Here is a 56649-nt window from a genome sequence, read left to right as displayed (position 1 = left end):
GCCCCTGCCTCAGGAAGGGAGGGCGACCGTCACGCCGGCACCACCTCGGACCGCAGCATGGGATGGCGCTCCATGATCTCGTCCGCCGCGGCGAAGGCGTCGGTGAGCGCCAGGGCGTGCGGCACCAGTGCGGCGACGGTGGCCTCCAGCACCTCCGGCAGGTAACGGACCTGCTCCGCGGTCAGCCGCTCGTGCGCGAGCAGTTCACCGCTGTGCGCGGAGAGGTAACGCAGGGCGAACAGCCGGTGCAGGTGCTCCAGCAGCAGGGCCACCTGCGGGTCGGCGGACCGGGCCGCCGCGGCGAGGAGTTCCTGCGCGGCCAGCCGGTGGACGTGGGCGTCGACCAGGGACAGCGCCGCGCCGGAGGCGCCGTTCCAGCGGTCGAGGGGTGAGCCGGCCCGTTTAGCGCGCAGCCGGGAACGGGCCCGCTCGTGACGTATTCGCTCCAGATCGCCCATCAGATCGTGCAGGTGCGCCGGGTCGTGCAGGCTCCGGGTGGCCGGGGGCACGTCGCTGGGCGGTGTCGGGCTGAAGCCGCCCAGCAGCAACTCCCCGGCCGCCTTGACCCAGATGACGGTGTTGTCACCCTCCGCGGTGATCGTGCCCTCGTTGGCCGCGAGCTGCCCCGCGATCCCGTTGGCGAGCAACAGGCCCTGTGCGCCGCAGCGTTCCCGGCACTCGGTCATCACGGCCCGGGCCTGCCAGGTGATCCAGCCCTTCGCGATGGCCACCAGCCGCTCGGCCTCCTCGCGTTCGTCCTCCGCCGCCCGCGCCCATCGCCGTACGACCGCGCGCTGGAGCAGGGTGGCGGCGTAGGTCGTCGCGAGCGCCTCCACGAGCGGGGTGTGGTGGCTGCGATGGGAGAACAGCGGCACCCGCTGCCCGCTGGTCATGCCCGAGGTGACCCGCTGGTGGGCGTGGCGCACGGCGACGGCCAGGGCGTGCCGGGTCACCCCGAGGCTGTAGGCACTCATGCACAGCTTGCCCATGGTCACCCGGCCGATGGAGCGCAGGAACCGTTTGCGCGGACTCCCCAGGCACGAGACGAGTTCCCCGTCGTCCGTCAGCCGGCCGTGCTCGCCCTGGAGCATGGCCGTCCGCGGCAGCCGTACGCCATGGAAGGAGGTGGCGCAGTGGTCGACCGGACTGCTGGCCGTCTGGGGCAGCAACTCCACTTCCACGCCCGGCAGATGGCGCCCGTTCGTGTCCGTCAGCGAGGTCAGGAACAGGAAGACGCCCTGGTCCTTGCCGTCGATCACCAGACGGGCGGCCACCAGGGCGTCCTTCGGGCCGCCGGCCACGGAGGTGTTGGGCATCCACTTGCGCGCCCCCCGGGTCGGGGTGGTGAGCACGAATCCGCCCGTGGCCCGGTCCAGGGTCGCCGTGGTCTCCATCTGGGCCGCGTCGTTGCCGTGCGCCTGCTCGGTGCACAGGAAGGTGCCGATGCGTTCCATCCGCAGATAGGGGCCGAGGTCACGCCCCTCGTGGTCGTGTTCCAGCAGGCTGCCGAGGAACAGGTTGTAGTGGATGCTGGCGATCGTCGTCATGCCGGCGTCCACCACCCCGGCCCACTCGTGCAGGGCGCTCAGGGCGACCGGGTCCCGCGCCAGGGCCTGGGGATCCGACACCGCCGCGTTCACCGTGCGCAGGCGTTGATAGGACAGTTCCGTGCGCTCCTGGTGGGTCAGCCCCTCGTGGTAGGCGAACACGTCGGAGCTGAACAGTCGGCGCCAGGGCTCGTGGATCTCGTCCTGCGCACCGAAGAGGAGGTGCCGGATCGCGGCGGTCTCGGTCAGCGGGGGTGTCGTTACGGGGAGTTGAGAGGTGATCACAGCCGAAACGTAGCCCGGGGCACCCTCTGATCACATCATGATCATCACCACGATTGAAGACCCGCGCAGGGTGGTAGTTACCCCTTGAACGGCCTCTGTAATACCACAAGCCACGATCTCCACAAGGGTGATTCCCTTCCCGCGCGGCACTTTACCCTTGCGCGTAGGTCGACTTTGGGTCACATCTCGGCGTGTCGTCACCGTGGGCGGGAGGGGGCGGCAGGGCGGGGTGCCGCCTCGACGCCCGGGCCCGGCACCCGATCACCAGCCGCTGACGCGGCTCCAGTAAGCCTGGACGGCCGGTGCACTCGCCGTCGGTCCGGTGCCCTCGACGACGTGGTAGCCGCGGTGCTGGGCCGCCGTGGCGCAGGCGTGGTTGGGCAGGACGCGCAGGCGCGTGCCGATGGGCAGTTCGGGCAGCCGGGTGCCGTCGCGGGCGGTGAGGGTGCCGTGTTCCTGACTGGCGGCGGTCATGACCAGCCCCGGGAGCAGGTTGCCGTCGAGGTCGGCGACCAGACCGTACCCCTGGTCCTGTGCCTGGGCCGCGGTGCCGCGGTCGCGGGACATGGCCATCCAGCCGCCGTCGGTGAGGATCCAGCCGTACTCGGGGCGGTGGCCGATGACGGTCACGACGACCGACAGGGCGAGGTCGTCGACGCGGCAGACCCCGAGGCCCGCCATCACCAGGTCGAAGAACACGTAGTTGCCCGCGCGCAGTTCGGTGACCCCGGTGAGGTCGTCGGCGGCGTGCGCGGTGGGGGTGGAGCCGACACTGACGGTGGTGACGGGCAGACCCGCCGCGCGCAGCCGCTCGGCCGCGGTGACCGCGCTGTCGCGTTCGTTCCTCGCGGCCAGGCGCTGCTCCTCGGCGGTGCGGGCGAAGTACGACTCGCCCGCGTGGGTCAACACCCCGTCCAGACACCCCGCTTCGTGCAGCACGCGGCCGATGCCGGGGAGACCGGGTGCCTCGGGCCTGAGGCCGCCGCGGTGACCGTCGCAGTCGATCTCGATCTGGGCGGGGACGGGAAGTCCGGCCCGGCGGGAGGCCTCGGCCACGAACTCCGCCTGCTCCGCGCTGTCCAGCAGCACGCGCAGGATGACCCCGCGGCGCAACAGGGCGATGACACGCGGCAGTTTGTGGGGGTCGACACCCACGGCGTAGGTGATGTCGGTGTAGCCGCCGTCGGCGAACGCCTCCGCCTCGGCCAGGGTGGACACGGTGATCGGGCAGGGCCGGTCGCCCTCGTGCAGGAGGGCGGCGACGTCCAGGCTCTTGGCCGTCTTCACGTGGGGCCGCAGGGTGACACCGAGCCGCTCCGCCCTGGCCGCGAGCCGCTCGACGTTCCGCCTGACCTTGTGGACGTCGACGACGGCGAACGGCGTGTCCGGATCGGCCAGGGTCCGCGCGGCGGCACTCGCGGTGGCCTCCACGGGGCCGACGGGGGTCGCGGGGCGCACGGGGTTGGTCACAGGGAGATGTCCATCTTCTCGAGTAGGGCAAGGCCCGGATACAGGTCCTGCACTGTCGGCGGTACGGCCTGCCAGCCGGCCCGTGAGGACCTCTCCGAGCGGGGTGAGGACCGTGTCCGCGGGGGCGTACTGGCCGTTTGCCGGGGGCGTCGGCGCCCATGCAGGACAAGTGCGTACCGGGACGGATCCAGGAGGCTTCGAACAGGGGGGAGTCGTCGCGGGCGCTGCTGGCGGTGATGACCACGTCGGCCCGGGCACAGGCTCCTCGGCGCCCGCGGTACGGGCTTCATGGCCCTGCGCGGTCAGTGCCGCCGCCATGCACTCGGCGCGCTCGGCCGTCCGGCCCACCACCAGGACCTCGGCGACGGGCCGGACCCGGCAGACGGCCCGCACCTGGTGGGGTGCCTGGGCGGTGACGTGGTCAGCGTTCATGGGGGCGGCGGGGAGCCGGGGCGCTCCGCCGGGAACCCGGACCCGGCGACCGGCCGTCGGAGTCGGTGGGGTAGGGCGCGGGGTGCGGTCGCCGGTGCAGGTCCTGGAGGAAACCGGTGAGGAGCTCCAGCGTCCGTTCCGGTTCCTCGAACGTCGCCGCGTGCCCGCCCCTGACCGCGGCCAGCCGTGTCCGGTGCCGAACACCGCCAAGGTGCCGGCCTCCGGACGGGCCGGCAGGTCGACGGCGAGGGTGTTTGCGGCGGCAGTGCGGCAGGCGTTCGCCGTGCCGACCTCCAGGACGGCCGCGAGCCTGCCCACCGTCTGGTCGAACAGCAGCAGGGCGGAGTAGTGGCGCGGCAGCCCGCGCTCGGCGTTCCCCGGCCAGTACGTGCCGATCTTCACTCCGGCGTGCGTCGCGGACGCGGACGGCTTGAGACTGAACCGGTTGCGCGGATCGGATGCGTGCACGGCGAGCGAGGGGAAGACCGGCCCGTCCACCGCCGCGGCGAAGGCGGCGCGGGCCGCCTCCAGGGCCAGTTCCTCGTCGACGACCGCGGCGGTCCGCTCCTCGGTGATGTGCGGCAGGGGGCCGTCGACCGGTGGCGGGCCGGGACGTGATGCGGCGGCGGTCGTGTCGGATCCCGCACTCACCGCACCGACATCGGTCGTGGCGGAGCTCGCACCTGCTGTGTCGGCGGCGGTCATGACGGGGCTGTCACTTGCTGTAGTTGTAGACGGTCGCCCGGGACACGCCCAGCAGATCCGCGATGGTCTGCGCGGCGTCCCGCGAGTCGAAGTACCCGTCCCGGTGCAGCCGGCGTACGAGCGCCTTCTTGTCCTCTCGGCTCAGCGACCGCGGAGTGGCGGCGCGCTCGGCGGCCAACTCCTCCACCGTCCGCCGCAGTTCCCGCGCCGTGCGGTCCCGCAAGGTCTCCAGGGGCTCCTCGCGGCGCTCGGTGTCGGTGTCGGTGTCGGTGGCCACGAGGTTGGACAGGGCGAGGGTCACGGGTGACAGCACCGACACGTCGAGATTGAGACACAGGGCCGCCACGTACTCACCGGCCTGGTTCTTGATCCCGATGGACGTGCTCTTGGCCGGGCGGCCGTCGGGGAACCGGTTGGGGTAGTTCTGGATGATGCTCGGGTAGTCCGGATCGGCAATGCGGGCCAGCCCCAGCTCGGTCGCGGAGTCTCCCACCCGGCGCCCCGACAGGTTGTTCTCGATCGCCCGGATCGCGTGCCGGGGGTCCCGCAGGTCGTGCAGCACGACCTCGCACAGGCCCGGAAACATGCGGCCGAGCGCGACAGCGATCTTCTCGGCCTCACCGATGAGGTGCTCGTCCGCACCGCTCACCACGCCCGTCACCGCAGCTCCGTCCCGAACGGGAAACCACAATCCCGAATAGACTGATTGTCTAGATCTGGATATGCAGCCTAAGTGTGTGACCGGTGGTTGTCCAGCGCGTCCGGCGAGGTGTACATATGGGCCGCCCGGGTGCGGGCCGGTGTCGTTGTGGCGCATTCTTGCTGTGTCGCCCGTAGGACGGTGCACGGACTAGGTAGGGCCGATGACTGGGAGCGTCGAGGACGCACACCCGACGGCCGGGCGGCTGGCGGCGCTGCTGATCGACGCCTCGACCGAGGCGATCAGTGCGGCCGGCGGCCACGCCGGTGGGATCTATCTGCGCTCCCGCACGCCCGGACTGCTCCGGCTCGCCGTCCTGGCCGGACTGCCCGGACCCCTGTTCCGCCCTTGGTGGCGCCTGCACGCCGACCGCCCCTTCCCGGTCGCCGACGCCTACCGGCTCGGTGTCCAGGTGATCCTGCCGAACGCCACCGAGACGATGCGGCGCTATCCGCAGTTCGCCGCCGGACTGCCCTTCCAGTTCGGTTCGCTCTACGTCCCGGTCGTCGCCGGTGCCACGACCTACGGGGTGCTGACCGTGCTGCGTCCGGCCGTCACCGACGCCGCCGAGGTGCTGTCCGGCCGCGACCGGGTCGTACGCCTTGCCCAGGAGCTGGCCGAGGCGCTGCGGGGCCTGGAGGACGAGGACCCGGACCAGGTCGCCTGGGACGGCGAGCCGGTGTGTCTGCGTCCGCCGACCGCCTCCACGTCCGTGGGCCGCGTCGGGCGCTTCGCCTGGGACCCCGAGACGACCTACATCACCCTCGACGAGGACCTGCACACCCTCCTGGGCGTACCGCCCAGCGAGTTCGCCGGCACGATCGAGGCGTTCGCCGAGGCCGTGGCCCCCAGCGACGCGCACCGCATCCTGGCCACCCTGCGGGACACCGCCGTGGGCCGCCCTCCCGCGCTGCCCCTGTACCTGCGGGACGAGGACGGCGAGCTGCGCCTGCTGGACCTGTGGAACGCCTGCGAACCGCCCGCGGCACCCGCGGTCCGGGGCGTCGTCGTGGCCCCTGGCCCCGCCCCCACGGCGGACTCGGCGGCCGACCTGCTGCCCGAAGGGGTGTTCTGCGTGGACCGGCTCGGTCTGGTCGTCTACGCGAATCCACGCGCCGCCCAGCTCCTGGGTCGCCCCCGCGCCGAACTCGTCGGCCGCGATCTGTGGGAGGCCGTGCCGTGGCTGGCCCGCCCCGACTTCGAGGACCACCTGCGAGCGGCTCTCCTCACCCCGGACCCGGTCCACTTCCATCTCGTACGACCACCCGGAGGGGAGCCCCAGACGGGCTCGACCGTGCGGGGGCCGGAGCTCTTGGAGCCCGAGCCGAGGCCGCCCGAGCGGGACTCCTCGGCGGAGCCGAGTGTGCGGGGGCCCGGGGCGGGGCCGACCGCGGGGAAGCCCGGGGCGGGTTCGACGGTGCCTGAGCCCGAGACTGGCTCGCCCGCGCGGGACACCTCGGCGGAGCCAGGCGCGGAGGAGCCCGGGCCGGGCCGGGCTCCTGCTCCGCGGGAGCCCGAGCGGGACGCCGGGGCGAGGCCGACGGCAGCGGAACCCGGGCCGGGACCAACCGCGCAGGAAGCCCGGCAACCGCAGTCCGTCCACGACGCCGGGACGACACCCACCGCAGGAGAACCCGGGCCGGGATGGACCGCGCAGGATGCCCGGCAACCGCAGTCCGTTCAGGGTGCCGGGACGAAACCGACCACAGGAGAACCCGGAGCGGGACCGACCGCGCAGGAAGCCCGGCAACCGCAGTCCGTCCACGACGCCGGGACAACACCCACCACAGGAGAACCCGGGCCGGGACCCACCGCACAGGGACCCCAGGCACCGCACTCCGTTCACCACACCGGGACGACACCCACCACAGGAGAACCCGGGCCGGGACCCACCGCACAGGAACCCCAGGCACCGCACTCCGTTCACCACACCGGGACGACACCCACCGCGAAGGGCTCCGAGTCGCCGCTGCCCACCCGGGACGCCGGATCCCCTTCCCGCGCTCACGGCACCGGATCGCCCCCGCCCGCTCAGGACACCGGGCCACCGCCCCCTGCCGACCACCCCGGCTCACCCCGGCCCGCTCCCGACCCCGGGCCACCCCCTCCCGCCACCCCCCACATCGCCCCCGCCCAGGACACCAGCGCCTCTCCGCAGCCGTACGAAGGCGACTGGCTCGCTCTCTCCGTGCACTCCGGGCCGGACCGGCTGACCTGTACCGTGCGGCCCGCCAGCCGGGTGCCGGACAGTCCCGCGGGGCAGGAGATGTCCGAGGGGGGCGTCAGCCCGCTCGCGCCGCTGTACCGGCCGATCGCGCTGGCCATCGCCCTGACCGAGGCGTCCACCGCCCGGCAGGTGTCCGCGGTCGTGATGCGGGAGCTGCTGCCCGCGTTCGGCGGCCGCCGGCTCGCGATCTACCTGCTCCAGGAACGGCATCTGTACCTGGAGTGGGAGGCAGGCTTCCCCAAGGGCTTCCTCGCGCCCTTCGAGGGCGTGGACCTGGGCGCCCGCCTGCCCGGCGTGGAGACCCTCACCACCGGCCGCCCGCTGTTCTTCGACTCGATGGAGCAGCTCACGGCCGCCTACCCCGGCATCCCCCTGGACGCCGCCGAGGGCGCCCGTGCCTTCCTGCCGCTGATCGCCTCCGGACGCCCCGTCGGCTCCTGCATCCTCGGCTTCGACCGGCCGCGCAGCTTCAGCACCGAGGAGCGCACCGTGCTCACCGCGCTGGCCGGACTCATCGCCCACGCCATGGAGAAGGCGCAGCGCTACGAGTCGGAGACCGTGCTCGCCCGGGGCCTCCAGCAGGCGCTGCTCCCCCGCCGTCTGGCGGCGCACCCGCTGCTGGAGACCACCGGGCGCTATCTGCCGGGCACCGCGGGGATGGAGGTGGGCGGCGACTGGTACGACGTCGTCGAGTCCGGTGACGGGCTGGCCCTGGTCATCGGGGACGTCCAGGGACACGGCGTGCAGGCGGCCGCCACCATGGGCCAACTGCGCACCGCGGTCAGGGCGTTCGCGCTCGGCGACCGGCCCCCGGACGAGGTCCTGAGCAGCACCAACCATCTCCTCATCGACCTCGATCCGGGCCTGTTCGCCAGCTGCTGCTACATCCGGCTGGACCCCGCCACCGGTGTGGCCAGGGCGGCCCGCGCCGGGCATCCGCCGCCCCTGCTGCGCAGCCCCGACGGGCGCACCCGGGTCCTGGACCTGCCCGGCGGGGTGGTCCTCGGCGTGGCACCGCGGGCCCGCTATCCGGTGACCGAGCTCCGGATGGAGCCCGGCGCGATCCTGGCGCTCTACACCGACGGCCTGGTGGAGAAGCCCGGCAGCGACATCGACCAGGGGATCACCGCGCTGCGGGTGGCCCTCGCCAAGGCCGGCGCCCCTGCCGCCCGCCCGGGCAGCCGGTTCCTGGCGGGTGTGGCGGACCGGCTCACGGCGACCGCGCGGCACGCCCTGGACCGCCCCGACGACATCGCGCTGCTGCTCGCCACCCGGCGCGCGACACCGACCCGGTCGCCATGAGGAGAGTCTGGCGGGTTTGTTCATGTTCTGTCACACCGTGTGACGCCCCTCGCCTCCCGCGGCGCGGCAGTGTAGACATGGGCACATGGTCCGACTCCCGGGCCGCTTCGGGGGCGGGTCGGCCCGTCGCCCCGGCGGTCCCCGCCCAGCGCAGACACCCGACCACCCTCACGACCGGCACGAGGCCCCGCTGAAGGGCAGCTCGCCCACGCGGGTGGAGCGCGACGGCTCGCCGGAGCGGCGGCGGCCGGGAGCCCTGCGGGCGGCGGTCGGCGGACGCAGCGTGGCCGGACAGGTGTTCGTCCTCCAGGTCGTGATCGTCCTGCTGCTGGTCGTGGCCGCGGTGGTGGCCCTGGTGCTCCAGGTGCGGCACGACAGCACCGTCGAGGCCCGCAACCGTTCGGTGGCGGTCGCCCAGGCCTTCGCCAACGCCCCCGGCACCGTGGAGGCCCTCAAGAGCCCCGACCCCTCGGCGGTGCTCCAGCCGCGCGCCGAGGCGGCCCGCCGGGCGACGGACGTCGACTTCATCGTCGTCATGGACACCGACGGCATCCGGTACACGCACCCCAAGCCGGACCGCATCGGCAAGAAGTTCGTCGGGGACATCGCGCCCGCGCTGGCCGGACGCGTGGTGACCGAGGACATCACCGGCACGATCGGGCCGCTCGTGCAGGCGGTGGTCCCGATCAAGGACGACGGCAAGGTCGTGGGCCTGGTGTCGGCCGGCATCACCACCGCCAAGGTGGGCGGCACCGCCGACGAGCAGCTGCCGCTGCTCCTGATGGCCGCCGCGGTCGGGCTCGCCCTGGCCACGGGGGGCACGGCGCTGGTCAGCAGACGGCTGCTGCGTCAGACGCACGGGCTCGGCCCGCACGAGATGACCCGCATGTACGAGCACCACGACGCCGTGCTGCACGCCGTGCGCGAGGGCGTGCTGATCGTCGGCGGCGAGGGCCGGCTGCTGCTCGCCAACGACGAGGCACACCGGCTCCTCGACCTGCCCGCCGACGCCGAGGGCCGGCACGTCCGCGACCTCGCGCTCCCCGCCGACACGGCCCTGCTGCTGGCCTCCGGACGGGTCGCCACCGACGAGGTGCACCGGGTCAAGGACCGCCTCCTGGCCGTCAACCAGCGGCCCACCGACATCCAGGGCGGGCCGCCGGGCAGCGTCGCCACCCTGCGCGACTCGACCGAACTGCGGGCCCTGTCCGGCCGTGCCGAGGTCGCCCGCGAGCGCCTCGACATGCTGTACGACGCGACGGTGGGCATCGGCACGAGTCTGGACGTGACCCGCACCGCCGAGGAACTGGCCGAGCTCGCCGTACCGAGGTTCGCGGACTTCGCCACCGTCGACCTGTTCGACGCGGTGCTCAGCGGGGGGCAGCCGGAGGCGGCGACCACCCTGCGCCGGACCGCGCTCAGCGGCATCCGCGAGGACGCGCCGCTGTTCAAGGTCGGCGAGCGCATCCCCCTGGTCGACTCCGCTCCCCAGGCCCGCGGCATCAGCAGCGGCCGGGCCGTCCTGGAGCCGCGGCTCGCCGAGGCCACCGGGTGGCACGCGCAGGACAGGGAGCGCTCCGCGCACGTCATGGAGTACGGCATCCACTCGCTGATCGCCGTCCCCCTGCGGGCCGGGAACCTCGTTCTGGGCACGGTCAGCTTCTGGCGCTCGGACAAGCCCCAGCCCTTCGACACCGAGGAGGTCGCCCTCGCCGAGGAACTCGTCACGCGGGCCGCGGTCTCCATCGACAACGCCCGCCGCTACACCCGCGAGCACACCATGGCGGTGACGCTCCAGCGCAGTCTGCTGCCGCGCCGGCTGCCCGAGCAGGACGCCCTGGACATCGCCTACAAGTACCTGCCCGCGCAGGCCGGGGTGGGCGGCGACTGGTTCGACGTGCTGCCGCTGTCCGGGGCTCGGGTCGCGCTCGTGGTCGGTGACGTCGTGGGCCACGGGCTGCACGCGGCGGCCACGATGGGCAGGCTGCGCACGGCGGTGCACAACTTCTCCGCCCTCGACCTGCCGCCCGACGAACTGCTCGCCCTGCTCGACGAGTTGGTCGCCCGCATCGACCAGGACGAGGCGGAGGAGAGCGGCAACTCCCCGGTCACGGGGGCGACCTGCCTGTACGCCGTCTACGACCCGGTCTCCCGGCTGTGCACGATCGCCCGCGCCGGCCATCCACCGCCCGCCCTCATCCATCCCGACGGCAGCGTCGAGTATCCCGACGTGCCCGCGGGTCCGCCGCTCGGCCTCGGCGGCCTGCCGTTCGAGACGGCCGACCTGGAACTCGCCGAGGGCAGCCGCCTGGTGCTCTACACGGACGGTCTCGTGGAGGACCGGGAGCGGGACATCGACGTGGGCCTGGAGCTGCTGCGGACCGCCCTGGAGCAGGCCGGCCCGTCCCCCGAGGACACCTGCCGGACGGTGCTGGACGCGCGGCCGCCGGCCCGGGCCACCGACGACATCGCCCTGATCGTGGCCCGCACCCGGGCGCTGGGGGCCGACCGGATCGCCGAGTGGCAGGTGCCCGCGGACCCGGCGGCCGTCTCGGACGTACGGGCCGCCGTGACCCGGCAGCTCGCCCGCTGGGACCTGGACGACCTCGCGTTCGCCACGGAGCTGATCCTGAGCGAGCTCGTCACCAACGCCATCCGTTACGGCGGCGACTCCATCCACGTCCGCGTGCTGTTCGACCGCACTCTGATCTGCGAGGTGTTCGACACCAGCAGCACCTCACCGCATCTGCGGTACGCGGCCATGACCGACGAGGGCGGCCGCGGCCTGTTCCTCGTCGCCCAGCTCAGCGAGCGCTGGGGCACCCGGTACACCCCGGCGGGCAAGGTCATCTGGGCGGAACAGCCGCTGCCGTGACCGGGATCGGGCTCCTTTCCCTGCCCATAAAGTGATCTTATGAGCTCATAGACCGGACCCGCGTACCGACTTAGGCTTGCCTTAGCTTAGGCTTCCCCCGAGTTGATCTGTCACCGCTCGAAGGGAACCTGATCATGCCCCGCCCCCTGCGGGTAGCCATCGTCGGAGCCGGCCCCGCCGGGATCTACGCCGCCGACGCGCTGCTCAAGTCCGATGTGGCCGCCGAACCCGGTGTCTCCATCGACCTCTTCGAGCGGATGCCGGCCCCGTTCGGACTGATCCGTTACGGCGTGGCTCCGGACCACCCCCGGATCAAGGGCATCATCACGGCCCTGCACCAGGTGCTCGACAAGCCGCAGATCCGGCTGTTCGGCAACGTCGACTACCCGACCGACATCAACCTGGACGACCTGCGCGCGTTCTACGACGCCGTGATCTTCTCCACGGGCGCGACGGCCGACCGCGAGCTGCGCATACCGGGCATCGAGCTCGACGGCTCCTACGGTGCCGCCGACTTCGTCTCCTGGTACGACGGCCACCCGGACGTGCCGCGCACCTGGCCGCTGGAGGCCGAGAAGGTGGCCGTGCTCGGTGTCGGCAACGTCGCCCTGGACGTGGCCCGCATCCTCGCCAAGACGGCCGACGAGCTGCTGCCGACGGAAATCCCCCCGAACGTCTACGAGGGCCTGAAGGCCAACAAGGCGCTGGAGGTCCACGTCTTCGGCCGCCGCGGCCCGGCGCAGGCGAAGTTCTCCCCGATGGAGCTGCGGGAGCTGGACCACTCCCCGAACATCGAGGTCATCGTCGACCCCGAGGACATCGACTACGACGAGGGCTCGATCGAGACCCGGCGGGGCAACAAGCAGGCCGACATGGTCGCCAAGACCCTGGAGAACTGGGCCATCCGCGACGTCGGCGACCGCCCGCACAAGCTGTTCCTGCACTTCTTCGAGTCGCCGTCGGAGATCCTCGGCGAGGACGGCAAGGTCGTGGGCCTGCGCACCGAGCGCACCGCCCTGGACGGCACGGGCAACGTCAAGGGCACCGGCGAGTTCAAGGACTGGGACGTCACCGCGGTCTACCGCGCGGTCGGCTACCTCTCCGACAAGCTGCCCAAGCTGCCCTGGGACATCGACTCGGGCACGGTCCCGGACGAGGGCGGCCGGGTCATGCAGGAGAGCGGCGAGCACCTCCAGTCGACGTACGTCACCGGCTGGATCCGGCGCGGCCCGGTCGGACTCATCGGCCACACCAAGGGCGACGCCAACGAGACGGTGTCGAACCTCCTGGACGACTTCGCGAACGACCGCCTCCAGAAGCCCGGTTCGCCCGAGCCGGAGGCCGTGGACGCGTTCCTCGCCGAGCGCAACGTCCGCTTCACCACCTGGGAGGGCTGGTACAAGCTGGACGCCGCCGAGAAGGCGCTGGGCGTGCCGCAGGGCCGCGAGCGGGTGAAGCTCGTCGAGCGCGAGGACATGCTGCGCGAGAGCGGCGCCTGATCCACCACCGACGCCGGCCGTGCCGAAGCCTCACCGGGGCCGGCACGTCCGGCGTCGTGCTGTGCTGTGCTGTGCTGTGCTGTGCTGTGCTGTGCGCGGAACCCTCGCCGCCGCCCCGGCGTTCCCTTCGTGTCCGTGCGACCGTGCGGGCCGACGCGGGACGAACGGGGTGGGTGTGGCACGCGTACTGGTCATCGGCGGCGGTATCGCCGGTACGGCGACGGCTCTGGCGCTGCACAAGGCGGGTTTCGAGGCCGTCGTGCACGAGGCCCATCCCGATTCGGCCGAGGACATCGGCGCCTTCCTCACCCTGGCGAGCAACGGCATGCGTGCCCTCGCCCAGGTGGACGCCTCGGCGGCGGTCACCGCGATCGGCTTCCCGCTGACCTCGCTGCGGGTCCTGGACGACGGCGGCGGCGAACTGGCGCACGCGCCCATGGGCGAGACCTCCGACCCGCGCCTGCGCTACCGGTGCCTGCGGCGCGGCGAGCTCAACACCGCGCTCCAGGCGGAGGCCGCCCGCCGCGGTGTCACCGTCCGGCACGGCGCACGGCTCGTCTCCGTCGAGGACGGCCCCGACCGGGTCACCGCCCGCTTCGCCGACGGCACCACGGCGACCGGGGACCTGCTGATCGGCGCAGACGGCCTGAACTCCGCCGTACGCCGGTCGTTCTCCCCCGGCACGCGGCCGCTCCACGCCGGCCAGTACGTCTTCTACGGCTACACGCGCGCCGCGTCCCCTCACGGGCCGGACGCGTGCATCACCATGGTCCGCGGCAGCGGGTCCGCCTTCGGCTACGCGGTGTCGCCCGGCGGGGAGGTGTACTGGTTCGCCCGTGTGACCGGCGAGCCGCTGTCCGCCGAGGAGTTGGCGCAGCGCACTCCCACCGACTGGCGTGATCTCTTGCTGCCGCTGCTGCGCAAGGACACCACACCGGCCGCCGAGCTCGTCGCGGCCACCGGCGACGAGCTCATGGTCACCCATGCCACCGAGATCCCGACCGGCACCCCGTGGCGCTCCGGGCGGACCCTGCTCATCGGCGACGCCGCCCACGCGGCCTCCCCCGCGACCGGCCAGGGTGCCTCGATGGCGCTGGAGGACGCGGTCGTCCTCGCCAAGGCCCTGCGGGACGCCCCCGGCACGGATGCGGCACTCGCCCTCTACGAGACGCTCCGCCGCCCCCGCGTGGAGCACAACATCACCGTCAGCGGCAGCATCTCCCGGGGCACCCCCGCCCCCTCGGCCACCGCCCGCCCCTCGGAGGAGGACCTGGCCGGGCTTCTGGAATGGGAGGCGAACCTCTGGGCCGAGCGGCACCCCCACTAGAATTTGAGCCCGAACGACCTGCGCCAGACGAAGGAGCCGCCCGTGCCCGGCCAGCGATCCATCACCCAAGCCGAGAAGCTCGCGGCCGAGAAGCTCGGCGGGTTCCCGATCCGGCGGGACCAGATGGCGGCCGTGGCGAACATCTACCGGGCCGCCTCCGCGGTGCGCCAGCACCTGGAGAACTCCGTACTGCGCGGCTCGGACCTGACGTGGACGGCGTTCGTCGTGCTGTGGGTGGTCTGGGTGTGGGGTGAGTCGGAGACCCGGCACGTGGCGGAGGAGGCCGGGATCTCCAAGGGCACGCTCACCGGCGTCTCGCGGACCCTGGAGTCGCGCGGGCTGCTGAGCCGCGCCGGGCATCCCACCGACGGGCGGCTCGTGCTGCTCAGGCTCACCGACGAGGGCGAGGAGCTGATGCGCCGCGTCTTCCCGGCGTTCAACGAGGAGGAGGCCTTTGTGACGGCCGGTCTCAGCGACGCCGAGTGCCGGGGCCTCGCGGAGGGGCTGCGACAGGTCGTGCTCCAGGTGGAGGAGCACGGCGAGGAGCGCCGCCGCGAACTGCTCGACGGCTCCGAGCCCGCTCCGCGGCGCAGTGGACGGCGCCCCAAGTCCTGAACCCGGCCGCGAACCGGGCCGGTCAGGAGAACAGCGCCTGGACGTCCGGCTTCTTGCCGCCGAAGATGCCGTCCTCCTCGCCGAGGGCGGCGAGCTTCTCGAGTGAGGCCATGTCCACCTGGGCCGGCCAGCTCGGGAGGATGAGCTCGCTCAGCACATCGCCGCTGATCTTGGTGTAGGTGGTGAGGATCTGCCGGGCCTCGTCCGGATGGCCGGTGGCGTACGCCAGTGACTCCGTCATGGCCTCGGTGAACTTCTTCACCAGTTCCGGGTTCTGCTGCGCGATCTTCGTCGAGGTGAACCAGGTCGCCACGGTGAGCTTCGGGTCGGTCTCGGCGAACGGCGAGGCGATGACCCGGGCGCCCTGCGCCTTGGCCACCGTCTGGGCGGGCTCACCCATCCACGCGGCGTCCACGCGGCCGCCGTCCAGTGCGGCCGGCATCTGGTCGAAGGGGATCTCGACGAACTTCACCTTCGCCGGGTCGCCGCCGTCCTCGCGCACCGACTCGCGGACCGTGGTGTCCCCGATGTTCTGGAGGGTGTTCACGGCGACCGAGCGTCCGGCCAGGTCCTTCGCGGACTTCACCGCGCTGTCCTTCTTCACCAGGACTCCGGTGACGTCGCCTCCCACCTTGCCGTTGGAGGCCGCTCCGTTGACCACGGACTTCACCGGAACGCCCTTGGTCTGGGCGAGCATCAGGGACGTCGTGTTGCTGAAGCCGAACTGGAACTGACCGCTCACCACTCCGGGGATGATCGCCGCACCGCCCTGCGCGGTCACCATCCGCAACGCGATCCCCCGGTCGGCGAAGAAGCCCTTCTTCTGCCCGAGATAGAGCGGCGCCACGTCGACGATGGGGATGACACCGACCGTGACCTGCGACTTCTTCCCTCCGCCCGCGGACGACGTGCCGCCGCTCCCGGAGTCCGACGACCCGCACCCGGCGGCGCCCGCGAGGGTCACCACCGCAACGGCAAGTCCGAGCAAGCGCCTTTGCATGGGGCCCTCCTGACGAGACGGCAGAACGTCTCACGACCCGTCCACTGATGTTGTGCACATCATTGACGCCCGCAATGTACACGCCTACTTTCGCCGGTGTCAGTCCCCCCGACCGCAGGAAATCGGACTGCGCCCAAGGAGCCCACGTCCCGTGACGCACCGCATCCGCACCCGTACGCTCGTCTCCGTGGCGGCACTGCTGCTCGCCGTCCCCCTCACCTCGGCCGCCCGGCCCGCCGAGGACGTCCACGTCGAGGGCCGGCTGCCGTCCGGCGCGACCTACCTCATGGACGTACCGGCCGACTGGAACGGCACGGTCCTCCTCTACAGCCACGGCTACACACCGCCCGGCGTCCCCAACCCGGCCCGCAACGCGCCCGACGACACCACCAAGTCCCTTCTCCTGAAGCAGGGTTACGCGCTCATCGGGTCCTCGTACGCCACCACCGGCTGGGCCGTCACCGAGGCCGTACCCGACCAGCTCGCCACCCTCGACACCTTCACCGCCCGCTTCGGGCGCGCCGGCCGGACCATCGCCTGGGGCACGTCCTACGGCGGTCTCGTCACGACCGCCCTCGCGGAACGCCACGCGTCCCGCCTCGCCGGTTCCCTGTCGATGTGCGGGCTGGTCCAGGGCGGTGTCGCCAACTGGAACAGCACACTGGACCCGGTGTTCGCGCTGAAGACGCTGCTCGCTCCCGGCTCCGGGATCCCGTTGACCGGGCTGCCGGACCCGGCCGCCGCGGCCCGGGCCTCCGACGCCATGACGGCCGTCCTCACCGGGGCCCAGCAGACCGCCGGCGGTCGGGCCCGCATCGCGCTGGCCGCCGCGCTGCACAACATCCCCGGCTGGAACGACCCCGCACAGCCCCGCCCCGCACCCACGGACCGGGACGCCCAGCAGGCCGGCCAGTACCAGGCCGTCGTCGGGCTCGTGAAGTTCCCCGCCTTCGTCTGGCGTCAGGAGGCCGAGTCCCGGGCGGGCGGCAGCATGTCGTGGAACACCGGGGTCGACTACTCCGCGATGCTCCGCGACTCCCCGTACCTCAAGGAGGTCGAGGAGCTGTACGCGAAGGCCGGACTCTCCCTGAAGTCCGACCTCAACACCCTCGACAGGGCCCCGCGCACCCGTGCCGACCGGCACGCCGTGGACTGGATGAGCCGTACGAGCTCCTTCACCGGACGCCTCACCAAGCCCCAGCTGAACATCCACACCACCGGCGACGCACTGATCCCGGTGCAGTCCGAGAGCGCCTACCGCGGGGCCGCCACGGCCGCGGGCTCGGCGGCACTGCTGCGGCAGCGCTATGTCGACAACGCTGGCCACTGCACCTTCAGCCCCGGCGAGCAGATCGCCGCTCTGCACGCGCTGGAGGACCGGATCAGGAGCGGCCGCTGGCTGGGCAGTGCTGCCGCCGCCCTCAACTCCCGTGCCACTGCGGCCGATCCGGCCTCCGAGGCCCGCTACCTGCCCTACACCCCGACCGCCTACCCCCGCCCCTACGACCGTGCCCGTCCTTCCGGCGAGCACCGGAAGTAGCGCCTGGCCGTCACGGTTCCGTGGTCTCGGACTCCAGCCTGGCGCGCGTCGCCGGGCCGTAGACGCCGGAGTCGTCTTGCAGGACGAAGCGGGTGACCTGGTAGGTGCGTACGGCGCTCTGGACCTGCTGGTCGAAGTCGCCGTCGGCCTCCCCGTCGTAGACGCCCGCCTGCCGCAGCCGGAGCTGGAGTTCGACGACCTCGGGCCCCTGGTCGCCGAGACCGAGCACGGGCGGCTGCCCGTTCGACACGGTCGGAGCGGGGGCCACCGTGGCGGTGGCGGCGGCGCTCGACGGGGCCCCGGTCGGCGTGGCGGTGCCCGTCGGGGAGGCGCCGCCACTGGACTCCGCGCTCGGCGAGGAGGAGGGCGGTGCGGACGACTGCGTCGAGGTCGCCGTGGGAGAGGAAGCCGTGCCGGACGGACCGTTCGACGACGGCGGCGGCGCCTCCGGGACGCCCGCGCGCACGCCGCCGGCCACCGAACCGTCCCGGGAAGGGCTGTCGTAGCTGAAGAGCCCGCCGACGAATCCCCCCGTGACCAGGACGGCGACGGCTGCTCCCGCCCCGGCGACGACCAGGGTCCGCCGTCTGCCGCCGCGCGGGGCGCTGTCGGCCAGGTCCTCCTCGCGCGGCTCCTCGCGAGGTACCTGTCCCGGGCCCGCCGGAGCGGTGGTGACGTCGTTCAAGTCCCCGGCGGGGAGCGGCCGTTCCGGTTCCGCGGCCGGGTCGGCGGCTTCTTCGCTGACCTCGACGAAGGGGCGTATGCGCACCGGGTCGAAGTCCTCCGCCGCGGCCGCCTCGGCCGTACGGGACTCCCGGTGGGCCTCGGAAGCGCGATGTGCGCAGGCGCAGGAGGGAGTGCCGTCCGCCGCCCTGGGCGCCCCGCACTCCGGGCAGACGAGGACTGGTGGTTCACTCACGCGCGTTCCCTCTCCCTACGATCTTCATATCGTAGACAGATATGCCGCGCGGAAATTCCACAACTCGTATCGCGCCAGAACCACGGCTTCCGAGGGACCGAGATTCAGCCATCGCGCGTGAAGCCGAGATGAACGGCGGGTCGCACGGGCCGCGAACACCCCTCAATCGGGGGGCACTTGATGAGCCGGAAGCGCTCAAGGCCGCGACAACATGGGGTAACCAGCGGTAACTTCTGTCCCGCCCCGCGCCCTCACCCGTGCCACCCCCTCAGGAGACACCCCCATGCGCAGACTCCTCGCCGCCCTGGCGGCGACCGCCGCCGCCCTCGGCGGCCTCACCGCGGCCGCCCCGTCCGCCACGGCCGCCGACTCGGGCAGCTTCAGCGTCCTCAGCTACAACGTGGCCGGCCTGCCCGAGGCCATCTCCAGCGCCCCGACGCCCCGCGAGCCGAGCACCACGGAGATCGGCCGGCGGATCGCGCCGTACGACATCGTCCACGTGGAGGAGGACTTCAACTACCACGCCCACCTCTACGCGGGCGACACGAACCACGCCTACCGGACCCCCACGAGCGGCGGCGCCGGCATCGGCAGCGGCCTGAACACGCTGTCCAAAATCCCCTACGACGTCGACGACTTCGAGCGGGTGCGCTGGAACTCCTGCCAGGTGGACTCGGGCGACTGCCTGACCCCCAAGGGCTTCACCTTCATGCGGGAGCGGCTCGCCGAGGGGGTCTACATCGACTTCTACAACCTGCACACCAACGCGGGCACCAACGACGGGGACCTCGCCTCACGCGCGGACAACCTCAACCAGCTCACCGCGTTCATCAGGACCCACTCCGCCGGCAACGCCGTCGTGGTCATGGGCGACACCAACACCCGCTACACCCGCTCCGGCGACACCATCGCCGAGTTCGCCGCCGCCAACGGACTCACCGACCCCTGGGTCCAGCTGGTCCGCGGCGGCACCCCGCCGGCCAAGGGCAGCGAGGCCCTGGTCTGCGACCAGAGCGGCACGACGGTCCCCAACACCTGCGAGGTCGTCGACAAGGTCCTCTACCGCGGCAGCCCACTCGTCGCCCTCAACGCCACCTCGTACAACAACGAGCACGCCAAGTTCCTCAACGGCGACAACCTGATGCTCTCCGACCACGACCCCGTCACCGTCGGCTTCACCTGGTCGCGCGCCACCGCCTACCAGCTCAGCGACCAGTTCGGCGGCCCGCACGGCGACTACTTCAACGACATCACCAGCGTCCCCGCCGGCGCCCGCGCCGCCACCATCGGGCTGCGCAGCGGCTCCCGCGTCGACCAGATGAACCTCACCCTGGCGAACGGCACGACCCTCACCCACGGCGGGACGGGCGGCACCGCCTCCTCCCTGACCCTGGGCAGCGGGGAGTACGTGACCACGGCCCAGCTCTGCCAGGGCGAGTACAACGGGCACACACGGATCTTCTCCGCGAAGTTCACCACCAACCTCGGCCGCACGCTGGCCGGAGGCACCACCACCTCCGACTGCGTGACCCGCACCGCCCCCTCCGGCCGGCAGATCGCCGGGTTCCACGGACGCTCGGGAGACGCCGTCGACAAGGTCGGTTTCATCTACACCCAGCGCTGAGCCAACCGCCCCGGGGCGCTGAGCTCCTGAGTGCCCCGGGTGCACAGGAATCACAAAAGAGCGGCGGGACGATTGACGCGGTCATGGCCAGGCCCTACTTTCTGATCGATTTGCCGAACTGCGTTCGAAATACCGGTCATTGAGGTGCCCTCCGCACGCCACCTTGGAGAGCAAGATGAGCGCAAACCCCCACCTGTCCCGCCGCGGCCTCCTGGGCATGACGGCCGCCGTACCGCTCGCCCTGACACTCGGCGCCGGCACCGCGCAGGCCGCCGACTCGGCGTACGCGATGGTCTACTTCACCGAGTCGACCAACCTCGGCGACGGCACGGACTACGGCCTCCATCTGGCCGTCAGCCCCGACGGACTCAACTGGACACCGCTCAACCAGAACAACCCGCTGGTCACCCCCACAGCCGGCGCGCTCGGTCTGCGCGATCCGTTCCTGATGCGGAAGCAGGACGGCACCTTCGTCGTCCTCGCCACCGACCTCAAGGGCACCGACTGGAACTACAACAGCCAGTACATCCACGTCTGGGACTCCGCCGACCTGCGCACCTTCACCGGCTACCGGCGCCTGAAGCTGCACGACATGACGACCCACAGCTGGGCGCCCGAGGCGTTCTGGGACGCGGGCCGCGGCCAGTACGCGGTCATCTACTCGTCGGTGAACAGCAGCGGCCACAACGTCATCATGGTCAACTACACCAGCGACTTCGTCACCGCCTCGGCCCCGCAGGTCTTCTTCGATCCCGGCTACGACGTCATCGACGGCGACATGGCCGTCGGCGTGAACGGCTACAACTACCTCTACTTCAAGAAGAGCGGGACCTTGGTGGGCGCCAGATCCACCTCCCTGAACCCGGGCAGCTTCACCGAGTTCAGCACCGCCGTCTCCCACGGGGGCACCGAGGCCCCGACCCTCGTCAAGTCCCTCACGTCGGGCACCTGGTACCTGTGGGGCGACACCTACACGCCCAACGGCGTCTTCTACGCCTGGCAGTCGGGCAACCTGGCCACCGGCACCTGGACCGCCGTGGACCAGAAGAGCTACACCCAGCCGGTCAACTCCAAGCACTGCGGCATCACCACGATCACCACGGCCGAGTACACCAACCTGCTCGCCAAGTGGGGGGCGCCGACCTGGAACCGGCTCAAGTCCTACAACTACCCGGCCCGTTACGTCCGCCACTCCAACTACGCGGGCCGCATCGACGAGTACCCCGTCGAGCCCTACAAGGACTCCCTGTGGACCCTCGTCCCGGGTCTCGCCGACAACGCCGGCGTCTCCTTCCGGTCGGTCAACTACCCCGACCGCTACCTGCGGCACTACAACTACGCGCTCCAACTCGACGCCAACGACGGCACCTCGACCTTCGCCGGTGACGCGACCTTCTACCGCACGGCCGGCCTCGCGGACACGAGCTGGGCCTCCTTCCGCTCCTACAACAACCCGACCCGCTACATCCGCCACTCCAACTACGTGCTGCGCATCGACCCGGTCTCCACCGCCGCCGAGAAGCAGGACGCAACATTCCGAGTCGGTTACTGATTCAACTGATTCAACCGAAAAGCCCCCTTGGCCCTCCGGCGTTGTATACGCTCCAGGTCTTCTTCACCAGACCTTCACAGGGGGGCTTTTCGATGCGCAGAGGACACATAGCCGCCGCCGTGGCCGCGGGCGCGCTGACCGTGCTGGCCGCGGTTCCGGCCCATGCGGCCGAGTACTCGTCGGCACTGAAGATCAAGGGCGTCCAGTACGACGCCCCGGGCCGGGACTCCAACAGCTGCTCCACCGGCAACACCGACGAGGAGTACCTGACGATCAAGAACTACTCGCGGACCGCGACGGTGAACCTGAAGGGGTACGTCGTCAGGGACTCCACCAGCACCAACAAGTTCACGTTCACGAAGAACCACACGCTCCAGCCCGGCGACTACGTCAAGCTGCGCGGCGGCCGCGGCACCGACTCCGACGCCAACAACGTCGTCTACCGCAACAACTGCAACTTCCTCTGGAACAACGACAAGGACACGATCCGCCTCTACAAGCCCTCGGGCGCGCACGCCGACACCCACGCGTACACCAAGAGCGCCGACGACCGGGACGGCAACGGGTACATCACGTACCACGGCTGACCAGGGCGCGTCCGCTCACGACGGCCAGCGCGGCGGTCAGTGCGACCAGGGCCGCCGCCTGGGTCAGGACACCCACGCGCAGTGCCCCGGGCAGGACGTCGAGCCACGGGTAGACCGCGGTGATCCTGACCACCAGGAGCAGCAGCCCGAGGGCCGCCAGGGCAGCGGCCTCTCCCGCGGGGACGCGGCCCTCGCCCCGCACGCGGTACAGGAGCCAGGCGAGGGCCGCCACGAGGTAGCACGTGACCAGTGCCCAGACGGTGTCGACCCCGCCGGGCAGTGCCACGACGGAGCCGCCCATCAGCACACAGCAGGCGGCGAAGACCAGGCCGGGCGCGCCCGCGGGGAGAACCGCCGGGGGCGCGTCGCGGTGGTGGGCCGCGCACAGAGCCAGCGCCGACGCCCAGGCCAGCACGGCGGCCGCGAGGACGTAGGCGGAGTCCGAGGGGGCGAAGGCGCGGGCCCACAGATCTGCCAGCGGCCAGAGCGTCGGCACGGCCGCGGCGAGCGAGGACACCTGGGCGAGGCGACGGTGGTCGCGCAGGAGGGCGAAGTAGGCGACCGTCCACAGCAGCGGGAGGAACCACTGGACGACCGCGCCCGCACCGGCCCACGCTCCGTGGCCGGCGAAACCGTCCGTGAACATGTCCCACTGGCGTCCGCCGCGGGTGGACGCCCAGGTCAGCTCGAGGACCCGGTCGACCACGGCGGAGGCCGCCTGGAGCAGGACGGCGAAGAGCGCGAAGAGGCGGACGGCCGAGCCGAGCACGGCGTACCGGCGGGGTGCGGCGGGTGCGCCGAGCCTGCTGCGCACGGCCAGCGCGACGATGCTCGCGACCTCCCCGAGGGTGGGCCGGCTCTGCTCCTGGGTCTCCGGGTCGACGTCCCAGAGGTAGGTCTCGACCATCTCCTCCTCGCGCTCGCGCCGGTAGTAGGCGGGCAGCAGGCGCAGGACGGCGCGGTAACGGGTTTCGAGCAGCGTCGTCATGCCAGACCTCCGGCGAGTCCGGGCCCGGTGGCGGGCGCGTCGGTGATTGCGGGGCCGCGACGTCCCTCGGCGATCCGCTTCTTCGCGGCGCTCGCGCCGGCGGCCAGCCGCTCCGCCTCGGCGGCCAGGGCCGCCGTCCCCTCGTCGGTGAGGCGGTAGTAGCGCCGGAGCCTGCCCTGCTGCACCTCCTCGTGGTCCAGCACGATCAGCGCATCGGCGGTGAGCCGGTCCAGCACGCCGTAGAGGGTGCCGACGCGCATCTGCACGGCCCCCTCGGAGAGTTCCTCGACCTCGCGCAGGATGCCGTAGCCGTGCCGCGGCTGGTCGGCGAGGGCGGTCAGTACGAAGAACGCCGCCTGTGTCATGTTCCTCGGTGCCATGAACACGAATATATCGGCTCCCGATATATTCAGCCAGCCGAATCGCCGGTGCGCGGGGTCGGGACCGCGAACAGGGCCCGCCCCAATGCGGATGGTGGGCGGGCCCTGTTCGAGAGGTCATTTTGGCGTGCCGGGGCGTGAACAGGGCACGAGTGAACCGTCGTTGCTCTGTGCGCGGCGTGTGCGCCCCGTGTGCGCGGGGCAGATCATGAGGAGCGCCCCGTTCGCCCGGCACCGTGTGCCGGGCGTGTCCGCCTGCCGGACCCGCCTGGTCCGTACGGGTCGGCGGCGACGATACTTGGCCCTGGCACGCACCACCCCCTCCCACAGATGGACCCATGTCAAGCACTCCCACGGCAGACCCCACGGCACCCTCCACCGTCTGGCTGGCCCGCGGCCGCCATCTCGGATCCGACGCGGCCGACGTCCTGCGCGGAAACCTGGAGCGACTGAAGGAGAGCGCGACCCTCGACGACTTCCAGGAGCCGACGTCCGAGACCGGGGACGCCCCGGAGCGGATCTTCGAGGCCCGCTGGCGGGTGGCCGACGAGGTGACCGTCCGGGCCCGGCTCTCGCTCTCCCCCGTGGCGAGCGGCGGACAGGAGTGGGTGCTGGCGGCCGAGGCGGAACAGCCGTGGGATCTGCGCTGGCCGTCGCCCGCGACCATGTTCTGGCCGGACAGCGGGCGACGTCTTCTGGGACCGTGACGCCGCCACGGGGCTGCGGCTCAGGGACCTGAGCGTGCTGCCCGAGGAGGACAAGGACGTACGGCGGGTGCTCCGGCAGGCCGTGCGGGGCAGCTGGGCGGTCCATGTCGTCGTCCACGAGGCCATGACCACCGACCAGCGCGGCCGCCGCCCGCTGGCGGACATGCTGCCGCCGAGCCTGCGCCACCGGGTGGTCGAGCACCGGGCGCAGCCGCACCAGCTGCGCGTCCTGAACTGGGCCGTGAAGGAGTTCGGCGTCGAGGTGCCGCGCGGCGGTGCCGTGGTGCTGCCCGGGACGCCGGTGCCGCCCGGCTACGACGGCCGGGACTTCTCCGTTCGCAGTGTGTTCCTCGACGGCTCGGAACCCACCGAGCTGATCGCGACGGTGACGCGCTACGCCGCGATGCCCAAGCCGCTGCCCGAGGGCGGGGAGGCGGCCGTGACCGCGCTGCGGGAGCAGTGGCAGCTCCTGACGCTTCAGGAGGAACTCGAACGCGAGCGCGCGCTCGTGACCATGTACGCCGAGGCGCTGGAGGCCATGACGAAGTCCCGGGACCTGTACCGGGAGGCAGCCGAGCGGGCCAACGAGGCGCTGGCGATCTACCGCGAGAACGCCCCGGCGCCGCAGCCCCGGACGGACCCGGAGACCACCTCGCCCTTGCAGCAGTTGACGAAGACGTTCGGTCGCTGGAAGGACGGGCTGCGGCCCGCGGCCCGCGACGAGGACCAGGACCGGCAGATCAGCTGAAGAGCGGGAAGCGGTCCGCGTCCGCGCCGAGGGCGAGGCGTTCGGCGTCCGTCAGCGGTGTGCGTCCGGTGGCGGCGCGGGCGTAGTGCTCGTCGCTCCAGTCGAGCGGCACGGGCCGGCCGAGGAGACCGTCCAGGGTGGCCCGCACCGCGGCCAGGCCCGCCGGGGACGGTCCGGCGGCCCCCGGCAGGTCGGTGACGAGGTCGAGGTGGTGGATTGTCGCCTCGACGGCGAGGGTGAGCACGAGGTCGCCGGCGGTCAGCACATGTCCCTGGGTGGAGACCCGCAGGTCCGGCCGGGCGTCCGCGGCGGCGTTCACGGTGGCCGCGGCGGTCTCCAGGTACAGCTCGCGCAGCCGGCCGAAGTCGAGGAACATGCTGGCGCTCACCCGGTTCCAGCGCCGGCCGTGCGCGGCGCCGACCGGGTCCGGCGCCCAGTCCCGCCAGTAGGTCACCGCGTCCCGGTCGGCCGGCCCGGCCGCGGGCGTGTGCAGGGCGACCAGGGTCCGCTGGGCGTCCCCGGCGCAGTGGAAGACCAGGTCGCGCACCGCCCAGCCCGCGCAGCCGGTGGGCAGCCAGGACTCCTCGTCGCCGAGGGGGCGTACGACGGCCGCGAAGGCCCCGTAGGCGGCGCGCAGCACGTCGGTGTCCATGGCGCCAGCCTAGGCGGGGCTCAGTCGCGGCGTGACGGGAGGTGTCGCAGGGCCCGCTGTGGATACGCGGTGGGGACAGCACTTCGGTCCGTCCGGAAGGTCACCGTCATGAGCGGCGAGAACAGCGACAGCGCCACCTGCTCGGAGACGAAACTCACGGTCAACGGCGAACCCCGCACCCTCCTCGTCGACCACCGGCGCGTCCTGCTCGACGTCCTGCGCGAGGACCTGGACCTGTGCGGTGCCCGGAAGGGCTGCGACCACGGGCAGTGCGGGGCCTGCACGGTCCTGGTGGACGGGCGCCGCGTCAACAGCTGCCTGCTGCTCGCGGTCGCCCTGGACGGCAGCGAGGTCCGCACCGTCGAGGGTCTCGGCGGCGAGGGCGACGAACTGCACCCCCTGCAGCGGGCCTTCCTGGACCGCGACGCCTTCCAGTGCGGTTACTGCACCCCCGGCCAGCTCTGCTCGGCGCTCGGCATGCTCGACGAGGCCGCGGCGGGCCACCCCTCGCACGTCACCGGCGACCCCTCCGCCGACGGTCCCGAACCCGGCCGTCCGGTGCCGCTGGACCGGGACGAGATCCGCGAGCGGCTCAGCGGCAACCTGTGCCGCTGCGGCGCCTATCCCCGCATCGTCGATGCGGTCGAGGACGTGATCCGGTGAAGACCTTCGACTACGTACGGGCCACCAGCGCCGAGGAGGCGGCGGAGCTCTACGCCGCTCACCCCGGCGCCCGCTACCTCGGCGGCGGCACCAACCTCGTCGACCTGATGAAGCTCGGCGTCGAACAGCCCGACGTGCTCGTCGACGTCAGCCGGCTGCCCCTGGACGAGGTCCAGGAACTCCCGGACGGCTCGCTGCGCGTCGGCGCCATGGTCCGCAACAGCGACATGGCGGCCCACCCGCTCGTCCGCACCCGCCACCCGGTCCTCTCCCAGGCCCTGCTCGCGGGCGCCTCGGGCCAGCTGCGCAACGCGGCCACCACGGGCGGCAACCTGCTCCAGCGCACCCGCTGCCCCTACTTCCAGGACGTCTCCAAACCGTGCAACAAGCGGGCGCCGGGCAGCGGTTGCGGCGCGCGGGAGGGCGTGCACCGGGACCACGCGGTCCTCGGGCACTCCCCGCACTGCATCGCCACCCACCCCTCGGACATGGCGGTCGCGCTCGCCGCGCTGGACGCCCGCGTCGAGCTGTACGGCACCGAGGGCGCCCGGAGCGTCCCCGTGGCCGACTTCCACCGCCTGCCGGGGGAACACCCCGAGCGGGACACCGAGATCCTCCCGGGCGAGCTCATCACCGGAGTGCTGCTGCCGGTGGCCCCGGCCGGGCTGCCGTCCGCCTACCGCAAGGCCAGGGACCGGGCGTCGTACGCCTTCGCCCTCGCTTCCGTGGCCGTCGTGGTGCGGGTGACGGACGGGGTCGTCGACCATGCCGGGATCGCCTTCGGCGCGCTGGCCCACCGGCCGTGGCGGGCCCGCCGCGCCGAGGAGGCACTGGTGGGCGCCGCGCCCACCACGGCGGCCTTCGAGCACGCGGTCGACCTGGAACTCTCCGCCGCCGAGCCGCTGCGGGACAACGCCTACAAACTGCCCCTCGCGCGCTCGCTCGCCCTGGACGTCCTGACGCGGCTGACCGCGGCCGCCAGGACCTGAGGAGGACGCATGGACGCCACCACCGGGGCCGCAACCGCCCTGGGCTCTCCCGTCGAGCGCCGCGAGGGCCGGGAGAAGGTCACCGGCACCGCCCGCTACGCGGCCGAACAGCCCCGTCCCGGCCGCGCGCACGCCTGGCCCGTGCCCGCCTCCGTGGCCCGCGGCCGGGTCACCGGCATCGACACCGCGGCCGCCCTGGACGTGCCGGGAGTCCTGGCCGTGCTCACCCACGACAACGCGCCGAGGCTGTCCGAGCCGGACGACCCCACGCTCGCCGTCCTGCGCGACTCCCGGGTCCCGCACCGCGGTTGGTTCGTCGCGCTGGTGGTGAGCGAGACCCCGGAGGCCGCCCGCGCCGGAGCCGCCGCCGTCCACGTCGACTACGCCGTCGAGGACCACGACGTCACCCTCAGTGCCGCGCACCCGGACGCCTACGCGCCCGAGGAGGCCAACGGCGGACACCCGGGGACCCGCGAACACGGCGACCCCGACGGCGCGTTCGCGTCCGCCCAGGTCCGGATCGACGCCGACTACCGGGTGCCGCCACTGCACAACCACCCGATGGAACCGCACGCGACGACGGCCGAGTGGCACGACGGCCGGCTGACGGTGCACACCTCCACCCAGGGCTCCACGGCCGTACGCGCCGTCCTGGCGGGCCTCTTCGGCCTCCCCGAGGACCACGTCACCGTCCGGGCGGCGCACGTGGGCGGTGGATTCGGGTCCAAGGGCACGCCCCGTCCGGACGTCGTGCTCGCCGCGATGGCGGCCCGGCACACCGGACGGCCGGTCACCCTGGCGCTCCCCCGCCGCTTCCTGCCCTGCGTCGTCGGACACCGCGCGCCCACCCTGCACCGCCTGCGCCTCGGGGCGCACCCGGACGGACGGCTCACCTCCCTCATCCACGAGGTCACCACCCACACGTCACGGATCAAGGAGTTCGTCGAGCAGGCCGCGGTGCCCGCACGGGTGATGTACGCCGCCCCCGACTCCCGTACGGCACACCGCGTGGCGCCCCTCGACGTGCCCAGCCCGTCCTGGATGCGGGCCCCGGGCGAGGCGCCCGGCATGTACGCGCTGGAGTCGGCCATGGACGAGCTGGCCGGCGAACTCGGCATGGACCCGGTGGAGTTGCGGATCGTCAACGAGCCGGACACCGAGCCCGACAGCGGCAGGCCCTTCAGCAGCAGGCACCTGGTCGAGTGCCTGCGCGAGGGCGCCCGCCGCTTCCACTGGTCCGAGCGCGACCCACGGCCGCGCTCGCGCCGCGAGGGCCCGCTGCTGGTGGGCTCGGGGGTGGCCGCCGCCACGTACCCGGTGATGGTGCAGCCGTCCACGGCCACGGCCCGGGCGCTGCCCGACGGGACCTTCCTGGTACGGATCAACGCCACCGACATCGGCACGGGCGCGCGGACGGTGCTCGCGCAGATCGCCGCGGACGCGCTCGGTGTGCCCGTGGCCCGGGTGCGGACCGAGGTGGGCAGCAGCGAGCTGCCCGCCGCGTCCCTGGCCGGCGGCTCGTCGGGCACCGCGTCCTGGGGCTGGGCGGTGCACGAGGCGTGCACCCGTCTCGCGGAACGTCCGGCCGGGGGCCCGCTGCCCGCGGAGGGGATCGAGGTCCGTGCCGACACGGCCGGGCACGCGGACGCCGACAGCCCCTACGCCCGGCACGCCTTCGGCGCCCATTTCGCGGAGGTCGCCGTCGACACGGTCACCGGCGAGACCCGGGTCCGCCGGCTGCTCGGGGTGTATGCCGCCGGGCACATCCTCAACTCCCGTACCGCGCGCTCCCAGTTCGTCGGCGGCATGACAATGGGGCTCGGCATGGCGCTGACCGAGGGCAGCACGACGGACCCCGCCTTCGGCGACTTCGCCGAGTCCGACCTGGCCGCGTACCACGTGCCCACGCACGCCGACGTGCCCGACATCGAGGCGCACTGGATCGACGAGCACGACACCCGCCTCAACCCCATGGGCAGCAAGGGCATCGGCGAGATCGGCATCGTGGGCACGGCGGCGGCGATCGGCAACGCCGTCTTCCACGCGACGGGCGTACGCCTGCGCGAGCTGCCCCTCACACCGGACCGCGTGCTGGGCGGACTCCGGCGGAGGGGCGGCTCGTAGGTCCCCGGCGGCTCAGGCTCCCGGGGAGTGCGTCGGCTGCGCTGCCATCGGGGCGTCGGCCGCCTCGCGAATGGCTTGCGCCGTCCGCCGTTCCGCCAGGACGCGTTCCGGGGACGGTGCCGACGCGAGATGCACCACGAGGGCGGTCAGCGCGGCCAGCGAAGCGCACACGGCCGCCGTCCCGACCAGCCAGGCCGGCGCCGGTGGTGATTCCAGGGCCCGGGCGAGCCCGGCCGAGCCGAACCGTCCGGCGATCACCTGGCCTGCGGCCACCGCGGCCGGCACCACGACCGCGAGGGCCAGGACCGGCAGGACGGGCCGCAGGGTCAGCAGGGCGAGCAGGACGCACGCGAGCGACACCCCGAGCGCGATGCCGTACTCCTGCGCGGATGCGCCGTACCGCTGGGCCGGGAAGCACAGGGCACCGCAGACCAGCAGTGCCAGGGCGGCGATCCGGCCCGGCCAGGCCGGTGCCCTTCGGATCCGGCCCGCCCCGGGCGGGTGCGGCGGCGGGGCCGGGAACGCGCCCGGCATCTCGGCTCCGGGCCGCCACTGCTCGTCGTACGGGGCCGGGGCCTCGGCCGGCGGTGGTGGGGGCTCCTGCGTCGCCAGGCGCCCGATGAGCTCGACGAGTTCCTCGACGGGCCTGCCGGTCGCCGCCGCGCGCACCGCCTCCTGCCCGCAGTGGGGCCGCAGTTCCGAGCGGCTCAGGAGGGCCACCAACCGGGTCACGTCCTCGACGGGACGGGACTCGGCGGCGGCCCGGATCGCCTCGTCGGCGCTGTCCGCGTCCCGTGGCGGCCGGGTCAGCAGGGAGACGAGCCGGGTGACGTCCTCCACGGAGCGGTCCACGCCCACGGCGCGCAGGGCGGCGCCGGTGGCCTGGGCGTACTGGGGTGACTGTTCGAGCAGGGTGATGAGGTGGACGACGTCCTCCAGCGGACGGTCGGCCACTGCGGCTCGCACCAGGTCGCCGACGGGATCGCCGTACGACCGGTCCATCGGTATGGCGGGTTCGTTCGGGAGAGGTGCTGTCGGGCCGGTGGTCATGCTCTGCTCCAGACAAAGGGTGGCGGTCGCTCCCAGGCGCCCCCGTCGTGCGACCGCGACATCGAGATGACCCATTCGTATGCGGGTGCACGACGGCGTGCCACTCGGGTGGGCCACGGGTGTGAGTGCGGCCCCCGGCGAGCCATAGGGGGACCGGATGCGGGAATCCGTCAGGGAGCGGGCCGTTCGGTGCCCGGAGGAGGAGGCCGGGCCGTGGATTCGACCACAGCACTGATCGTCGCCGCCGCGGTGCTCGCGGCGCTGGCGCTGGCGGTGGCCGTGGGGCTGCTGGTACGTCTCGTGCGCACCCGGCGCGGTCTGCGGCGGGCAGGACTTCCCACCGGGCCCCGGTGGGTCTTCTGGGGCGCCCTGTTGTATTTCGTCCTGCCGACCGATCTGGTGCCGGATCCGGTGTATCTCGACGACATCGGTGTCCTGCTGCTCGCCCTGCGCACCCTGCGCGGCTCCCCCGCCGACCGAGCGATGCTGCGGCTCGACGGGCGGGAAGGTAAGACGCCCCGCCGACCGTGATTACGCAGCGTAAGGAAACCAATCACTCGTTCGATTCGTATAAGTCTCTGGGAGCCGAAGGAAGTCGGCTGACCTGACGGCGTCGTGGGGTGACGGCCGTCTGCGAGAGGCAGTACCGGCGAGGGAGAGACGATGCAACCGTTCGCGCTCAACTACGCACGTCCGGCAGCGACGTTGGAGGCGACCGCTCCGTACGTCTACGACTCCGGGCTGCAGTTGAACGTGCTCATGGACGGCCGGGTCGCCGCCCGCGACCACGCGCTGATGAGGGAACTGGGGACCACCACGAGCACGGCGGGCTCCAAGACTCACTTCGACGACTGAACACGGCCGGCGATCGATGACCGTGTTGATTCTTACCTGCGAAGAGGACGTCACGGCCGACATGGTGGTCGTGCACCTCAACGCCACGGGGGTACCGGTGGTGCGGCTCGACCCGGCCGACCTGACCGACGGTGTCGCACTGTCCGGGGAGTACGTGCACGGCACCTTCCGCGGCCATCTGTCGGCCGGCGGCCGTCTCGTGGGCATCTCCGGGCTGCGCTCGATCTGGGTCCGCCGCCCCGGCACCCCCGCGGCGCGGGCGGCCGCGCCCTCGGAGTGGCTGACCGAGGAGTCCGCCCAGGCGCTGTACGGCATGCTCCGGGGCAGTGACGCCCGCTGGATGAACCACCCCGACGCGGCCCGCCGGGCCCGTCACAAGCCCTGGCAGCTACGGCTCGCCCAGCGCTGCGGTCTGCCCGTCCCGGCCACGATCGTGACGACGTTCCCGCAGGCCGCACGCGAGTTCGCCGAACGCTATCCGGATTTGGTGGTCAAGCCGGTCTCCGGGGCGCACCCGCAGGATCCGCCGCGTGCGGTGCCGACCAGCCGGGTGGCACCGGACACCGATTTCACGGCCGTCGCCTTTGGCCCGACCCTGCTGCAGCGGCGGGTGGCCAAGCGGGCCGACATACGTCTGACCGTCGTGGGCGAGACGCTGCTGGCCGCCCGCAAGGTGGCCGGTCCCGACGACGAGGTGGACGTCCGGTTCGCGCCGCCCACCTCCTCCTGGGAGCCCGCAGAGGTCCCGCCACGGGTGGCCGCGGCCGTCCTGGACTACCTCCGGGCGGCCGAACTGGCCTACGGGGCGTTCGACTTCGCCGAGGACGGGGACGGGACCTGGTGGTTCCTGGAGTGCAACCAGTCGGGGCAGTTCGGCTTCGTCGAGGTGGAGACGGGCCAGCCGATCGCGCGCAGCATCGCCGAGTGGCTGGCCCGGCCCGGGACCGCCCTGCCCCGTCAACGGCGCGAGCACCGGGGGGTGCTGAGGCCGGATCAGTAGGGCCGCGGGGCGGCGGGCGGCAGAGCGGGCACCCATCCCTGGCCCGGTGCGGCCGGGCGCTCGGGGGCGGGCGGGGGCATGAGGGACTGCAGGGGCCGCATGACGTACTCCAGCTCCCTGCGTACGCGCTCGGCCTCCCTGCGGGTCAGAGCGGGGACGTCGCCGCGCTCGGCGACGAGTCGGTCGTAGATGGGGGAATCCTGGAACACCCGTCAACGCGCCTTTCGTTTTCGCGGGCCCACGCGCATGGGCACGGCTGACGAGTCTAGGCGCCTCCACGCACCGACGTGCGAATTCCGGTGCCGGGCTTGACGGCGCACGGCCGGTCATGCGCCGGTGGTGGACCCCGGGCGGACGATCATCAGGACGGTCACGGTCGCCCACAGAAGGTTGAAAATGCCCGTGAACATGGCCAGTTGGGCGGTCGCGCGGCGTTCGACGCTCCCCTGTCCGGTCAACTCCTCGAGCAGTTCGCCCTGCCGGGGAAGGACGAAGGCGGCGAGAACTCCGGCCGCCGCGGCGGTCAGCGCCATGGAGGCGGTCAGCCACGCGTCGCCCAGGACGCCCATCGCGGCTCCGGTGGCGACGCCGAGGACGGGGACCGCGACGCCGACGCCCGCGTAGACGCGGCAGATGCGGTGCAGCAGCCGTACCGTGCCGATCCCGGCCTCCTGCGTGTGCGCCCGGCGGGCGGCGGGCGGGAACATGCTGGCCGCGACGGTCACCGGCCCCACGGCGACGATGGCGGCGAGGACGTGCAGGGTCAGCAGGAACTTGGTCATGGGGTGGCGTGTCCTTCTCCGGTGCGGTCGGCGGTGCCCGTCCACGCTAGGAAGCCGCCGAGTGATCACACAGAGGCTGAAACGACAGCTTCCAACGGATTCCCGCCAACGCCCCTGACAGGGTGTTCCACCTGGGCCCGTGGTCCTGGCACTGGCGGGAATCCGTCTATCGTGGCGGCCATGCATTCCGTGGCGATCCTGGTCCTCGACGACGTGGTGCCGTTCGACATGGCGGCACCCATGCAGGTCTTCGACTGGACGCGGCTGCCCGACGGCCGCCCCGCCTACCGGGTCCGGCTGTGCGCCGAGTCGCCGCTGGTCCGCGCGGACGGCGGTTTCGCCCTGCGGGTGGAGCACGGACTCGAGGCCCTCGCGGAGGCGGACACGATCATCGTGCCGGGCTGCTCCCCCACGGCCGCACCGCCGTCCCCGCGCGTCCTCAAGGCGCTGCGGGAGGCCGCGGCGGCCGGCACCCGGATCGCGTCCGTGTGCGCGGGCGCGTTCGTGCTGGCGGCGGCCGGGCTCCTGGACGGACTGCGCGCCACCACGCACTGGGCGGCCGCGGACGAGCTGGCACGACGCTTCCCCGCCGTCGAGGTCCAGCCGGACGTGCTGTACGTCGACAACGGCCGCATCCTGACCTCCGCGGGCGCCGCCGCGGCCCTCGACCTGTGTCTGCACATGATCCGCCGGGACCTGGGATCGGCGGTCGCGGCCCATGCCGCCAGGATGTCGGTGATGCCCCTCGAAAGGGAGGGCGGACAGGCCCAGTTCATCGTGTACGACCACCCGCCCGTGCCCCGGGGCTCGACACTGGAACCGCTGCTGGAATGGGTCGAGGACAACCTGGCGCACGAGATCACCCTCGGGGCGATGGCGGCCCGGTCGGGGATGAGCGAGCGCACCTTCAGCCGCCGGTTCCGCGAACAGACCGGCAGCACACCGCTGCAGTGGCTGCTGCGGGCCCGGGTACGCCGTGCCCAGTACCTGCTGGAGAACACCGCCCATCCCGTGGAACGGATCGCGCGGCAGGCGGGGTTCGGCTCCCCCACGGCGTTCCGGGAGCGCTTCCGCCGGGTCGTCGGGACCACCCCGCAGGCCTACCGCGCGGCCTTCCACACAAAGGACGCCGTCCCGGCTAAGGCGCGCACCTGAGCGCCCGCCGGGTCCGGCGTGGTGTCATCCCGCCAGTGGCAGGCTGCTCTCTCCGTCCGGGTCCGCGCACCCGGCGGCCGGAAGCAGGGCGTCGGCCCTGGCGACCGCCTCACGGACATCGGTGGTGCCCATCATCACGCACAGGGTGTAACTGACGTCCTCCAGCTCGCGAGCCGTCGCCGGGCTCTCCCTCTCCGCCTGCGCGATCCTCAGCGACGCGTAGCGGGTCAACAGGGTTCTGACGGCCTTCGGGTCCGGAATGAGCACGAAGCGCCCCTCTCTCGAATTTTTCGCTGCGTATGCCCCCTCTGCACCGGCCCAATCCCATCCGCCGCTCCCCGGCACGCGATTGGCGCAATACCGTGCGGGCGGACCCGCTTCCCGAAGGCCGCAAACCGTTGAACAAGGGGCATCCCTCGCACCATGAACGGTATACGCCCATGAACCGCTCCGCAGGTCTCCTCAGCGCCCTCTATCTCGCGACGAGCACCGGACTCGCCTGGACCGCGGTCCACGCCCTGCGACACGACCCCCCGTGGGCCGCGTGTCTGTTCGCCGCCGCGAGCCTGGTCCCGGTCATCGCGGTCGTGCGCGAGAGCGTGCTGTGCGAACAACGGCGCGCCCTGGCCGAAACGCGCGGGCGGCCCGACGGGGCCGGGGCGGGGGCCGCCGACGACATCATCGTCCGCGCCGAGCTCGACACCGCGTGCTGTGAACGCTGGTGGACGAGCTGCGGCACCGACCACGACTCGACGTGCCCCCGCCGGGTGCCGCGGAGCAGCAGCGCGGCCTGAGGCCGGGCCCGGCTGCCGGGGCGGGTCTCAGGCGAGCTGTCCGGCGTGCAGCGCGGTGTAGGCCCCGCCGCGGCGCAGGAGTTCCTCGTGGGTGCCGGTCTCCAGGATCCGGCCCTCCCCCATGACCACGATCCGGTCGGCACCCCGCACGGTCGACAGCCGGTGCGCGACCACGAAGGTCGTCCGTCCGTGCAGCAGCCGGGCGAGCGCCTGCTGGACGAGCGCCTCGGAGCGGGTGTCCAGGGCCGAGGTCGCCTCGTCCAGGACCAGCACCCGCGGGTCGCGGATGAGCGCGCGGGCGATGGCCAGGCGCTGGCGCTGCCCGCCCGACAGCCGGGCCCCGCGCTCGCCGACCAGGGTGTCAAGGCCCTGGGGCAGGCGGTCGACGAACTCCAGTGCGTTCGCGTCGCGCAGTGCCGCGCGCACCGTCCGCTCGTCGGCGTCGTCCATGCCGTAGGCGACGTTGTCGCGGATCGTGCCGTCGAACAGGATGGACTCCTGCGGCACGACGGACAGGAAGCGCCGGTAGGTGCGCAGGTCGAGGGTGTTCATGTCGGTCCCGTCGAGCAGCAGCCGTCCCGAGGTGGGCCGGATGAAACCGATGACGAGGTTGAGGACGGTGGACTTGCCGGCGCCGGACGCGCCGACGAGGGCGACGGTCTCGCCGGGAGCGACGCAGAGGGTGAAGTCCCCGACGGCGGGCCGCCCGTTGTCGTACGCGTGGCTCACGCCCTGGAACTCGACGGCGCCGCGCACCGAGTCGACCTCTGTCTTGCCCTCGTTGTCCTCCAGTTCGGGCGCCTGGAGCAGCTCGCCGACGGAACGGACGGATTCCAGGCCCTTGGTGATCACCGGGGCGAGCCCTGCCAGCGTGGTCGTGGAGTTGGTGAGGGTGGTCAGGAACGCGCTGAGCATCACGACGTCGCCGGGGGTGACGCCCCAGACGCCGTAGTACGACACCAGCGCGGCACCGGCGAGGACCAGCACGCCGACCACGTTGAGCACGACCCAGGCCAGGGAGCCGAAGCGGCCGTTGACGAGGTCGAGGCGCATCCCGGAGGTCAGCAGTCGGCTCAGGGTGCCGTCCATGCGACGCAGGGCCTTGCCCTCCAGGCCGTGGGCGCGGGTGACCGGGATGAGCCGGGTCATCTCCGTGACCCGGGACGACAGGGTCTCGACCTCGTGCCGGAAGTGCTCGTTGTGGGTGCGCAGCCGGGCCCTGAGGCGGGCCACGACCAAGGCCGCGGCGGGCACGACGACGAGGAAGACGGGCACGAACTCCGGTGTCCGTACGGCGATGATGACCAGCCCGCCGATCAGCACGGTGGTGGCGCCGAGGCCGGTCTCCGCGGTCTGCTGCACCATCTGTTCGACCGTCTCGACGTCCCGCACGACCTTGGCCTGGAGCACCCCGGCGCTGACCCGGGAGTGGTAGCCGATGGACAGCTGCTGCATGCGGGTGCACAGGGCGGAGCGCAGGGCGGTGCCCATGCGGCGGACGCTGCCGTACAGGAGGCGGACGTAGAGGAGGTGCAGGGGGTAGTTGACCAGCAGGATGAAGAGGATGACGCCGGTGCTCGTCCAGAGCCGGGTGATCGGCTGGTGCTGGACGACGGTGTCGATGATGGACGCGGTGATCAGGGGCAGCAGCCAGATGGGGCTGTGCTTGACGGTGAACACCGCGACGGCGCCGGCCAGTCGGCGGCGGTCGGCGTGGAGCAGATAGGCGAGTGTGCGGACGGGGTGCTCGCCCCGGTAGCGATGGTCGAGCGGTCTTTCCAGCGACGATGCCATCGTCGGTGGTCCTTCCGGTTGCCGTGTGGAGGGCAAGCGCTTTCTGCCCCTCGTCGGCAAGGACTACACCAGGTGGCGACGAGCACTCCTACTCGTCCAGAGTGCGGGCGAGTTCCGTGGTGGCGTGGGCGATCTCGCTGTCGTCGTCGGCCATCAGCCGACTGAGGGCGCCGCTCTTGGCGCGGACGGCCTGACGTGCCCGGCGCTCCCACACCACCGGGTTCTCCCGGTGGTTGAGCAGCTTGGGGTAGACGGCGGCCGTGGTCTCCCACTGGCGGGCCCCGGCGATGCTCCTGAGCAGCTGGATGATCTCCGCCCGGCACGACACCTGGGGCAGTTGGGCCAGCTCCCACAGGAAGGGGACGGTGGCGGCGGTGGCCTGCTCCACGACGAATCCGAACTGGCAGATGCGCCTGCGCAGGTCGCCGAGCGCGGCACTGGCGGTCTCGGGGTCCCCCCAGGCCACGCTGTTGAGGAGCAGGGGGATGGCCGCGGCGCAGCCGGTGGAGTCCTGGATCTCGCCCCAGGGGACCCGGCTCAGCGCCGCGAGGGGCGTGGTCCGCGCCACCCCGGTCGTGGGCACGGGGCAGCTGGTGCGCTCGTTGCTCGGCTGGTCCGGAGCGGTGCGCATGGCGTGAAACCTTTCCGCGGCGGTCATGTCAGGAAGGAGGGGCGGTCGACAGCTTGGCCCAGACGGTCTTGCCGGCCGGGGGCCGTGAGGTCCAGCCCCACTCCTGGGCCAGGGCGTCGACGATGTACAGGCCCCGGCCGTGCTCCCGCAGGGCGGTGACGTCACCGGGGGTGTACGCGGGCGGCTCGTCACCGGGGTCGGAGACGGTCACCAGCAGATGGGTGGGGTCGAAGGACAACCCCAGCCACACCTCGGCGGCACCTCCCGTGGCGGGCCGGAGCACCGCGTGGGCCACGGCGTTGGCCGCGAGTTCGGTGATCACGAGGGTGGCGTCGTCACTGCGGTGGTCCAGGGACCAGCAGCTCAGCGTCTCCCGGGTGAAGGCGCGGGCCCGGGCGAACCCTTCCGCGCTGCACCTGACGAGGAGCGTGGCGGAGACGAAGGGGCTGCGCCCCGACGGTCGCCGCTGCGGGTCGGAGGGGCCCGGACGCCGCACGGTCTCACCGGCCGGGCCCGCATCACCCACCTCCGGCACAGCCTGGCTCGGCGGCCGGAGCACGTGGTTCGCAGGTGACGACACGGCATCTCCTTGATGCGACGTCAAGACGGGGCGCAACCGCAGGGGTTGACGCCGGAGCTATTATCCACGCTGAAGGCGCCCGCGTGCAATTGCACGAGAAATTGCGCGAACGACGGGTGGGGTCACGGAGGTTGCGGATGCGCGCTCCCGCCCCCGCCCCGCACGGCCGGGCACGGCGCCCGGCAAGATCGTGAACAGCAAGGAGACTGCAGTGCCAGTGCAGAACGGAGTCCGGGCGAGCTCGCTCGACGCCCGCTGGGTCAAGAGCCGTCGCAGCAACGCCGAGGGCAACTGCGTCGAAGTGGCCACCCTGGTCGACGGCGCGGTCGCGCTGCGCAACTCCCGTGATCCCGACGGCCCCGCGCTGGTCTACACACCGGCCGAGGTCGCGGCGTTCCTGGCGGGCGCCAAGGACGGGGAGTTCGACCACCTGCTGTGAGGGGCCGGATGCGCGCCGGTCTCCAACTCCCGTACCCACACCGGTGTCTACGGAATGATGCGGTACGGCCACGCTGCGTGCGATAGTGTGAGTCGTCTCTGTGCCGGTTTACTGGGAGTCAGGATGTCTGCCGCGTCCCACCGCATCTCCCGCCTGGAACCGTACCTGGACCGCACCGAGCCGGCTCCCACCCTGCTGAAGATGCTGGTCGGCGTCCAGCTGGCGGGCTTCCGCGAGGATGCCGGGCTCGCCCAGGACCAGGCGGCCCGGGCGCTCGGGTTCAGCCCGGCGAAGCTGTCCCGCATCGAGTCGGGCAAGGGCCGCAGGCCCCCGTCGGAGAGCGACGTACGCGCGCTCCTGGAGCTGTACGGCACCGAGGACTACGAGTCCTCGGTGCTCCTCAAGCTGCTCCAGCGCGCCGGTGACCCGGGCTGGTGGCAGCGCTACGACAAGCGGCTGATGCCCGAGTGGTTCGACCGGCTGGTCGGGCTCCAGGAGGCGGCCGCGGCGATCCGTACCTTCGAGATCCAGTACGTACCCGGCCTGCTCCAGACCGCGGACTACACCCGGGCGGTCGTGGAGCGCGGTCTGCCGGCCGCGGCGGCGAGCGAGGTGGCCCGCCGTGTCGAACTGCGCATGCGGCGTGCGCAGTTGCTGCTGCGCGAGGACGCCCCGCAGCTGTGGGCGGTGATCGACGAGTCGGTGCTGCTGCGGGTGCTGGGCAGCCGGGAGGTCATGCGGGAGCAGCTCGCCCACCTCGTCACGATGGCCCAGCGCCCCAATGTGACCCTGCAGATCATCCCGCTCGACGTGACCAACGCCTCCGCCCCGGCCATCCCGATCACCTACCTGCGCTTCGGCGGTCTCGACCTGCCGGACGTCGTCTACCTGGAGCACATCAAGAGCGCGAACTTCCTGGAGGACCGGGACGAGACCGAGGAGTACCGGCTCGCCCTGGACCGTCTGGCGGACGACGCGCTCGAACCCCGCGACTCGCTGCGGCTGCTTCAGCAGACGATGGAGCAGCGGTACGGCGGCTGACGGCCCCGTCGGCCGCCCGGAGCACCGCCGGCGTCCGTCCGCGAGCCAGGAACCGACCGGCGTGGGCGCTCGGAACGCGCTCCCGCCGACAGGTGTGCGCCCCTGGCGCGGACCGGCCCAGGTCGCGCCGGGGGCGTGCGTCTCGGGTCAGGGGAGGCGGCCGACGCCGCCGAACTCGATCCACTCGTGGGTGAGCTGGCGGGGGGCAACCTCGGAGTCGGGGCGCCAGGTGGAGACCTCGACGAGGCCCGGGTCGAGGATCTCCAGGCCCTCGAACCACTCGGCGACATCCTTCTCCTGGCGGACCCGGCCCCAGTGGCCCTGGGTCGCCTTGTCCATGAAGTCGGTGACGAACGCGCGGACCTCGGGCTCCTCGCTGACCAGCTGGCACATCACCATGAAGCTGCCGGGTGCGAGCCGCTCGCGCACCCGGCGGGCCAGGGCGGCCGGCCCGTTCGTCTCACTGTCCGGGATGCAGTGCATGACCGAGTTGAACAGCACGGCGACGGGCTGCGAGAAGTCGATGAGCCGCCGGGTGTCCTCGTGGCCGAAGATCTCGTCGGTCTCCCGCATGTCCGCGTGGATGACGGCGGTCCGCTCGTCCTGCTCCAGCAGCGCCCGGCCGTGGACGAGGACCATCGGGTCGTTGTCGACGTAGACCACGTGGGTGGTGGGGTCGATGCGCTGGGCGACCTGGTGGACGTTGTCCTGGGTGGGCAGGCCGGAGCCGTGGTCGAGGTACTGCCGGATGCCGTACTCCGCCGAGAGCGTGCGCACCACCCGCTGGAGGAAGCGACGGTTGTTCACGGCGAGTCTGCGGGTGCTCGGGACGACCTTGTCGAGCTCCTCGCAGGCGGCCCGGTCGGCCGCGTAGTTGTCCTTGCCGCCGAGGTAGTGGTCGTACATGCGCGCGGCCGTGGGGACCGAGGCGTCGATCGACGTGGACAGCTTCTTACCGGTGCTCATTCTTCCCCCAGCTTGTGCCGCCAACTGGCCCGGCAGGACAGGGAGTCCATCCTAGGGACACCAGGTCCGCCGGTGCCAGTCCGCGCGGGTGCACGAGGGGTCAGGCGGCGTCCAGCTCCGCGAGTTCGTCCGCGGTGAGCACGAGATCGGCCGCGGCCAGCGAGTCCCGGATCGTCTCGGGCCGGCTGGAGCCCGGGATCGGCACCACCACCGGCGACTTGGCGAGCATCCAGGCCAGGCAGACCTGCTGGGGGCTCACCCCGTGCTTCTCGGCGATCCGCGCGAACGGGGCGTGCGCCGAGCCCAGTTCACCCGCCCGGGAGATACCGCCGAGAGGGCTCCAGGGCAGGAAGGCGATACCGAGTTCGTCGCACAGGCGCAGCTCCGGTTCGCTGGAGCGGAAGGCCGGGGAGAACTGGTTCTGCACGGAGACCAGTCGACCGCCGAGGATCTCGTCGGCCAGCCGGATCTGGTCGGGGTTCGCGTTGGAGATGCCCGCCTGGAGGATCTTGCCCTCGTCCAGGAGGTCGCGGACGGCGCCGACGGACTCCTCGTAGGGGACGCGGGGGTCGGGCCGGTGGAACTGGTAGAGCCCGATCGCCTCCACCCCCAGCCGGCTCAGCGAGGCCTCGCAGGCCTCCTTCAGGTGCCGGGGACTGCCGTCGAGCGTCCAGCTGCCGTCGCCGGGACGCAGATGCCCGCCCTTCGTGGCGACGAGGACGTCCTTGCCCCGGTCGTGGGAGGCGAGGGCCTTGGCGATCAGGGTCTCGTTGTGACCGACCTCGTGGGCGTCGCGGTGGTAGGCGTCGGCGGTGTCGATCAGGGTCACGCCCGCGTCGAGCGCGGCGTGGACGGTGGCGACGGAGCGTTCCTCGTCCGGCCGCCCCTCGATGGACATGGGCATGGCGCCCAGACCGATCGCGCTCACTTCGACATCACCGATACGGCGGGTGTGCATGACCTCGGACCTCTTTCGCCTGCCACGCGGATCTGGGCTCTCCTCAGCCTGGCGCCGCACCCTCCGGAGGTCCAATAGAAGAATGAGAACGCATTCAGCGACGGAACTGCTGAATCGAGGACCCCGCCGACCGTCCCGGCCGGGGGACGAGACGGGGTTGCGTGTGCGCTCCGTCCGTGTGACACCCTCGCCTCGACCGGCACGGTGATCCAACCCGGTCACCATGACATTCGGTAGTGAGGACAGAGAGGCGACGGCATGCGCATCGGACTGCTCGGCACCGGTCCCTGGGCCAGGATGGCTCACGCCCCCGCGCTCGGCGCGCATCCGGAGCTGGATTTCGTCGGGGTGTGGGGCCGTCGCGCGGAGGCCGCGACGGAGCTGGCCGAGGAACACGGCACGCGTGCCTACGACGATGTCGACGCGCTCCTCGCCGACGTGGACGCCGTCGCCGTGGCCCTGCCGCCCGCCGTGCAGGCCGCTCTCGCGGCGCGGGCCGCGCGGGCGGGGTGTCATCTGCTGCTGGACAAGCCCCTTGCCACGACGGTCGAGCAGGGGCGGGCGGTGGTCGAGGCGGCGCGGGAGACCGGGGTCGCCTCGGTGGTGTTCTTCACCTCGCGCTTCCTCGCCGAGACCGAGGCGTGGATCGTGGAACAGGCGGGCGTGCAGGGCTGGTTCACGGGGCGGGCCGAGTGGCTCGGGTCGGTGTTCACCAGCGAGAGCCCGTTCGCCGACTCGCCCTGGCGGCAGGAGAAGGGCGCCCTGTGGGACGTGGGTCCGCATGCCCTGTCGGTGCTGCTGCCGGTGCTGGGCGAGGTCCGCGAGGTGGCGGCTGCCGCGCACGGTCCCGGGGACACGGTTCATCTGGTCCTGCGGCACACGGGCGGTGCGTCGAGCACCCTGACGCTCAGTCTGACGGCACCGCCCGCGGCGGCGGGCGCGGGTGTGGAGCTGCGGGGCGCCGGCGGAGTGGTCCGGCTCCCGGAGTCGTCCGAGGGTGTCGTACCGGCGGTGCTCCGGGCGGCCGACGCCCTGCTGGCCGCCGCCCGCACCGGCCGCCCCCATGCCTGCGACGCCGCGTTCGGCCTGCGGGTCACCGAGATCCTCGTCGAGGCGGAGACCCTGCTGGGCGCCGGAACCGCGACGCCCACGACGTAGCGCCCCGACTGCTCCTCGCGCAGGACGGCGTGCCGTACGGCACTTCGATGGGGAGCGGGAACGCCGACGCGGGACCGCGCGGGGAGCGCGCCTGCGAATCCAGGTCCCGCGACGAAGCGGCCCGGCGGCCTCGATCAGGATGTCCCCGCCCGCACCGGGCACCGACCACCGGACGCAGGCTCAGGCGGTGTGCGTCCGGCAGTAGTTCAGGCGTTCCCGTACGACGGGGTAGCCCGCCTTGGCGAAGTTGGCGGCCATGGGGAAGTTGCCCCGGTCCGTCGCGCCGGAGACGAACTCGGCGCCCTGCTCGACGAGGTAGTGGGTGCACTCCACGAGCAGGTCGTAGGCGTACCCCCGGCCGCGGTGTTCCGGCACGACCCCGATGAACCCCACGCAGGGCCCCGAGGGGTTGTGGGCGGGAATGTGGATCCCGGCGACGTCTCCCTGCGGGGTGTACGCGAGCTGCCACCACGCGCGGGGCGAGGGGCACCAGTGGAAGAAGTCGAGCTCCTCCTGGGCGGCCCGGTCGAGTCCGCCTTCCTCGACGGCCTTGAGGGCGTGCGCGTCGAGGGTGGCGGAGTGGATGCGGCGCAGCAGGTCGAAGAAGACCGCGTCGTCCGGCTCGGGACGGAACTCCAGCCGTCCGGGCCGCTCGGGCAGCCCCTGCTCGGGCGTCCACCGGTACAGGAACCGCTCGACCAGGAGTTCGTAGCCGGCCTTGTGGACGGCGGCGAAGCGGGCCTCGGCGGCGGCCCGCTGCGCGGGGTCCTCGCGCCAGCCCGCGGGCAGGTTCATCTCCAGGTCGACCTGCCAGGGCGCGCTGCGCAGGAGTTCGACACCGGCCTCCTCCTCCCCCTCCGCCACGTCGAACCAGTTGATGTTGAGGGGAGCGGTGTCGTCGGGGCCGCCCCACCAGGCGCCGCGCGCCACGACCTCGCCGTCGCGCAGGGCGACCCGCTTCCAGTCGGGACGGTGGTGCGTGAGCCGGTGCGAGTCGCGGGCACCGAGGGGGTCGGGCAGGGCGTCGAACAGGTGGGCGTCGCTCTCGTCGAGCGCGCGGACGACCAGATCGGTCATGGGTGGATTCCTCCGGGATGCGTACTGCGGGGAGCGCTCCCGGTCAGACGAAGCACGCCGGGGCCACGGAGAGGGAGCGCTGAAGGGTGGTGGACTGCACGGCACTCGCCTCCTTCCGTCGGTCTCGAGGCGTGGCGGCTCACGTTACGGGATCTCCGGGAGCATCGTCCACCGGCTTACGGGGACACAGGACCGGTACAACTGCCTCCGCTTAAACGGTCCTTAAGGCCGGGTTAAGCGCCGTCCGTCCGGTGGGCCGCGCCGCCCGCCGTCCGTACCATCGGGCCTCGTCCACAGCGTGAGAGCGCTCTCATTCCTCCGAGGAGACCCCCCACATGACACCTCGTCACCAGCGTCCGCTCGGTCGCCGCAAGGTCCTCTTCGCCCTCGGCGGCGCGATGGCCGCCGCGCCCGCCGTCGCCGCCCTGGCCCCCCACGCCCTCGCGGACAGCGACCGCGCCAAGGCGGCCGGCTCGCTGCCGCTGACCGTCGTCAACGACACCGGCGCCTTCGACAACGCCAACGTCCACGTCTACATCGTGGGCAACCAGGACGGCAGGCAGGTCCGCGTCACTCCGGACGGCACACTCGCTCCGGTCGCCCTCTCCGACAACGGCGCCGACGGCTACACCGACTACGCGATCCCGCTGGCCGGAAGCGGCGGGACCACTCTGTCGCTCCCCTATCTGTCCGGCCGGATCTACGTGTCCCTGGGCGCGAAGCTGAAGTTCAAGGTGGTCACCGACGGCAACGGCAATCCCGCCCTCCAGTACCCGGCCGGCTGGGTGGCCTCGGACCCCAACTACCCGGTGCTGCACGACTGTGCCGAGTTCACCTACAACGCGGCGGGCATGTTCTGCAACACGACGATGGTGGACATGTTCAGTGTGCCGCTGAGCATCCGGCTCACCGGCGCACAGGACCAGACGACGGGCACCCTGCGCGCCTCCGGGCGGGCCGGTGCCTTCGCCGCCGTGCGCGAGGTCGAGGAGTTCGCACCCCTCGTCGTGGACGACACACGTGTCATCGCGCCGGGTCACGGTCTGGACGCCGGCCTGTTCCCGGCGGACTATTTCGCGCCTCAGATCGACGAGGTGTGGAGCATGTACACCGGCAGGGACCTGACCGTCACCACGAACGCGGGCGCCTTCACCGGCCGGGTGCGCGGAGAGCAGTTGGTGTTCACCGGGCCCGGGCAGGTCTCCTTCGCCCGCCCGTCGACCCGGGACGTGCTCTTCTGCGACGGCACGCTCGCCGCTCCCAACGACGGCACGACCGGCCCGGTCGCCGCGGTGCTCGGTGCCGGGTTCAACCGATCGACGCTGGTGAGCTCCGCCGCCCAGCCTGCCACCGACCCCGCCGCCTTCTACCGGACCGCGCTCACCAACCACTACGCCAAGGCCATGCACGCGGCCACGGCGGACGGCAAGGCGTACGGCTTCGCCTTCGACGACGTGGCCGACTTCGCCTCCTACGTCCAGGACACGGCTCCGACGGGGATCCGGCTGACGCTCACCCCGTTCTAGGACCGGTTCGGCGTGCGGGTCCGGGCGGGTCGTAGCAGCGTGGTGGTGTGAGCGGAGCGCGCGACCGGGACCGGCGGAGCTGGCTGCGGGGCGCACCGCCGCCCGGCTGGGTGCGGGTGCTGCCCGCCGCGCTGCTGGCGGGGGTGTGCGTGGCCACTCTCGCGAGCCCTGATCCGCTCGACATCGGGTTCCTGCTGGGCGCCATCCCGCCGCTGGCCGTGCTGTCCTACGGACCGCTGGCGACCGCCGTACTCGGCGCACTGGTCCTTGTCGTGCTGAACGTGCCGGCGTTCCGGCTGAACGATCCGGGCAGCACGGACCTGCTGACCGTCGGTTTCGTCGCGGCGCTCAGTGTCCTCGTCTCGTTCGTGCGCAGCCGGCGCGACGCCCAGCTGGTGACCGAGCGCGCGGTCGCGGAGGCCGCGCAGCGGGCCGTCGTGCCGCCGTTGCCGGAACGGGTGGCGGGCGTGCGGTGTGCGGGGCTGTACCGGGCCGCGCAGCGCGGGACGCTGGTCGGGGGCGACTTCTTCGATGTGCGGGAGGGGCCCCGCGGGGTGCGCGCGGTGATGGGCGATGTGCAGGGGCACGGGCTGTCGGCCGTCGCCACCGTCGCCTCGCTGCTCGGGGCCTTCCGGGAGGCGGTGCTGGACCGGCCGGACCCCGAGTCGGTGGCCGCGCGGCTGGACCGCCGGCTGGTGGTGGACTCCGCGGCCGTACGGCACTCGGAGCTGTTCGCCACGGCGGTGGTGCTGGAGTTCGCCCCCGGCGCCACGGCCGTACGGGTCGTGGCGTGCGGGCAGGCCGGCCCGGTCCTGCTCCGCGACGGGCAGGCCGTGGAGCTCGCCGTGCCGGTGGGCACCCCGCTCGGCCTGGGCCTGTCCGACGCCTCGCCGCCGACCGGGGTCTTGGTTCCGCTGCTCCCCGGTGACCTGCTCTTCCTGGCCTCGGACGGCGTCTGGGAGGCCCGGGACGCCGACGGGGCCTTCTATCCGCTGCTCGACCGGATCACCGGGTTCGCGGGGGACCTGCCGGACCTCGTCGAGCGGGTCTGGGCCGACCTCGTCCGCTTCGCCCCGGCGCTCCAGGACGACGTCACGATGCTCGTTCTCGCGCCCGCGGCCCCGGAACCCCGCTGACCGCCCCGTCCGCCTCGTGCTCCCCCTCGGCGTCGATGTGCGGGAGGATCCGGTCCAGCCACCGCGGTGTCCACCAGGCGTGCCGGCCCAGCAGGGTCATCACGGCAGGGACCATGAGCAGCCGTACGACGGTCGCGTCGATCAGCACGCTCACCGCGAGGCCGAGTCCGAGCATCTTGACCACGATGTTGTCGCTGACGATGAACGCGGCGAAGACGCTCACCATGATCAGTGCCGCGCAGGTGATGACCCGGGCGGTGATCTCCAGGGCGTGGGCGACGGACGCCTTGGCGTCGCCGGTGCGCAGCCAGGCCTCGTGCACCCGGGAGAGCAGGAAGATCTCGTAGTCCATGCTCAGCCCGAAGATGATCGCGAACATCATCATCGGCACATAGCTCTCGATGGGCACCTTGCCGGAGACGCCGAGCGCGGGGCCGCCCCAGCCCCACTGGAAGACGGCGACGACGACGCCGTAGGAGGCGGCGATCGACAGGACGTTGAGGACGGCTGCCTTCACGGCGACGAGCAGTCCACGGAAGACCGCGAGGATGATCAGGAAGGCGAGGGCGACGACCACGCCGATGATCAGCGGCAGCCGGCTCGAGACGATGTCGCGGAAGTCGACCTGGGCGGCGGTCGTGCCGGTGACGTACCCCTTGGCGTCGGTTCCGGAGACGGCGGCGGGCAGGGTGGTGTCGACCAGGCGGTTGGTGAGGTCGGTGGTGGTGGCGCTCTGCGGGGACTCCTTGGAGTAGACCGTGGAGAGCAGCACGTCCCCGTCCTTGGTGGGCGTCAGCGGGGTGACCACGGCGGCGCCGGACACGCCGTCGAGGGTCTTCTGCGCCCTGGAGGACAGGTCGGAGCGCTGGGAGGACGGTACGGACGTCTGGTCGACGACGACGGTGAGCGGGCCGTTGGAGCCGGGGCCGAAGGCGTCGGTCATCAGGTCGTAGGCCCGCCGGTCGGTGAAGGAGGTGGGGTCGGCGCCGTCGCCGATGTGGCCCAGCTGGATGGAGAAGACCGGGATGGCGAGGACGACCACGGTGGTCACGCCCGCGGCCAGGTAGCGCCACGGCCGCCGCTCGACCCGTTGGGCGTACCGGTGCCAGGTCCCCTGCGGGCTCTCGCCCTCGGCGGCGCCGGTCTCGGCCACGGGTCGCTTGACCCGGTAGCGGTCGATGCGGCTGCCGATCAGCCCCAGCAGGGCGGGGACCAGGGTCAGGGCGCCCAGGACGGCGGAGACGACCGTCACGGCGGCGGCGAGACCGAGATTGCCGATGAACCCCACCCCGGACGCGGACAGTCCGGCCAGGGCGATGATCACCGTGCAGCCGGAGACCAGGACGGCTCGGCCGCTGGTGGCGGTGGCCCCGCCCGCAGCGCGCACCGGATCCTTCCCGTCCATCAGGCTCTGCCGGTGGCGGGTGATCTGGAAGAGTGCGTAGTCGATCCCGACGCCGAGTCCGATCATCGTGGCCAGGGTGGGCGAGACGGTCGCGAAGCTGAACGCGGAGGCCAGCAGGCCCAGGCACGCGAGTCCCCCGACCACACTGATCAGCGCGGTGACCAAGGGGATCCCGGCGGCGATCACGCTGCCGAACCCGACGAGCAGCACGACGATCGCCACCGCGAACCCGATCAGCTCGCTCACTCTGTCGTCGGCGTCCGGCCGGGCGAGTTCGCCGAGGGGTCCGCCGTACTCGACGTCGGCCCCTGCCGAGCGCAGTGGCTGCACGGCGTCGTCGACCCCGTGCAGGTAGCCGTCGCCGAGGGTGGAGGGCTGGACGTCGAAGCGGACCGTGATGTACGCCGTCTTGCCGTCCGAGGACAGCGGGCCGACCTTCGAGGCGGACGTGGACAGCGGGTTCTGCGCCGACAGGACGTGCGGCAGCTTCTGGAGATCGCTGACGGTGGTGGAGATCTGCGAGCCGAGGGAGGAGAGCGCCTTGTCGCCGTCGTGCAGGACGATCTGGCTGCTGTATCCACCGGCGGCCGGGTCGTGCTTCTTCAGTACGTCGAGGCCCTCCTGGGACTGGACGCCGGGCAGGGAGAAGTTGTCGGAGTAGTCACCGCCGAAGGACCGGTTGAGGGTCTGCAGCGCGACGAGCGCGACGAGCCAGGCGATCAGGACGATGACGAAGTGCCGGGCGCACCACTCCCCCAGTCTGCGCAGACCACCCTTGGGGCTGTTTCGCCTTCGACTGGCCATGGCATCGTCTTCCCTGCCGTACCCGCGAGAGCAACACTTCCATTACACGCCTTTCCGATCATCCGGGCATCCCGGGCTCCTCGGGATGCAGGGTCGGCCCGGGCGTTGAATGGTGATATCGGACCCGTTGACAGCACCGGGACCGCACAGCGATCCGGATCCGAGGAGCAGAGATCATGCCGACGTCACAGCCCGACGTGTCCGGGCCGTCCGAGGACCGCACCACCCCGGACGACCTGCTCCACACCCGTACCGGCACCGAGGTGTCGCCGGAGGACCTCGTCCTTGCCTCAGGCAAGGACATCACCCCGCACAGTCTCGAATGGGCCCGGCGCAAGCTGGAGACGGAGGGCCCGGCCGCGCTCGACAAGCTCCTGCCCTGACTGCGACCGGGTGGTGTTCGGCTGTCCCGGGACGGCCGAACACCCCTTCGGTGACCGGCACGGGCCGCGACTGCGCCCCTCAGCGCTCCGCCGACTCCGTGTCCAGGCACAGCACTTCGACCCGCTGCACGAGGTTGTTGGCGAAGCCGCCCCGGTTCCAGGGCTGTTGCAGCGGCTGGGTGTGCCCCTCCGCGTCGGTGGCCCGCGCGCTGAGCACGAACTCCCCCGGCTCGACGCGCCAGTTGTAGCTCCAGCGCCGCCAGGCCCAGCGGTGACCGGTGTCCGGTTCGAGATCCGCCTCGTGCCAGGTGTGTCCCCCGTCCGTGCTCACCTCGGTCCGGACGACCGGCGCCCGCCCGGACCAGGCACGCCCCTCCAGCGTCACCGTGCCGGGCCGGACCACCCGGGCCCGGGACATGAAGTCCGGGAAGCCGGGCGGGACGAGCAGGGCGCGCGGCGCGATCCGGGTGACCGGTTCGCCCTCGTCCCCGGGGTCCTGCCTCAGCCGGTAGGCGACGGCCTGCTGGAACCCGGTGAACGGGGCGTCGGTGACGGTGATCCGGCGCAGCCACTTCACGTGGGCCATGCCGTACCAGCCGGGCACGACGAGCCGCAGCGGGGCGCCGTGCTGGGGCGGCAGCGGGGCGCCGTTCATCTCGTAGGCCACCAGCACCTCGGGCTCGGTTCCGGTGGCCACGTCGAGGGGCAGGGCCCGCTCGTAGTCCTGTTCGACACCGCGCTCCACCCCGTGGTCGGCGCCGGTGCACACCACGTCGACGGCGCCTTCCTCCACCCCGGCAGCCGCGAGCAGCAGGCGCAGCGGCACGCCGGTCCACTCGGCGGTGCCCACGGCCTCGACCAGCCAGGGCTGGCTGACCGGGCGGGGGGTGAGCAGGGCCCGGCCGTTGCCCGCGCACTCCAGCGTGACCCGTGTGCTGACCCGCGGAAGCGCCCGCACCTCGGCAGGGGTGAGGCCGAGGGGGCGACGGACCCGGCCCGCGACGTCGAGCCGCCAGGGGGTGTCCTCGGGGACGTACGGGATGTCGTAGTGCGTGAGGACGTAGTGCAGGCCCGGCGGGGTCAGGTCGTGGCGCATCGCTTCGAGGGGCAGGCCGTGGTTGCGGGTGGCGAGCGACAGTTCGTCCCGGCCGATGCCCTCGTCGGGGGCGGCGAGCCGGGCCGGGGTGCTCGTGTCGGCGAGTCGTCGGCCCATGGGCGTATTGTCCCGCGGTGCGGCGGAGCTGTCGCGCTCCACGGCACGTTGCCCGGCGGTCCCGCGGCAACTCCGCGCCGTCCGCGCCGGCTCCGAGTCGCGGCGGTTGACTGCTCACCCTTTCGAAAGGGGCCCCGCGGCTGCCAGACTTCCGAGGGTGCCCGACTTCGACATGCTTGTCATCGGATCCGGTCCGGGTGGCCAGAAGGCCGCCATCGCCGCGGCCAAGCTGGGCCGCCGGGTCGCCGTCGTCGACCGCCCCGACATGGTCGGCGGGGTCTCCATCCACACCGGCACCATCCCCTCCAAGACCCTGCGCGAGGCGGTGCTGTACCTGACCGGCCTCACCCAGCGCGACCTGTACGGCCAGAGCTACCGGCTGAAGGAGGACATCACCGTCGCCGACCTGACCGCGCGCACCCAGCACGTGGTCGGCCGCGAGGTCGACGTGATCCGCAGTCAGCTCTCCCGCAACCACGTCTCCCTCTTCGGCGGCACCGGCCGCTTCGTGGACCCGCACACCGTCGCCCTGCGCGAGGTCACCGGTCACGAGCGGCTGATCAGCGCCGAGAACATCGTCATCGCCACCGGCACCCGCCCGGCGCGGCCGGACAGCGTCGAGTTCGACGGCCGCACGATCATGGACTCCGACAACGTGCTCGCCCTCGAACGCGTCCCGCGCTCCATGGTGATCGTGGGCGCCGGTGTCATCGGCATGGAGTACGCGTCCATGTTCGCCGCGCTCGGCAGCAAGGTGACGGTCGTGGAGAAGCGGGCCGGGATGCTCGACATCTGCGACATCGAGGTCATCGAGGCGCTCAAGTACCATCTGCGCGACCTCGCGGTGACGTTCCGGTTCGGTGAGACCGTGGCCGCGGTCGAGCGCCATCCGCGCGGCACGCTGACCGTCCTGGAGAGCGGCAAGAAGATCCCGGCCGACGCGGTGATGTACTCGGCCGGCCGACAGGGCCTGACGGACGAACTGGACCTGGACAAGGCGGGGTTGTCCGCCGACCGGCGCGGCCGGATCACCGTCGACGAGCACTACCGCACCGAGGTGCCGCACATCTACGCCGTGGGGGACGTCATCGGCTTCCCGGCGCTCGCGGCGACCTCCATGGAACAGGGCAGGTCGGCCGCCTACCACGCCTTCGGTGAGCCGGTCGGGCAGATGCACCGCCTGCAGCCCATCGGCATCTACACCATCCCGGAGATCAGCTTCGTCGGGCGGACCGAGGACCAGCTCACCGAGGACAGCGTGCCGTTCGAGGTCGGCATCTCCCGGTACCGCGAGCTGGCCCGCGGGCAGATCATCGGGGACTCCCACGGCATGCTGAAACTGCTGGTCTCCCCCGTGGACCGGACCCTGCTGGGGGTGCACTGCTTCGGCACCGGAGCCACCGAACTGATCCACATCGGGCAGACCGTGATGGGCTGCGGCGGCACGGTCGACTATCTGGTCGACGCGGTGTTCAACTACCCGACGCTCGCCGAGTCCTACAAGGTCGCGGCGCTGGACGCCACGAACAGGCTCCGCCAGATCGACCGGATCGGGGACTGACGCCGCTCAGAGCTCCTCGGGGTCCTCGATGACGTGCACGGCGGCCTCCTCCGCGCCGGCCGCACCCGCGTCGATGCCCACGTCGGTGGCGACCTCGTCCTTCGTGGTGGTGGGGTGGGCGCCCTCGTCGGGGGCGACGAGGCGCCCGGCGCGGTCGGCACCGGCCTGCGGGTCGACCGGTTCGCCCTCCCCGCCGGGCAGGTCGCCGATCTCGTCGCCGAGCGGCTCGGTCCCCTCGGGAACCTCCTGGGCCAGGCGGTCGTCGAGGCTCTCGCCCTCGTGCTGTTCGGCGGCCGTGGTGCCGTACCGGGTGACGCCGAGGGGCTTCTCCGGCGGCGAGTAGCCCTCGTCGAGGGTGTCGTCGTAGGTGCGTTCGTCGAGGGCGTCCTGGAGGTCCAGCGGGGACGCGTCCTCCTGCTCCTCGTTGGTCCCGGTGGGCTGGTAGGCGTCGTCGGCCATCGGCTCGGCAGGTGTCGGTTCGGTGCCCATGGGCTGCCTCCCTCGCGCGTCGCGTGCGGTTCCGTGCGGTGTCCTGATCCGCGTTTCCCCGTATGCGCTCCCCAACCTCAAAAGACTGCCGGAGTAAGGCATTCCACAGCCGGAAGGTTACCCCCCAGTTAATCTTGAAGGGTCAAGGAATAGGGCTATCATCACTCGCACACGCGGAGTGACCGGCCGTCCACGCAGCGGTCGTCCGGTCCTGCGCACCCCTTCGGTTCCCCTCTTCACCGCCCCGGCCCGAGGCCACCCCTCTCGCCGTCCGGGACAAAGCCACCCCCCACCCCTTCTGCGCCGCGCGGTCCCCTCCGCCGTGCGTCGTGCCCTACCGAAAGCAGCACAACCATGAGCATCAGCAGGGGCAGAGGGCTGCAGGCCAATGCCCTCGGTACCTTCGACACCGTGGTGATGGCCGTCGCGGGCAGCGCGCCGGCGTACTCGATCGCCGCGACCACCGCGGTCCTGGTCGGCTCGGTGGGCCTGGCCAGTCCGGCGGCTCTGCTGTACTGCGCGATACCCATGCTCGGTATCGCGCTCGCGTTCAGCTATCTCAGCCGCATCGACGTGAACGCCGGCGCCAGTTACTCCTGGGTGGGCCGTACGCTCCACCCCTTCCTGGGCTTCGTGTCCGGCTGGGCGCTGGTGATCTCGGCGACCATCTTCATGGTGGCCGGTTCGCTCCCCGCCGGTTCGATGACGCTGGCCCTCTTCGACCAGGACCTCGCGGACGACACCGCGCTGTCGACCGTCGTGGGCGCGGCCTGGTTCGTGCTGATGCTGCTCGTGGTGCTCGGCGGCGCCCGGCTCACCGTACGCGCCCAGCTCGTCATGTCCGGTGTGGAGCTGGCGATACTGGCCCTGTTCGCGGTCCTCGCCCTCTTCCACACGGGCAACGCGCGCTCCTTCGAGTGGTCCTGGCTGGGCTTCGGTCACTTCGACGGCATGGCGGGCTTCGCGTCGGGTGCGCTGATCGCCGCGTTCTACTACTGGGGCTGGGACGTCACCAGCAACCTGAGCGAGGAGACCCGCAACAGCCGCCGTACGACGGGACTCGCCGGGCTCATCGGCGTCGGGATCGTCTTCCTCCTCTTCGAGGTGTTCACCATCGCGGTGAACGTCATCCTCACCTCGCAGCAGATCGAGGACAACGACGCCAACGTGCTGGCCGTGCTCGGCGAGGAGATCTGGCCGGGCTGGGGCGGCAAGCTGCTGATCGTCGCGGTGATGCTGTCGACCATCGCCACCCTGGAGACCACGCTGATCCAGGTCACGCGCTCGCTGTTCGCGATGGGCCGGGACCGTACGATGCCGTCCGCGCTGGGCAGGGTGCACCGCCGCTGGAACACCCCGTGGGTGGCGATCGTGGTGGTCGGCGCGGTGGCGCTGCTGATGTTCATCGCCTCCAACTCCCTGGGGTCGGTGGGCGACATCCTCTCCGACGCCATCTCGGCGATCGGTCTGCAGATCGCCGTCTACTACGGCCTCAGCGGGCTCGCGGTCGTCGTCGCGTACCGCAAGATGCTGCTGAAGTCCCCGACCGACTTCCTGCTCGGCGGGCTGTGGCCGCTGCTGGGCGCCCTGTTCATGTTCTGGATCTTCGTCGAGTCGCTGGGCGAGCTGAGCACCGCCGCGATCACGATCGGCGTCGGCGGGCTGGCCGTGGGGCTGGTCCCGATGCTCTGGTACTGGAGGCGGGGCAGCGACTACTACCGGCCCGCGAAGCTTGACGCGAGCCGTACCGTCGAGACGGACTACCTGCCCGACGGCGCGACGGCCGGGCCCTCGCTCGTCCACGAGGGTCTCCCCACCGACTTCTGAGGCGGTTGTGCGATGGCGAGAGACCGTTTCGCCCCCGAGTTCGATCCCGACTGCGGGGACGTCCCGCTCACGACCGCCCGCCAGGACATCGTCATCGGCCGCTGGCAGGGCCTGCGTGAACTGCTGCGCGCCACCGGGCCCGACTGGCTGTCACGGGGGCACCGGGTGCGGGTGCTCGCCCAGGCGTGCGCGGGCAGTTCGACGGTGGAGTCGTGGCTGGCGGCCGAGCCGCACAACGGGGACGCCCTGGTGCTGCGGGCGGCCACCGAGACGGCCCGGGCGTTCAATCTGGCCATCGCCGCGGGCCGGGGTGTGCCGATCGACCAGCGCCGCGTCGATGCCGCGGTGATGGCCTGCCTCCAGGCGTCGGAGGCGTTCGTGGACGACCCGACGCCGTGGATCTCCCTGATCTCCGTGGCCAGGCTGTACCCGGCCGGTGTACGGCGGCAGGAACTGGGGCGCTGGTGGGACGAGTTGCACAGCCGCGATCCGTACAGCGTCGAGGGGCACCTGCAGGTGCTGCACTACTACTCGGCCCGCTGGCACGGCTCGAACGGCCTGATGTACGACTTCGCCCGCGACGCGGCCGGAGTGGCGCCGCCGGGCTCCGCGCTGCCGGTGCTGGTGCAGTACGCGCGGGTCGAGGAGTACCGCATCGCGACGGACGCCGCCGAGGACAGGCGGACCTCGCTGGGGCTGGGACAGCACTGGAAGAACGACGGAGCCGTCAGTGACGTACGGCGCACCTGGCAGCGCTGGATCGTGGGCCGCGCCGACCAGACGGTGGCCCCCGGAGAGCTGCGCGACCTCAACTACCTGACTCACGCGGCCTGTCACGCGGGCCTTCCGGAGATCGCGGTCCCCCTCCTGCAACTGCTCGGCCGCCGGGGCACCCGCACACCGTGGTCGTACACCGGCGACCCGGAACGGCAGTTCACCAAGTGGCGCAAGGAGTTCAGGGTGCGGGTCTGAACGTCAGGGCGTGCTTGCCCGTTCCGCGGGTTTCCCGCCCGCCGGGCCCTTCGTCCACTTCTCCTCGATCCGGGCGACTTTCCACACCGCCAGGGCGACGATCCACGTGGCGAAGAACAGGGCCACGATGACGAAGCCCAGGAGGTTGAGGTCGAGGCCGGACACCCAGGTCCAGAACGGGCCGTGCAGGTGGAGTCTGTCGGCCAGCAGGCCCAGGAGTTCCGCCGTGCCGATGAGGAGGGCCACCGCGACCGAGAGACCCGTGACGGTGAGGTTGTAGTAGACCTTGCGGACCGGCTTCGAGAACGCCCAGCCGTAGGCGAAGTTCATGAAGGTGCCGTCGATCGTGTCGAGGAGGGACATGCCGGCGGCGAAGAGGACGGGCAGGGTGAGGATCGCGTACCAGGGCAGCCCGGAGGCCGCGCCCGACCCGGCCAGGACCAGCAGCGCGATCTCCGTCGCCGTGTCGAAGCCCAGGCCGAAGAGGAGGCCGAGCGGGTACATCTGCCAGGGCTTGGTGATCGACTTCATGACCCGGCCGAGGAGGCGGTTCATGAACCCGCGGTTGTTCAGCTGCTCCTCCAGCGCGGCCTCGTCGTAGCGGCCCGAGCGCATCCGCCGGAACACCTTCCAGACGCCCGCCAGGACCACCAGGTTGACCGCGGCGATGAGGTAGAGGAACGCGCCCGAGACCGTCGTCCCGATCACGGCGGTCACGTCGTGGAGGCGGGAGTCGTCGTCGCGCACCGGGCCCGCGAGGGCCTTCACACCGAGCGAGAGCAGCAGCGCCAGGACGAAGACCACGCTGGAGTGGCCGAGCGAGAACCAGAAGCCCACCGACAGCGGCCGCCGTCCCTCGCCCATCAGCTTGCGGGTGGTGTTGTCGATGGCCGCGATGTGGTCGGCGTCGAAGGCGTGCCGCATGCCGAGCGTGTAGGCGGTGACGCCGACGCCGATACCGAAGGACTTCTCGCCGACGCCGTAGTGGTGCGGGGCGACGACCGCCACGAGGGTGAACCAGCCGATCACGTGCAGCGCCACCACGACCGCGGCCATGCCGCCCGCCCTGACCCACTCCTGCCGCGTCATGGAGCCACGGACGCGGTGCCATGCCGAGCCCCTCGCGGGGGCGGTGGCGGGGAGGAGGGGCGGAGCGGAGTCAGGGGCGGCCGTCATCGGGCGGTGGATTGCCCACGACTGGGGAAAGTGCCCTGTCAGGCGCCGCGTTCGTCCTCGGGTGGCCGGGCCGAGGTTCTGCCGGATCAGGCCGGCCAGACGGCGCGCCGGTCACCGCGCACGCGCGGCCGGCGCCACGTGGAGGTCCATCCCGGCGGCGGGCACGGTGTGCCAGTCACGGGCGTAGGCGGGGGGCGCGGTTCCGGGGCGGGTGAGGACGGCGACGGGCGTACGGCGGGAGGCGCCGACGATCCCGGCCTCGGTGCTGTTGGTGTTGGGGCCCCGGGCCGCGGCGGAGGTGCACCCGGCGTAGTAGGCGACGGGCACCGACAGATGGCCGGTGAGCAGACAGGGCGGGCGCACCCCGAGGCGGTGCAGCTCGGCCGCGGTGCGGGCCCAGTCGCGGTGGTGGCCCGTGGT

General features: G+C 72.2%; 49 protein-coding genes and 3 pseudogenes (1 of these 52 running past the window's edge). 27 read left to right on the top strand and 25 right to left on the bottom strand.

From position 1 onward, the window contains the following. Nucleotides 1-29: 29 nt before the first annotated feature. The 5 genes and pseudogenes from M2163_RS42665 to M2163_RS42645 form a co-directional block, all read right to left on the bottom strand. Complete coding sequence (locus tag M2163_RS42665) at nt 30-1832, bottom strand: acyl-CoA dehydrogenase (RefSeq protein WP_280896720.1); 1803 nt, start codon at nt 1830-1832, stop codon at nt 30-32. A 261-nt stretch (nt 1833-2093) separates the two neighbouring features. Then, the gene (locus M2163_RS42660) at nt 2094-3263 is read right to left on the bottom strand and encodes a DSD1 family PLP-dependent enzyme (protein ID WP_280897404.1); all 1170 of its coding nucleotides are present in this window, start codon (nt 3261-3263) and stop codon (nt 2094-2096) included. Nucleotides 3264-3492: 229 nt separating this feature from the next. Further along, a pseudogene (locus M2163_RS42655) lies at nt 3493-3546 on the bottom strand (hypothetical protein); the annotation flags it as partial. 437 nt (nt 3547-3983) lie between these two features. After that, nucleotides 3984-4439, bottom strand: a pseudogene (locus tag M2163_RS42650) (hypothetical protein); the annotation flags it as partial. Nucleotides 4440-4449: 10 nt separating this feature from the next. Beyond that, the gene (locus M2163_RS42645) at nt 4450-5100 is read right to left on the bottom strand and encodes a PAS domain-containing protein (protein WP_280896719.1); all 651 of its coding nucleotides are present in this window, start codon (nt 5098-5100) and stop codon (nt 4450-4452) included. A gap of 202 nt (nt 5101-5302) precedes the next feature. Here M2163_RS42645 and M2163_RS42640 point away from each other — a divergent pair, with 202 nt between their 5' ends. The 5 genes from M2163_RS42640 (at nt 5303) to M2163_RS42620 (ending at nt 14984) form a co-directional block, all read left to right on the top strand. Continuing rightward, a complete protein-coding gene (locus tag M2163_RS42640; RefSeq protein ID WP_280896718.1) occupies nt 5303-8668 on the top strand; it encodes a SpoIIE family protein phosphatase in 3366 nt (1121 codons plus the stop codon). Nucleotides 8669-8753: 85 nt separating this feature from the next. After that, nucleotides 8754-11543, top strand: coding sequence for a SpoIIE family protein phosphatase/ATP-binding protein (locus M2163_RS42635; RefSeq protein ID WP_280896717.1), 2790 nt, complete (start codon nt 8754-8756; stop codon nt 11541-11543). A 134-nt stretch (nt 11544-11677) separates the two neighbouring features. Beyond that, the gene (locus M2163_RS42630) at nt 11678-13042 is read left to right on the top strand and encodes an FAD-dependent oxidoreductase (RefSeq protein WP_280896716.1); all 1365 of its coding nucleotides are present in this window, start codon (nt 11678-11680) and stop codon (nt 13040-13042) included. Between the two features lie 175 nt (nt 13043-13217). Next, nucleotides 13218-14369, top strand: coding sequence for an NAD(P)/FAD-dependent oxidoreductase (locus tag M2163_RS42625; RefSeq protein WP_280896715.1), 1152 nt, complete (start codon nt 13218-13220; stop codon nt 14367-14369). 42 nt (nt 14370-14411) lie between these two features. Then, nucleotides 14412-14984, top strand: a complete 573-nt coding sequence (locus M2163_RS42620; protein ID WP_280847503.1) for a MarR family transcriptional regulator — start codon at nt 14412-14414, stop codon at nt 14982-14984. Between the two features lie 22 nt (nt 14985-15006). Here M2163_RS42620 and M2163_RS42615 read toward each other — a convergent pair whose 3' ends face one another. Next, nucleotides 15007-15984 carry an ABC transporter substrate-binding protein gene (locus tag M2163_RS42615; protein WP_280896714.1) on the bottom strand — a complete coding sequence of 326 codons (978 nt, stop codon included), beginning with the start codon at nt 15982-15984 and terminating at the stop codon, nt 15007-15009. Between the two features lie 151 nt (nt 15985-16135). Here M2163_RS42615 and M2163_RS42610 point away from each other — a divergent pair, with 151 nt between their 5' ends. Beyond that, complete coding sequence (locus M2163_RS42610) at nt 16136-17524, top strand: hypothetical protein (RefSeq protein WP_280847505.1); 1389 nt, start codon at nt 16136-16138, stop codon at nt 17522-17524. A 10-nt stretch (nt 17525-17534) separates the two neighbouring features. Here M2163_RS42610 and M2163_RS42605 read toward each other — a convergent pair whose 3' ends face one another. Beyond that, the gene (locus M2163_RS42605; protein ID WP_280896713.1) at nt 17535-18443 is read right to left on the bottom strand and encodes a peptidoglycan-binding domain-containing protein; all 909 of its coding nucleotides are present in this window, start codon (nt 18441-18443) and stop codon (nt 17535-17537) included. A gap of 283 nt (nt 18444-18726) precedes the next feature. On the opposite strand from M2163_RS42605, the gene M2163_RS42600 reads away from it, so the two are divergent. The 3 genes from M2163_RS42600 to M2163_RS42590 all read left to right on the top strand — a co-directional run bounded on the left by M2163_RS42600 (nt 18727) and on the right by M2163_RS42590 (nt 22206). Continuing rightward, nucleotides 18727-20067: a jacalin-like lectin gene (locus M2163_RS42600; RefSeq protein ID WP_280896712.1), complete on the top strand. Its 1341-nt coding sequence runs from the start codon at nt 18727-18729 to the stop codon at nt 20065-20067. Between the two features lie 175 nt (nt 20068-20242). Continuing rightward, on the top strand, nt 20243-21619 hold the full coding sequence (locus M2163_RS42595) for a glycoside hydrolase family 43 protein (protein WP_280896711.1): 1377 nt from the start codon (nt 20243-20245) through the stop codon (nt 21617-21619). A gap of 92 nt (nt 21620-21711) precedes the next feature. Continuing rightward, nucleotides 21712-22206: a lamin tail domain-containing protein gene (locus M2163_RS42590; RefSeq protein WP_280847508.1), complete on the top strand. Its 495-nt coding sequence runs from the start codon at nt 21712-21714 to the stop codon at nt 22204-22206. Here M2163_RS42590 and M2163_RS42585 read toward each other — a convergent pair. Together M2163_RS42585 and M2163_RS42580 are read right to left on the bottom strand one after the other, a co-directional pair. Next, entirely contained in the window at nt 22190-23194 is a 1005-nt protein-coding gene (locus tag M2163_RS42585; RefSeq protein WP_280847509.1) for a hypothetical protein, read from the bottom strand. The genes M2163_RS42590 and M2163_RS42585 overlap by 17 nt on opposite strands. Further along, entirely contained in the window at nt 23191-23559 is a 369-nt protein-coding gene (locus M2163_RS42580; protein WP_280897403.1) for a PadR family transcriptional regulator, read from the bottom strand. The genes M2163_RS42585 and M2163_RS42580 overlap by 4 nt, the downstream gene beginning before the upstream one ends. A 353-nt stretch (nt 23560-23912) precedes the next feature. Between M2163_RS42580 and M2163_RS42575 the strand changes: the two are divergent. After that, nucleotides 23913-25029, top strand: a pseudogene (locus M2163_RS42575) (hypothetical protein). On the opposite strand, the gene M2163_RS42570 reads toward M2163_RS42575, so the two are convergent. Next, nucleotides 25022-25681, bottom strand: coding sequence for a maleylpyruvate isomerase N-terminal domain-containing protein (locus M2163_RS42570; RefSeq protein ID WP_280896710.1), 660 nt, complete (start codon nt 25679-25681; stop codon nt 25022-25024). The pseudogene M2163_RS42575 and the gene M2163_RS42570 overlap by 8 nt on opposite strands. A gap of 108 nt (nt 25682-25789) precedes the next feature. Here M2163_RS42570 and M2163_RS42565 point away from each other — a divergent pair, with 108 nt between their 5' ends. From M2163_RS42565 to M2163_RS42555, 3 genes are read left to right on the top strand one after another with little or no spacing between them, the layout of a single operon-like run. Next, entirely contained in the window at nt 25790-26344 is a 555-nt protein-coding gene (locus M2163_RS42565; protein ID WP_280847512.1) for a 2Fe-2S iron-sulfur cluster-binding protein, read from the top strand. Next, nucleotides 26341-27333: a xanthine dehydrogenase family protein subunit M gene (locus M2163_RS42560; protein WP_280896709.1), complete on the top strand. Its 993-nt coding sequence runs from the start codon at nt 26341-26343 to the stop codon at nt 27331-27333. The genes M2163_RS42565 and M2163_RS42560 overlap by 4 nt, the downstream gene beginning before the upstream one ends. Nucleotides 27334-27342: 9 nt before the next feature. Next, nucleotides 27343-29457, top strand: coding sequence for a xanthine dehydrogenase family protein molybdopterin-binding subunit (locus tag M2163_RS42555; protein WP_280896708.1), 2115 nt, complete (start codon nt 27343-27345; stop codon nt 29455-29457). A 12-nt stretch (nt 29458-29469) separates the two neighbouring features. Here the strand turns inward: M2163_RS42555 and M2163_RS42550 are convergent, their stop codons facing one another. Continuing rightward, the gene (locus tag M2163_RS42550) at nt 29470-30507 is read right to left on the bottom strand and encodes a hypothetical protein (RefSeq protein ID WP_280896707.1); all 1038 of its coding nucleotides are present in this window, start codon (nt 30505-30507) and stop codon (nt 29470-29472) included. A gap of 213 nt (nt 30508-30720) precedes the next feature. Here M2163_RS42550 and M2163_RS42545 point away from each other — a divergent pair, with 213 nt between their 5' ends. The 3 genes from M2163_RS42545 (at nt 30721) to tgmB (ending at nt 32362) form a co-directional block, all read left to right on the top strand. Beyond that, nucleotides 30721-31038 (top strand): YkvA family protein, encoded by a 318-nt coding sequence (locus M2163_RS42545; protein ID WP_280847516.1) that lies wholly within the window; start codon nt 30721-30723, stop codon nt 31036-31038. A 132-nt stretch (nt 31039-31170) separates the two neighbouring features. Next, on the top strand, nt 31171-31362 hold the full coding sequence (gene tgmA / locus M2163_RS42540; protein WP_280847517.1) for a putative ATP-grasp-modified RiPP: 192 nt from the start codon (nt 31171-31173) through the stop codon (nt 31360-31362). A 16-nt stretch (nt 31363-31378) separates the two neighbouring features. Next, on the top strand, nt 31379-32362 hold the full coding sequence (gene tgmB / locus M2163_RS42535) for an ATP-grasp ribosomal peptide maturase (RefSeq protein WP_280847518.1): 984 nt from the start codon (nt 31379-31381) through the stop codon (nt 32360-32362). On the opposite strand, the gene M2163_RS42530 is transcribed toward tgmB, so the two are convergent. Together M2163_RS42530 and M2163_RS42525 are read right to left on the bottom strand one after the other, a co-directional pair. Beyond that, entirely contained in the window at nt 32356-32571 is a 216-nt protein-coding gene (locus tag M2163_RS42530; RefSeq protein ID WP_280847519.1) for a hypothetical protein, read from the bottom strand. The genes tgmB and M2163_RS42530 overlap by 7 nt on opposite strands. Nucleotides 32572-32688: 117 nt before the next feature. Beyond that, nucleotides 32689-33144: a hypothetical protein gene (locus M2163_RS42525; RefSeq protein ID WP_280847520.1), complete on the bottom strand. Its 456-nt coding sequence runs from the start codon at nt 33142-33144 to the stop codon at nt 32689-32691. 180 nt (nt 33145-33324) lie between these two features. On the opposite strand from M2163_RS42525, the gene M2163_RS42520 reads away from it, so the two are divergent. Continuing rightward, complete coding sequence (locus M2163_RS42520; RefSeq protein ID WP_280896706.1) at nt 33325-34299, top strand: helix-turn-helix domain-containing protein; 975 nt, start codon at nt 33325-33327, stop codon at nt 34297-34299. Nucleotides 34300-34323: 24 nt separating this feature from the next. Here the strand turns inward: M2163_RS42520 and M2163_RS42515 are convergent, their stop codons facing one another. Then, complete coding sequence (locus M2163_RS42515) at nt 34324-34566, bottom strand: DUF5133 domain-containing protein (RefSeq protein WP_037713970.1); 243 nt, start codon at nt 34564-34566, stop codon at nt 34324-34326. A gap of 173 nt (nt 34567-34739) precedes the next feature. Here M2163_RS42515 and M2163_RS42510 point away from each other — a divergent pair, with 173 nt between their 5' ends. Beyond that, nucleotides 34740-35093 carry a hypothetical protein gene (locus tag M2163_RS42510; RefSeq protein ID WP_280847522.1) on the top strand — a complete coding sequence of 118 codons (354 nt, stop codon included), beginning with the start codon at nt 34740-34742 and terminating at the stop codon, nt 35091-35093. Nucleotides 35094-35120: 27 nt separating this feature from the next. Here M2163_RS42510 and M2163_RS42505 read toward each other — a convergent pair whose 3' ends face one another. The 3 genes from M2163_RS42505 to M2163_RS42495 all read right to left on the bottom strand — a co-directional run bounded on the left by M2163_RS42505 (nt 35121) and on the right by M2163_RS42495 (nt 38098). After that, on the bottom strand, nt 35121-36887 hold the full coding sequence (locus M2163_RS42505) for an ABC transporter ATP-binding protein (protein ID WP_280847523.1): 1767 nt from the start codon (nt 36885-36887) through the stop codon (nt 35121-35123). An 88-nt stretch (nt 36888-36975) separates the two neighbouring features. Then, nucleotides 36976-37518: a hypothetical protein gene (locus M2163_RS42500; protein ID WP_280847524.1), complete on the bottom strand. Its 543-nt coding sequence runs from the start codon at nt 37516-37518 to the stop codon at nt 36976-36978. A gap of 28 nt (nt 37519-37546) precedes the next feature. After that, nucleotides 37547-38098: an ATP-binding protein gene (locus tag M2163_RS42495; RefSeq protein WP_280896705.1), complete on the bottom strand. Its 552-nt coding sequence runs from the start codon at nt 38096-38098 to the stop codon at nt 37547-37549. A 211-nt stretch (nt 38099-38309) separates the two neighbouring features. Here M2163_RS42495 and M2163_RS42490 point away from each other — a divergent pair, with 211 nt between their 5' ends. Both M2163_RS42490 and M2163_RS42485 read left to right on the top strand, forming a co-directional pair. Then, nucleotides 38310-38537 (top strand): DUF397 domain-containing protein, encoded by a 228-nt coding sequence (locus M2163_RS42490; RefSeq protein WP_280847526.1) that lies wholly within the window; start codon nt 38310-38312, stop codon nt 38535-38537. Between the two features lie 123 nt (nt 38538-38660). Next, nucleotides 38661-39578, top strand: coding sequence for a helix-turn-helix transcriptional regulator (locus tag M2163_RS42485; protein WP_280847527.1), 918 nt, complete (start codon nt 38661-38663; stop codon nt 39576-39578). 147 nt (nt 39579-39725) lie between these two features. On the opposite strand, the gene M2163_RS42480 is transcribed toward M2163_RS42485, so the two are convergent. Next, nucleotides 39726-40544, bottom strand: coding sequence for an SAM-dependent methyltransferase (locus M2163_RS42480; RefSeq protein WP_280847528.1), 819 nt, complete (start codon nt 40542-40544; stop codon nt 39726-39728). Nucleotides 40545-40644: 100 nt separating this feature from the next. Continuing rightward, entirely contained in the window at nt 40645-41502 is an 858-nt protein-coding gene (locus tag M2163_RS42475) for an aldo/keto reductase (RefSeq protein ID WP_280847529.1), read from the bottom strand. Between the two features lie 258 nt (nt 41503-41760). Between M2163_RS42475 and M2163_RS42470 the strand changes: the two genes are divergently transcribed. Beyond that, nucleotides 41761-42660, top strand: coding sequence for a Gfo/Idh/MocA family oxidoreductase (locus M2163_RS42470; protein WP_280896704.1), 900 nt, complete (start codon nt 41761-41763; stop codon nt 42658-42660). A gap of 180 nt (nt 42661-42840) precedes the next feature. On the opposite strand, the gene M2163_RS42465 is transcribed toward M2163_RS42470, so the two are convergent. After that, nucleotides 42841-43737: a GNAT family N-acetyltransferase gene (locus M2163_RS42465; protein ID WP_280896703.1), complete on the bottom strand. Its 897-nt coding sequence runs from the start codon at nt 43735-43737 to the stop codon at nt 42841-42843. A 335-nt stretch (nt 43738-44072) separates the two neighbouring features. Between M2163_RS42465 and M2163_RS42460 the strand changes: the two genes are divergently transcribed. Together M2163_RS42460 and M2163_RS42455 are read left to right on the top strand one after the other, a co-directional pair. Further along, nucleotides 44073-45263: a glycoside hydrolase family 64 protein gene (locus M2163_RS42460; protein WP_280847532.1), complete on the top strand. Its 1191-nt coding sequence runs from the start codon at nt 44073-44075 to the stop codon at nt 45261-45263. A 47-nt stretch (nt 45264-45310) separates the two neighbouring features. Beyond that, nucleotides 45311-46399 (top strand): PP2C family protein-serine/threonine phosphatase, encoded by a 1089-nt coding sequence (locus tag M2163_RS42455; protein ID WP_280896702.1) that lies wholly within the window; start codon nt 45311-45313, stop codon nt 46397-46399. Here M2163_RS42455 and M2163_RS42450 read toward each other — a convergent pair. Next, the gene (locus tag M2163_RS42450) at nt 46356-48608 is read right to left on the bottom strand and encodes an MMPL family transporter (RefSeq protein ID WP_280896701.1); all 2253 of its coding nucleotides are present in this window, start codon (nt 48606-48608) and stop codon (nt 46356-46358) included. The genes M2163_RS42455 and M2163_RS42450 overlap by 44 nt on opposite strands. Nucleotides 48609-48784: 176 nt before the next feature. On the opposite strand from M2163_RS42450, the gene M2163_RS42445 reads away from it, so the two are divergent. After that, complete coding sequence (locus M2163_RS42445; protein WP_280847535.1) at nt 48785-48991, top strand: hypothetical protein; 207 nt, start codon at nt 48785-48787, stop codon at nt 48989-48991. A 79-nt stretch (nt 48992-49070) separates the two neighbouring features. Here M2163_RS42445 and M2163_RS42440 read toward each other — a convergent pair whose 3' ends face one another. Continuing rightward, on the bottom strand, nt 49071-50204 hold the full coding sequence (locus M2163_RS42440; protein WP_280896700.1) for a sulfite oxidase: 1134 nt from the start codon (nt 50202-50204) through the stop codon (nt 49071-49073). A 157-nt stretch (nt 50205-50361) separates the two neighbouring features. Here M2163_RS42440 and sthA point away from each other — a divergent pair, with 157 nt between their 5' ends. After that, complete coding sequence (sthA, locus tag M2163_RS42435) at nt 50362-51765, top strand: Si-specific NAD(P)(+) transhydrogenase (protein WP_280847537.1); 1404 nt, start codon at nt 50362-50364, stop codon at nt 51763-51765. 6 nt (nt 51766-51771) lie between these two features. Here sthA and M2163_RS42430 read toward each other — a convergent pair whose 3' ends face one another. Next, nucleotides 51772-52254: a DUF5709 domain-containing protein gene (locus M2163_RS42430; protein WP_280847538.1), complete on the bottom strand. Its 483-nt coding sequence runs from the start codon at nt 52252-52254 to the stop codon at nt 51772-51774. 354 nt (nt 52255-52608) lie between these two features. On the opposite strand from M2163_RS42430, the gene M2163_RS42425 reads away from it, so the two are divergent. Together M2163_RS42425 and M2163_RS42420 are read left to right on the top strand one after the other, a co-directional pair. Then, nucleotides 52609-54081 carry an APC family permease gene (locus M2163_RS42425; protein ID WP_280847539.1) on the top strand — a complete coding sequence of 491 codons (1473 nt, stop codon included), beginning with the start codon at nt 52609-52611 and terminating at the stop codon, nt 54079-54081. A 12-nt stretch (nt 54082-54093) separates the two neighbouring features. Next, complete coding sequence (locus M2163_RS42420; protein ID WP_280847540.1) at nt 54094-55053, top strand: hypothetical protein; 960 nt, start codon at nt 54094-54096, stop codon at nt 55051-55053. Nucleotides 55054-55056: 3 nt separating this feature from the next. On the opposite strand, the gene M2163_RS42415 is transcribed toward M2163_RS42420, so the two are convergent. Further along, nucleotides 55057-56229 carry a HoxN/HupN/NixA family nickel/cobalt transporter gene (locus M2163_RS42415; protein ID WP_280896699.1) on the bottom strand — a complete coding sequence of 391 codons (1173 nt, stop codon included), beginning with the start codon at nt 56227-56229 and terminating at the stop codon, nt 55057-55059. 111 nt (nt 56230-56340) lie between these two features. Further along, nucleotides 56341-56649 carry the 3' portion of a hypothetical protein gene (locus M2163_RS42410; protein ID WP_280847542.1) on the bottom strand. It continues 1170 nt past the right edge of the window, so the window shows 309 of its 1479 coding nt (coding positions 1171-1479); its start codon lies off the right edge, out of view — the gene reads right to left on this strand; its stop codon occupies nt 56341-56343.

The sequence above is a fragment of the Streptomyces sp. SAI-135 genome (assembly GCF_029893805.1).
Classification (GTDB): domain Bacteria; phylum Actinomycetota; class Actinomycetes; order Streptomycetales; family Streptomycetaceae; genus Streptomyces.
The sequence above is the reverse complement of the archived record's forward strand: the minus strand, read 5'-3'. Positions and strand labels throughout refer to the sequence as shown.

What these genes read in the sequence shown, in the direction of transcription:
- M2163_RS42485 (WP_280847527.1), top strand. Translation starts at nt 38,661, where the DNA reads ATGTCTGCCGCGTCCCACCGCATCTCCCGCCTGGAACCGTACCTGGAC.
- M2163_RS42475 (WP_280847529.1), bottom strand. Translation starts at nt 41,502, where the DNA reads ATGCACACCCGCCGTATCGGTGATGTCGAAGTGAGCGCGATCGGTCTG.
- M2163_RS42445 (WP_280847535.1), top strand. Translation starts at nt 48,785, where the DNA reads ATGCCGACGTCACAGCCCGACGTGTCCGGGCCGTCCGAGGACCGCACC.
- M2163_RS42635 (WP_280896717.1), top strand. Translation starts at nt 8,754, where the DNA reads ATGGTCCGACTCCCGGGCCGCTTCGGGGGCGGGTCGGCCCGTCGCCCC.
- tgmA (WP_280847517.1), top strand. Translation starts at nt 31,171, where the DNA reads ATGCAACCGTTCGCGCTCAACTACGCACGTCCGGCAGCGACGTTGGAG.
- M2163_RS42525 (WP_280847520.1), bottom strand. Translation starts at nt 33,144, where the DNA reads ATGACCAAGTTCCTGCTGACCCTGCACGTCCTCGCCGCCATCGTCGCC.
- M2163_RS42500 (WP_280847524.1), bottom strand. Translation starts at nt 37,518, where the DNA reads ATGCGCACCGCTCCGGACCAGCCGAGCAACGAGCGCACCAGCTGCCCC.
- M2163_RS42470 (WP_280896704.1), top strand. Translation starts at nt 41,761, where the DNA reads ATGCGCATCGGACTGCTCGGCACCGGTCCCTGGGCCAGGATGGCTCAC.
- M2163_RS42595 (WP_280896711.1), top strand. Translation starts at nt 20,243, where the DNA reads ATGAGCGCAAACCCCCACCTGTCCCGCCGCGGCCTCCTGGGCATGACG.
- M2163_RS42555 (WP_280896708.1), top strand. Translation starts at nt 27,343, where the DNA reads ATGGACGCCACCACCGGGGCCGCAACCGCCCTGGGCTCTCCCGTCGAG.
- M2163_RS42565 (WP_280847512.1), top strand. Translation starts at nt 25,790, where the DNA reads ATGAGCGGCGAGAACAGCGACAGCGCCACCTGCTCGGAGACGAAACTC.
- M2163_RS42630 (WP_280896716.1), top strand. Translation starts at nt 11,678, where the DNA reads ATGCCCCGCCCCCTGCGGGTAGCCATCGTCGGAGCCGGCCCCGCCGGG.
- M2163_RS42510 (WP_280847522.1), top strand. Translation starts at nt 34,740, where the DNA reads ATGAACCGCTCCGCAGGTCTCCTCAGCGCCCTCTATCTCGCGACGAGC.
- M2163_RS42640 (WP_280896718.1), top strand. Translation starts at nt 5,303, where the DNA reads ATGACTGGGAGCGTCGAGGACGCACACCCGACGGCCGGGCGGCTGGCG.
- M2163_RS42440 (WP_280896700.1), bottom strand. Translation starts at nt 50,204, where the DNA reads ATGGGCCGACGACTCGCCGACACGAGCACCCCGGCCCGGCTCGCCGCC.
- M2163_RS42465 (WP_280896703.1), bottom strand. Translation starts at nt 43,737, where the DNA reads ATGACCGATCTGGTCGTCCGCGCGCTCGACGAGAGCGACGCCCACCTG.
- M2163_RS42430 (WP_280847538.1), bottom strand. Translation starts at nt 52,254, where the DNA reads ATGGGCACCGAACCGACACCTGCCGAGCCGATGGCCGACGACGCCTAC.
- M2163_RS42450 (WP_280896701.1), bottom strand. Translation starts at nt 48,608, where the DNA reads ATGGCCAGTCGAAGGCGAAACAGCCCCAAGGGTGGTCTGCGCAGACTG.
- M2163_RS42615 (WP_280896714.1), bottom strand. Translation starts at nt 15,984, where the DNA reads ATGCAAAGGCGCTTGCTCGGACTTGCCGTTGCGGTGGTGACCCTCGCG.
- M2163_RS42425 (WP_280847539.1), top strand. Translation starts at nt 52,609, where the DNA reads ATGAGCATCAGCAGGGGCAGAGGGCTGCAGGCCAATGCCCTCGGTACC.
- M2163_RS42590 (WP_280847508.1), top strand. Translation starts at nt 21,712, where the DNA reads ATGCGCAGAGGACACATAGCCGCCGCCGTGGCCGCGGGCGCGCTGACC.
- M2163_RS42550 (WP_280896707.1), bottom strand. Translation starts at nt 30,507, where the DNA reads ATGACCACCGGCCCGACAGCACCTCTCCCGAACGAACCCGCCATACCG.
- M2163_RS42415 (WP_280896699.1), bottom strand. Translation starts at nt 56,229, where the DNA reads ATGACGGCCGCCCCTGACTCCGCTCCGCCCCTCCTCCCCGCCACCGCC.
- M2163_RS42480 (WP_280847528.1), bottom strand. Translation starts at nt 40,544, where the DNA reads ATGAGCACCGGTAAGAAGCTGTCCACGTCGATCGACGCCTCGGTCCCC.
- M2163_RS42420 (WP_280847540.1), top strand. Translation starts at nt 54,094, where the DNA reads ATGGCGAGAGACCGTTTCGCCCCCGAGTTCGATCCCGACTGCGGGGAC.
- M2163_RS42505 (WP_280847523.1), bottom strand. Translation starts at nt 36,887, where the DNA reads ATGGCATCGTCGCTGGAAAGACCGCTCGACCATCGCTACCGGGGCGAG.
- M2163_RS42520 (WP_280896706.1), top strand. Translation starts at nt 33,325, where the DNA reads ATGCATTCCGTGGCGATCCTGGTCCTCGACGACGTGGTGCCGTTCGAC.
- M2163_RS42580 (WP_280897403.1), bottom strand. Translation starts at nt 23,559, where the DNA reads ATGACACAGGCGGCGTTCTTCGTACTGACCGCCCTCGCCGACCAGCCG.
- M2163_RS42460 (WP_280847532.1), top strand. Translation starts at nt 44,073, where the DNA reads ATGACACCTCGTCACCAGCGTCCGCTCGGTCGCCGCAAGGTCCTCTTC.
- M2163_RS42600 (WP_280896712.1), top strand. Translation starts at nt 18,727, where the DNA reads ATGCGCAGACTCCTCGCCGCCCTGGCGGCGACCGCCGCCGCCCTCGGC.
- tgmB (WP_280847518.1), top strand. Translation starts at nt 31,379, where the DNA reads ATGACCGTGTTGATTCTTACCTGCGAAGAGGACGTCACGGCCGACATG.
- M2163_RS42585 (WP_280847509.1), bottom strand. Translation starts at nt 23,194, where the DNA reads ATGACGACGCTGCTCGAAACCCGTTACCGCGCCGTCCTGCGCCTGCTG.
- M2163_RS42570 (WP_280896710.1), bottom strand. Translation starts at nt 25,681, where the DNA reads ATGGACACCGACGTGCTGCGCGCCGCCTACGGGGCCTTCGCGGCCGTC.